The sequence below is a fragment of the Pseudovibrio ascidiaceicola genome (genome assembly GCF_900114245.1).
Classification (GTDB): Bacteria; Pseudomonadota; Alphaproteobacteria; order Rhizobiales; family Stappiaceae; genus Pseudovibrio; species Pseudovibrio ascidiaceicola.
This window is the reverse complement of the sequence record NZ_FOSK01000017.1, coordinates 1-57,671: the sequence shown is the minus strand read 5'-3', so window position 1 is coordinate 57,671 and position 57,671 is coordinate 1. Positions and strand designations below refer to the sequence as shown.

The following is a 57,671-nucleotide window of genomic DNA, read 5'->3' as shown; positions in this document are numbered from 1 at the left end:
TGGCTGAAGCAGCAGAACCAAGCGTCTCAACACTCTCCAGCAAATCCGGCAGAGACAATCCACTCAGAGCAATACGTGACCACAGCACAACAGAGTCATCGTCCCCCTGCCCGACAATAATCGGATGTCCCGACTGATCAGGCAGGTTCAGCTTCAGCATATTGCTATCACTCAAGCTCTCATGAATGGCCTCACGATCAACTCGCACCAGCAGCTTGATATAGTCCCTCTCATTGCCCACGAAATACATGCTGAGCGAGCCATCAACATCCACTTGGTAGACCTCATTCTCCTCATACTCGTTGATCAGATACTGCCTCATGAGGTCTTTCATCAGGTGGTGGAAATTCACATTATTAGAAGCCATGCTTTTTCCCAGCCTTCAGCCCCTCGAACTTCTCATGGAAGTACTTCCCGGGAATCTCATCCGCCTGCACAGTCTCTGAGGTCCAATCAGTCACGTAGGTAGTCGCAGGATTTTCCATGGTGCTCAGACTTGAAAACATAAATTTGGACCTGGAATTTTGTTCAACAATAAAATTCTCAAGCTTCTTTCCCGGAACACTGGGAACATCCAGCGACTTAAAGAAGCCCTGAATTTCCTCAAAAAGAACCGGCTTTAACTCCTCAATATCCAGAGATAAAGCAGGCTTTGGCCCGGCACGTGTCCACGACACCACAGTTGGTGCTTCACCCATGATACTCTGTTTCCCATCCTCAAGACGAAAAGCGCCCGGAAACGTCGGCCACGCATCAACAATAACGGCCTCTTGCGTAGGGTCTCTGGGATCACCAATCATACAAAACGCATGATCAACCATCGAAGAGGAAACGCGAGCCACTGGACGGTCTGTTTCTGATGCCGCCAGAAGCTTGTAGCTCACCTCCGCATGTCCGGAGCAGTTGCCGGCCTGCACACGAACAGAGCTTTCAGCCAACCCACCATGCTGCGGAGCTTTCGCTAGCCCATAGTTGGCTCGCAGATAACTCTCACCGCGCGAAGCAAACACCTCCGGCGTCAAATTACCCGCACCGTATGGAAGCAACTGCTTGGTCTGCCAGATGACTTTCTGCGCAACCTTCAGGTCTTCAAAGGCCTGCGCGGAAACGCGAACCTCCTTCCCCTGAAACTCACCTATGTACTTCTGCGCTTTTTTTACGGTCGTGAAGTTAACAGTATCTGGCGTCTCTGTAGTATTTGAACGAAGACAATGAACAAGTGAAGCAAAGGACGGCACTGAATTCTCCCATCACACAACCTAAGATAGAAAATCCACCTCAAAATCAACAGTATCAATGAGAGAAATTCTGACTGTTAGATTCAGCACAGGAGTGCGATTACATTAATTTGAGAATACCTTGATAGGAAAAATATAATTACTACAACTACATGAAACTAAAAAACTTTATCAATTCTACGAAACACCTTACCCACTCAGAAAAAATATAATTTATTTAAAATAGCTTCTCATCTAGATGCCAAAGAAACACACTTATTACATCCACTAGGTAAATCCAGCCTCAATCAAGATATTGGTACACCCATCTGATGTCGGCCTTTGCTAAACAGATGACCCTTAATTAATCAGGCTCATAGATCTGCCTTGTTAGAGCAAAAATCAGTAGCAACAATAAGAATGCACTTATCCCTACATTGATATAGACTCTCTTTGGCTCATTACTACAAATTTGTGATCGGCAAAATACTCGTATCTGCCTATTTTTAGACATTTTAGACTCTAGGAATCTATGGATGCCACTTGAAAATAGATAGACTTTTTCTCCACTTTTATACGAGTAGAAATACCTCCGATTCCCGGTAGCATCCAGTGGGACCAGAGTGTCAGATCTTACATTCTCATTAATTAGAGTCTTGTGCCAAGACGTAGTAAAGCCCAGCATAACAGACCAATGAGTAAGGCTGCCGCTACTCGCAATCGCACTCAAAAAAAGGACAATAAGAAGCGCTTTAACTAGCTTATCCGCCATCATTCATCCAAAAAAGAAGGCCCTCAGTTGAGCGGGCCCAATAAAACAATTCTCTACCGCTTCGGCTTGTTAAACGCAGCTGCCAGTGCTGCCGCCATGGCGTTGTTGCTGCCGCCGCTGTTATCAGCTGGCTTGTTGCCACCACGATCACCGCTGCGAGGCCCGCCACCACGATTGCCGCCATTCGGGCGATTACCACCACCTGGACGACCTCCACCTTGATTACGGTTGCCACCCCGGTCAGCCTGTCGTTCTCGTGCGTTCTCACGAGCATCCGCACTGTCCTTGCGCATGGTCAGGCCGATGCGCTTGCGGGCAATATCCACCTCAACAACACGCGCTGTCACAATATCACCTGCCTTCACAACCGTATGCGGATCATCCACGAAACGGTCCGCCAGCTGAGACACATGCACAAGACCATCCTGATGCACGCCGATATCAACAAAGGCACCAAAGTTGGTCACGTTGGTAACAGTCCCTTCCAGCATCATGCCTGGCTTGAGATCCTGCATGGTCTCAACACCATCCTGGAAGGAGGCAGTTTTAAACTCAGGGCGCGGATCACGACCCGGCTTTTCAAGCTCGGAGAAGATGTCTTTTACAGTCGGCAGACCAAACTTCTCGTCCGTAAATTCTTTCGGGTCCAAAGAGCCAAGCGTGTTGGAGCCCATGATCTCACGAATATCGCGACCACAAGCTTTAATGATCTTCTGAACCAGCGGATACGCTTCCGGGTGAACTGAAGACGCGTCCAGCGGATTGGTTCCACCCATAATCCGCAGAAACCCAGCGCACTGCTCATAAGCTTTTGGCCCAAGACGAGCCACCTTCAACAGCTCACGGCGGTTTTTAAAGGCACCAACCGTATCCCGGTAATCAACAACAGCCTTCGCCAAACTGTCAGAAAGGCCGGAGATATGCGCCAGCAACGGAGCAGACGCCGTGTTGAGATCAACCCCAACCGCGTTCACCGCATCTTCCACCACACCATCCAGCGAGCGCGCCAGCTTGGTCTGGTTCACGTCGTGCTGATACTGCCCAACACCGATGGATTTAGGCTCAATCTTCACCAATTCAGCAAGCGGGTCTTGCAGACGGCGACCAATGGAAGCCGCTCCGCGAAGAGACACGTCCACATCCGGCATCTCTTTCGCAGCCAGCGCAGAGGCGGAATAAACCGAAGCCCCAGCCTCGTTCACCATCACCTTGGTTGGGCGGTGCTCTGCCGGAATGTCCTTCAGCAAATCCGCCGCCAGACGATCCGTCTCACGGCTTGCAGTCCCGTTACCAATCGCAATCAGGCTCACACCATGCTTGGCAACCAATGCCCGCAAGGTTGCAAGAGATCCCTGAATGTCATTGCGTGGCTGGAACGGGTAAATCGTTGCCGTATCAATCAGTTTTCCTGTTGCATCAACAACAGCCACCTTCACACCTGTCCGAATACCCGGATCAAGCCCCAGCGTAGCACGCGGCCCAGCGGGCGCGGCAAGCAGCAAGTCCTTCAGATTACGCGCAAAAACCTTGATCGCTTCTTCTTCCGCCTTGTCACGCAGCTCGCTCATCAAGTCCAGCTCAACGTGCAGGCCAATCTTTACCTTCCACGTCCAGCGACACACATCAGAGAGCCACTTATCAGCAGGGCGACCGTTGTTCACAATACCCGCCGCATCAGCAATCATCTGCTCCACTGGCTTCACAGCCGAAACATCATCCTCATCCACCTTCAGGTCCAGCGCCAGGATCCCCTCATTGCGACCACGCAACAGCGCCAGTGCACGGTGGCTCGGAATGTTCTTCCAGTTCTCAGAATAACCAAAGTAGTCAGAGAACTTCGCTCCTTCCTGCTCTTTGCCAGCAACAACCTCTGCCTTCACAGCACCCTGACGCGCCACATAGTTACGCAGCTTGCCAACCAACTGAGCGTTCTCAGAAAAGCGCTCCATCAGGATCTGGCGCGCGCCATCCAGCACGGCCTTCGTGTCCGCAAAACCCTTCTCCGCATCAACAAAACTGCCAGCTTCGCTCTCGGGCGTTTTGCTCGGATCACCCAGCAACAGATCTGCCAGCGGCTCAATGCCAGCTTCGCGAGCAATCTGCGCTTTGGTACGGCGTTTCTTTTTGTAAGGGAGGTAGAGATCTTCCAAAGTGGCTTTGTTGTCTGCACCAGCAATTTGCTTTGCCAGCTCGTCGGTGAGCTTGCCCTGCTCTTCAATGGATTTCACAATCGCTTTGCGACGATCTTCCATCTCACGCATATAAATCAGGCGCTCTTCCAACGTACGCAGCTGCGTATCATCCAACCCGCCCGTCGCTTCTTTACGGTAACGCGCAATAAACGGAACCGTAGACCCTTCATCCAACAACTGCACCGCAGAATTCACCTGCCCCGGCGCACAGCCAATTTCACCCGAAATACGCTCAGAAATCCGCAAAGCAATATCAGCAGAAAGCTTACCCGCTTTGGCAGGAGAAGAAGAAGCAACAGAACTCAGATCAGACATTCAATTCTCTATAGCTTATTAATATTGAAAGCCCACCCTAGGTCCCCAATGCAGGCAAAACTAGGTGCGAGAACTGAATACGCACAGGGAAAGGAGACAAAGGCCAGCAGCAAACGAACACATATGAGTCGACATTATCCAATGATCTAGACATTCAGTTGCTCTGCAAGCTTTTACATATGGTCTTGATTATAGGCCACTCCAGCTTTTGAAAGCGAATACCTAACTTCTTGTTGCAAGCCATCATTCTTTTGTTTTCACTCATGTGAATATGATAAAAAAAATTCTTTTAAATGTAAGTTACTAGGCGCAAGAATGACCACCAACTAGCTAGAATATGTAGTAGAATCTGCAAAAGTTGAAATACAGGGGGCATTAAAATGAAACTATTAATTGCAGCTGCGGCGTGTTTGGTCGCGACATCGTCATTCGCAGATACTTATAAACGCGAAGTACCAGCCAACAAAGGTGGTTATGTGGATGGTGTCGGTTTCTATGACCGCGAAACCTGTTCTGCAGAAGCCATGCCAAGAGTAAGAATCAACAAAGAGCCTAAACACGGCAAACTTATCTTGAGACCATCCAGTGGGCCTATTAACCGGGACAACACTATCTGCAAAGGCAAGAACATAAATGTTATGTACATTTATTATCAGCCTGAGAAAGGATACCGAGGTCCGGACGAAGCACGTATAAGCTATAGCATTATGACAGCACGGCGCACGCGAGGTGGTCGCGGCTCTAACACCTACAAAATTACCGTTAAGTAATACAGTAAAAGCCAAGCGCGGGCACGCCCGCGCACAAGCTTGTTAAAACTTAGTGTCTGTCTCACCAGACCACACTATCCCTCCAGCGCCTCAATCATCTCCACGCGTGTTGCGTGTCGCCCGCCTTCGAATTGAGCGGATAAAAATGCATCCACGATATCCAGCGCTACTCCTTCGCCAATCACACGGACGCCCATAGAAAGCATGTTTGCATTGTTGTGCTCGCGGATCATACGAGCAGAGAATGTGTCACTGCAAACCCCACAGCGGATACCTCGAACCTTGTTCGCAGCCATCATGATTCCTTGGCCAGTACCGCACAAGACAATCCCGAACCTGCAATCACCAGAAGCAACAAGTTGCGCAGCCGCTTCGCCATGCTTTGGATAGGGTGTGCTTTCCGACGATGTCGGCCCGATGTTGACAACTTCCCAACCCTTCGCAGCAATATGAGCAGCAACAACTTGCCGAAGCTGGATGCCTGCATGATCACTTGAAAGGACGATGTATTTGTTGGTCGTCATGAAATGGCTTTCCCGTTTAACAAGGCACTTTGGCAGCAAATGAGTAATGAGTTACCGCACCACTGTAATCTTCTGCGCTGCACGGGTTACAGCTGTATAAAGCCAACGCGTTTTGTGCTCACGAAACGCCCAGCTTTCGTCGAACAGCACCACATCATCCCATTGAGAACCCTGGGATTTATGCACGGTCAGGGCGTAGCCATAGTCGAATTCGTCAGCGCGGCGGCGGATGGCGTAAGGAAGTTGTTCGCTGCCTTCCTCAAACATCGCGGGAAGCACCTTCACCCTAATCGCCTTCTCGGAGAGGTCATCCTCTGACGTAACATCAAACCGCAGCGTGTTGCCACGTGGCGGGCGTAGGCGGGAGACTTCCCAGAGGCCACCATTCAGCAGGCCTTTAGTCTTGTCATTTCGCAGGCACACCAGTTTGTCACCAACGGACGGCATCTGTGTCGTGATACCTTTAAGGTCCCGAATCCGGCCGTTGTAAAGCCTGCGCGTCTTGTTGGTCCCCACCAGCACCTGATCAGAGGCAAGGATTCGCTCCTTATCGATATCGCGGCGGGAGATCACAGAACTGTCGCCATACTGGCCAAAGTCCAGCTCTTGCCCATCACGAATATCCATGGACATGCGCACAATCGGATTGTCTTTCGCCTGCCGGTGAACCTCGGTGAGCATGATGTCCGGCTCGGACTCGGTGAAGTAACCACCACCTCGGACAGGCGGCAACTGAGCCGGATCACCCAGCACCAGCACCTTTTTGCCAAACGAGAGCAGATCGCGCCCAAGCTCCTCATCCACCATGGAACACTCATCAATGATGATCAGGTCCACTTTCGCAGCAGGGCTGTCACGGTTGATGGCGAACTGAGGGCTCTCATCCTCGTCCTCATCATCCTTCTTGGTGCCCTTTGGACGGTAGATCAACGAATGGATGGTCGAAGCATCTGCACAGCCCTTTTGACGCAGAACGTGGGCAGCTTTACCGGTAAAGGCACCAAAGGCCACCTCTCCATCAAGCCCCTCAGCCAGATGGCGGGCCAGTGTGGTCTTACCGGTACCGGCATACCCGAACAAGCGAAACACTTGGGGCCCATGAGAACGGGACCAGCGCGCCACTTCAGTAAGTGCATCATCTTGTTGCGGAGACCAATCCATTCCAGACCACCTGTAATAACTTTCTCAAACCAGAATGAGTAATAAACGAAGCTGGCCTGAAACGCCCTCGTTTTCTTAAAAAGGTCAACAGGACACTCCAAATTGAATTTGTAAAACTTACGCGGAATTCAGGCACGGACGCTAGGGTTGCATCAGCCAATCAGTTTCGGAGCAACCCCATGCCATTGTGGAAGACAAGTGCCAGCGAAAGTCCCGACATTTACGCTACGGCCCGCGCAGTTGAAGGACTTGCCAAAGAGCGCATTCCAGAAACAGGAATGAGCCCGGAAGAAGCCTACAATCTTGTCAGAGACGAGCTGTACCTGGATGGCAATGCAAGGCAAAACCTCGCTACGTTTTGCACGACATGGGTGGAAGATGAAGTCCACAAACTCATGGCTGATTGCATCGACAAAAACATGATCGATAAGGATGAGTACCCGCAAACGGCAGAAATTGAAGCCCGCTGTGTCCATATGATCGCCAGCCTTTGGAACTCACCAGAAGCAGAAGAGACGATCGGCTGTTCCACAACAGGCTCTTCTGAAGCAGCTATGCTGGGAGGCCTCGCCCTCAAATGGGCATGGAGAGATCGCCGCAAAAAAGAAGGCAAGTCCTGCGACAAACCCAATATGGTTTGTGGCCCGGTTCAGGTGTGCTGGCACAAGTTTGCAAAATACTTTGATGTGGAACTCCGCCAGATTCCACTCAGCGAAGGCTCGCTCCACATGCGGCCCGAGCAACTGAAAGACTACGTAGACGAAAACACAATCTGCGTCGTCCCAACACTGGGCGTTACTTTCACCGGCATTTACGAACCAGTCAAAGAAATATGCCAGGAGCTGGATCGGCTTCAAAACGAAACCGGCTTGGATATCCCTGTCCACGTAGACGCAGCATCCGGCGGCTTCGTCGCTCCCTTCCTACATCCCGAGCAACTTTGGGACTTCCGCCTAGACCGCGTAAAGTCCATCAACGCATCCGGCCACAAGTTCGGACTTGCTCCGCTGGGGGTTGGCTGGGTAATCTGGCGCGATAAGAAAGAACTGCCCTCTGATCTGGTGTTCAACGTCGATTATCTGGGCGGCAACATGCCCACCTTCGCGCTGAACTTCTCCCGTCCCGGAGGTCAGATCGTCATCCAGTATTACAACTTCATGAGGCTCGGTTGGGTAGGTTATAGAGACATCCAGTCAGCTTGCGCAGAGAACGCGCAATACCTCGCCGAAAAGCTGGCAGAATTGCCAGAACTCGACATCCTGTATGACGGCAACGGCGCCCTACCCTGCGTGTGTTATCGCCTCAAACACCCAGAAAAAGCTCATTACTCACTCTATGATCTTTCAGAACGCGTGCGCATGAGTGGATGGCAAATCGCCTCCTATCCTCTGCCAGCAAACATGCACGACACGGTCGTCCAACGCATCATGGTTCGACACGGCGTCTCTCACGACGCAGTCGATCAACTCTTTCTGGATATTCGTAAAGCTCTGAACTACCTGGATAAAAACAACATCAAATGGTCAGAAGCAGGACCAAGCTTCTCTCACGGGTAAAGCATATCCCGTGAGAGAGCGTGAATGATGGTCAGGCCAGCTGCTCAAGCAGCTGCGCCAAATATTCAGGTTCATCAAGGTGGTTTTCAACCATCAGCTCAAACTCTTTATAGGTAGCTACATATTGTACAGCTGCCATGAGTGCGCGTATTTCGCTTTCGCGCGTTGCAAGCGGATGAGAGGAGCCTTTCAATCCTGCAAAGTAGGCATCCACAAACGCCTCACCGAGAGATTTGTCGATCTCGCACAGGAATGGATAAACACCAGCAACATCATAGACCGGCAGGTCCCAACGGCATTCATCCCAGTCAAGCACGCCAACCAACTCACCAGAATTCTCACTGATGAGTGTGTTTGGTGGTCCGAAGTCACCATGGATCAGGTGCTTTGTTTCATTCAGGTTGCCAAGCTTACCCAGCGCTTCATCAAGCGCCTTCTCCACCTCAGCCCAATAAGCAGTGCTCAGATACTTGGAATCGATGTTCTTAGAAGCCTCCATCTCAGAAAGCGCTGCCAGCAAGTCAGATCCTGACTTCAGGGTCTCTTTGCTAACACCCGGACGTCCCTCCTCCGCAAATCGAAACGCATCTCGCTCCTCCCAAAGCTTGATGTGCAGATTTGCCAAGGCCTGACCACTCTGGCTGCAGGTCTCAGTCTTATCCAGTGGCGGCGTCTCGCCTTCGATCAACTCAAAGACAGAATAGTAAGCACCCTCAACCTCGGTCAAACGCTCCTGATTAACGCCATAAAGCGCCTTCGGAACCTCATACCCGATCATATCATGCAGCAAATCCAGACATTTAAATTCTGAAAGGATCTGCTCTTCAGTTCTATTTGGATTGTGACGACGAAGAACAACAGGCTCCTCCCCGTCTATTTCTCCCAACCAGGTTTCATTGGCATGGCCCTCTCCAAATGAGGACCACCTGGTGTTTTCTGGCAAGGCAAAAGCTTCATCAAGGAGCTTGATTTCCTGCTTATTCATTTGCATCCCCCATTAACTCGCCAAAATCTCCCAATGCATAACGCGTATTGCCATCACGGCCTGTCACACGCTCTGCATTCAACATTGAATTGACGATAGCTTCCTCTGTAGCTTCTGCAGTCGCTCTAAACACCCTGTCAATTCGCCGCTCATCGACTTGTTCCACCGAATGCGTGCGTTTTCTGCTCTTTGTGTCCACTGGATCCGCAGTTGTGAATGCTAAAGCTATATCGCCACTTCCATGACCAAGAAATGAACCAGTTCGTGCAAGTCCTACAGAAGTTCTCTTGGCAACCCGCTTCAGTTGACGCTCGCTAAGCGGAAGATCCGTTCCGATGATCATGATGATAGACCCTTTTTCAGGTCCGCTCTCATCACGTGCCAGCTTCTCTTCAATCTGCGGGCCAATATGTTGTCCAGCCAAGGTAAAGTCTGGCATCCGCCCCATATTGGAAAGCACCAGAGCACCCAAATGATACTCTTTGCTGCCAAGCTTCACCTGACGAGAAGCACTCCCGATGCCTCCCTTCAGACCATAGCAGGACATGCCGCGCCCGGCACCAACCGCACCTTGCTCAAACTCTTCCGAAACTGCGCTAATCGCATCAAGAGCATGCTGCGGGCGCACATACAACGCACTGATCTTATTCAGGAAAGCATCATTGCACTCAAACACCACAGGATTGATGGTACCCATCACGAAGTCGATGTCCGGCGTTTCTGCCAGTGTGTGCTGAATCAAACCTTCACTCACCGCTCCAACGCTCAGCGTGTTCGTCAAAAGGATCGGCGTTTCCAGCTCTCCCAGCTCTTCAACCTGTACCAACCCAACACTCTTACCAAACCCATTGAACACATGAGAAGCCGCACGCGTTCTTAAGTAAAAGGCATTCTCATTATGAGTGGTAATCGCGGTCACGCCAGTCTGACAATCACCATCAGTCAGTGTCACATGCCCGACTTTGACACCCGGAACATCACAAATTGTATTCCGCGGCCCCTTTGGCAAAGACCCAATATTGATTTTCTGAAACATTCCAACCTCTGGCACAAATCGTATTCCACTCAGATGATACCAGTCCTATTTCATAGTTAAAAAGCAAACAACGTCACTAAGAGATTTACTGGCCCATTCCAGAGAATGGTTTGCGGCAATATTGGCCGACCAATTTTACCCTCAAAGTAGCGCCTCTTTGTAAATCGAATAAATTCCCATATTTAGTTCATCAAGAATTTCAATAAAATCAACGAAAATAAGTGTAAGCAGCTAATTGCAAAATACCCTGAAATATCGGAAAATGGTCTACCAATTAGCTGCCACAAAACTCCCAGCATCAGAATCTTTCCTGCATCATAGCAACCGCTCCTCTTGCAGGGAACTGAAAGGACTGGCCAAAAGTGACGCATGCTGCCTGATACACTTTGAACAATGAGGACAAAATGACCGCAGAAATCATCAGCTTTGGGGAGCCATTGTTCGAGTTTAATCAGGTCAAGGAATACAGCGGAGAAGGCCCAGACTACCTGTCAGGCTTTGGCGGAGATGCCTCCAATTTCGCATGTTGTGCAGCTCGTCAGGGTGCAAACGTCGCCATCCTGACCCATCTGGGCGATGATGTATTCGGCAACAAATTCATCGATCTTTGGGAAAAAGAAGGCGTCAAGACGCACCTTGTCGAGCGCAATCCGATTGCGCCAACTGGCATCTACTTTATTTCTCACGATGAGCAAGGCCATCATTTCAGCTTCGCACGCAAAGGCTCTGCAGCCTCACAGATCACACCAGATCAACTGCCAGCAGATGCCATTCGTGCGGCCAAACTCTTCCATGTCACCGCCATTACACAGGCCATTTCCACCAGCTCATGCGACAGTGTTTTCAAAGGCATTGAGATCGCTAAAGAAGATGGCACCCTCACCTCCTTTGACACCAACCTGCGCCTGAAGCTCTGGGATCTGAACCGCGCCCGCGGCATCATCCACGAAACCGCCCGCCTCGTCGATTTCATCATGCCAAGTGTCGATGAAGCTGAAGTACTGACTGGCCTCTCCGATCCAGACAAGATCTGCGACTTCTACCTCAATCTGGGTTCAAAGAATGTCATTTTGAAGCTGGGCAAAGAGGGCGCGATGTACGCGACGACCTCTGAGAGAAAGCGCGTTGCTGGCAATCCAGTAGAAGCCATTGATGCCACCGGCGCTGGTGACTGCTTCTCCGGTTCTTTCTTCACCAACGTTGTGGCCGGCAAGTCACTGGAAGGCAGTCTCAAATACGCCAACGCAGCAGCAGCACTCACAACGCAAGGCTACGGTGCCGTCGCGCCAATCCCGACACGCGATCAAGTCGAAGCCTTCATGCAAGACCGCAGTATTTGATAGTGAAATTGTGAGAGGGCTCGCAACAAATGAAGCGAGCCTTTTCTATTTGAACTGATCCCCAAAGAACCCAATGTGATTTCGCATCTCACGACGTGCACCTTCAACATCGCGGGCTCTGATCGCATCCAGAATAGCCTTGTGCTCTTCAATCCCATGCCGACGAGCAAACTCGGGCAGCAACGGGTACAGTCCCTTGCTCATATTCATACCAACAAGTATCTGCGGCTTCATGACTTCGTAAACAGCCGCCGCATACTCATTCTTGGCAGCCTTCACGACCGCAGCATGAAACCGCATATCACCATCAATGGTACCAACAGAGTCCAGTCCGTCACTGTGAATCTGCGCCAGCGCTGAATCCAGCTCTGCCATCTCTTCATCTGTCCAGCGCTCAGCAGCCAACGCCGCCATCTCGCCTTCAAAGGCCATACGGGTTTCCTGGCATTGAATGACATCACCAATGCCGGAAATCGCAAACTCTCCCAGTGTGGGCGCAAAAGGCGTTGGAGTAACGTGCTCCCTGATGACAAAGCTGCCAGAACCACGCACAGTCTTGATGTAGCCCTCTTTACGCAGGCGCTCCATCGCACCGCGCACAACAGGACGTGAGACGCCATAACGCTCACACAGCGCATTTTCTGTCGGAAGCTTAAGACCTTCCGGAAATTCTCCGGAGTCGACAGCATCTTTCATCTTGTCGTAAACCGCATTCGAGAGGTTTGCTGGACGGGCCACCACTCACACTCCAATTATTCTTGTTTTTCTAGCTGTTTGCAGCTTTGGAAGTTTATTAATTTACAACAGCTGCCCTAAGCTAACAAGCTTGCCACACTAAAGCGGCATCTTTGACGCCCACTCACCTAAATCAGACAAAGTATATAAATAAATCAGATAGATAGGAGAGTTCCGAAGCGAATTATTTAAGCGAACAACCGTGTTCTCTTACCAAGCTGCGACATTATGTAGTCTACTTATTTACAGCGCACCTTCCTAATATATCTGAGAGGGATTGTGGGGTCTCTCCAAGGTTGGGGGTGTTATTATGCGTCGACTTCCTTTTAAGACTGTTCAGTGTGCGGCAACTGACTTCTGTGGCACCATCGCCGTAACGAGCATTCTCGTAGGCATCCTCTATCTGATTTTCACGTTCACATGAGATCTGCGAGTTTCTAACAGGTTGCAATGCAGGCATCTGTGGGGCAGTCAGCACTCCCCACTGGCGAACGCCTGCAACTTGATGCATTCTTGACTTTGATGTTCAAGTAATCTTCAGATGATTGTTCTATGATCTATGTTCTTCAACTAAGCCCTTATGCGCCCAATGAAATCAACGAGGAGCTGGAGAAGTGCACCCCGCTTGCTCGCTATTGGGAGCTTCAACAAGACGAAGAGCTTAGAGCTCAAATCTTGCCAAACATCCGCATCGTCGCAACCAAGGGGGATATGGGTCTCCCCAGTGAGCTGATGGCAGAGTTACCAAACCTTGAGCTCATCGTGGTGTATGGCGCAGGTTACGACAAAATTGACCTGCAACAGGCCCGCGATCGCAACATCATCATCACAACCACACCAGACGCTTTGACTGAAGCCGTAGCCGACCACGTCGTGGGCCTTGCTCTGGCATCCTCCCGCAGGATTGCCGAGGGAGACCGCTTTATCCGCAACGGCGACTGGCTCAACGGCAAATTGGGCATAGGCTACAGCCTGCGAGGCAAGACACTCGGCATTTTTGGATACGGCCGCATTGGCAGAAAAACCGCCGAAATATTGGGTGACACATTTGGTATGCAGGTTTTGTACTGTGACCGCAGCGCAGACCCAAAACAAGACAGGCAGTGCCGATCCTCTCCACTGGAGTTGGCAAGTGAATCCGACGTGCTTGTTATTGCTGCATCTGGCAGTCCTGACACAAAAAATATTATAGATATTAATATATTAGAAGCCCTTGGACCAAACGGCCTGCTGATAAACATTGCCCGTGGTTCATTAGTAAACACTCAACATTTGATCACTGCACTTGAGAGTAGAAAACTGGGCGCAGCAGCGTTGGACGTATTTCCGGATGAACCCAACGTTCCCAATGAACTGATCAGCTCACCATACACAACTCTGACCCCTCACCTCGCAAGTGCTACACGCGAAACCAGAGTAGAGATGGGGCGCCAAGTAATTGAAAATATTTCATCTTACAGGAAAAATGGAGAAGTATTTAACCGGCTAATTTTCTAATTTCGATGTAGACGCAAAAATATTTACATAGAAAAAACAAAAATATAGCTCACACACACTCGCTACAGGTGTTATTGTTACCTGTGAGTTCCACTTACTTTATAAATAAAGCAAATTCATGCCTTTAAAAAAATCCAGAGTTACTGTGTCCGATATTGCGAAAGCGGCGGGCGTGTCAGTTGCGACTGTGTCGAATACCATAAATGACACAGGTCGCATGACGGAAGAAACCAAAGCTCGCGTAAAGAAAGCTATGCAAGAGCTGGGCTTTGTAAGAGATTACAACGCCGCCAAACTCCGGTCTGGCCGTTCCCGCCTTGTCGGTGTTCTCGTACCAGATATTTCAATTCCATTTTACGCTGAGTTCTGCACGTCATTAGAAGCAGCTCTCTCAGAGCACGGCTACCTGCCGGTCATCGCAAATGTTGGCGAAGACACCAAGCGTCAACAAACCATGCTTGAGGAAGTCATCGGCCATGGCGTTGCAGGCATCGCAATCAGCCCAAGCGCAGGCACGAAAAGAAGTGACTTCGAGATCGCCAACACACGCAGAATTCCCGTTGTCACCTTCTGCCGGGAAATTGAAGGTCTGGCGATGGACTACATTGGGTCCAACAACTATCAGGCTGCTCAACTGGCCACAAAACATCTGCTTGAGCAAGGCCACCGTAAGTTCGCGATGATTGCAGGCCTGCAGGAAACTATGCCGGGTCGAGAACGCAAACGCGGCTTCCACGACGCCTTAAAAGCAGCAGGCATTCCAGAATCTGATATCCACGTGGAAGTATGCGGCTTTGACCGCGAATGTGGACGCATAAAAGCGCAGCAGCTCCTCTCAAACAAGACTGAGTTCACTGCCCTGCTCTGCCACAATGACCTTGTCTCAGTAGGCGCAGCTGCAGAACTCAAGAAAGCAGGCCGCAACATCGGTGAAGACTTGGCCGTCGTCGGCTTCGACAACCTACCAGAAGGCGAAGCGTGGACACCTGCACTCACCTCAGTAGAAAGCTACCCGCGCACTATCGGCAAAGATGTTGCCAACTTGCTCATCAAACGTCTTGACGGAGAACCAACCCCAACCACCACAGAACGGGTAGAGCCGCATTTGTTGGTACGCGACTCTTCCAGCTTCAGGGTTTAAGAGCCCTTATTCAGGACGCGGCTCGTCCCAAAGGGTTTCCCAGGTGTACGGGCTGCCGGACAAGAAGTACTCATCGCCTGGAATAAAGCGATGGTTCTTATCAAGATGCGCGATGCGGGACATGTCGTGCTCATCAAGATCGCACTCCGACGCCGCAAGGTTCTGCGCCAAACGCTCAGGGTTGCCTGACTTTGGCACAACGATAACGCCGTTCTGGATCGCCCATTTCAGCACCACCTGAGATGTCGTCGCGCCATGCTTCCCGGCAATTTCTTCAATCACTGGGTGGGCGAGAACAACATCCTGCTTCTGCGCGTCCGTTAGATCCGCAGGAACACCACGCCCAAGCGGAGAATAAGCGGTCAGCGCAATATTGTTGTGCAGGCAGTAAGAGCGAAGATCATTCTGCTGCAGGAAAGGATGCAACTCCACCTGATTAACAGCCGGAACAACCCGCGCTTCCATGATCAGGTCTTCCAGCTTATGCGTGCTGAAGTTTGAAACACCGATTGTGTTCGCCAAACTATCATCAAAGCACTCTTCCAACGCCCGCCATGTATCCATCAGCGGCACGTCCTCAAGCGAGTAATAATCTGCTGAGCTGGTAGGCTTCTTCACGCCCGTCTTCAGCGCCACAGGCCAGTGCATGAGGTAAAGATCGAGATACTCCATCTGAAGATCCGCAAGCGTCTTTTCCAGCGCGCCTCTCACATCTTCTGGCTTGTGAAAGCTGTTCCATAACTTGGAGGTGATGAAGAGTTCACTGCGCTTGATGCCCTCTTCCTTCATGGCATCAGCAATCGCCTGCCCAATCTCAGCTTCATTGTCGTACATCATCGCACAGTCGATGTGACGATACCCAGCCTTCAATGCCGCACGAAGTGCAGGATAAGTCTTACCCTCTCCAAAGTTCACCGTACCAAGGCCCAGCATTGGCATCTTGTAACCGGTAGAAAGTGTCTTGGATCGCATGATGCCCCCTCAAAAAAGAAAACCTGCCAGCAAACGCCAGCAGGTTTCCTTACAACGTATTCAGCACCAGATAAATACCGATGCACATCACGAGATTTGGTTTCGCTTCATTTGAGAGCAGAAACCTCAAGCCACGTATTTGTTCAGCACTTCAAGAGCCGCCAACTTGCGGGAAAGGTCCCCATCCAGCCATTGCTCCATAGCACCAAGAACGTTCTCCTGAGCATAGCAACGCAAACACGTTGCTGCTCCGGGAATGAGAACGCCATTTTCCATCTGCGCAGCCTCAAAGATCTCGTCCAGATTACTAACATCTGAGTTTGCACTCACAAGCTCCAAAGCAGTCACACGCAAGCGACGGCGCGGGCTCTTAAGATAGCTACGCACATCAATATTAGCATCAGGTTTTCCGGCCAAAACCTTCAGTGCGGAGGCAGAGACAGCGTCGGTCTTGTCCTTCAGCGCTGCCGTCACAACCTTCTCTGCTTCTGGATTTGAGGAGGTACCAAGCAGCTCAACACGCATCGCACGCACAGCAACATCATTCTCTGGCGGCAAAGCAAAGATACGCTCGATCGCGTCCTCAGAAAGCTCAAGCCCGTTTTCAACCAGATGAACCAGGCTCTGACTTGCAGCAAACCGAACCTGCATCTGACGGTCAGACAAAGCTGACACCAGCGCATCAATCAGTTCTGGACGCTTCGCATCACCACAAATGCGCAGAGCCAGCAGACGGATGTCCAAAGCAGGATCATCTGGGCGTCCCGGCACAACGCGCTTCTTCTCAATCAGCTCATTTGCCAACTCAAGGAAGTGCATGTCCTTCTTGCCAAGATCGACGGGCTCTTCAGCCAACTTCTCAATCTCGTCCTCAGTGTTCAGGATCGCACCAAGTGTTGAACCCGGGAAGGCAACAACATTGTCAGGCAGATCTTCAACATTCTCAATAGCGCCCTCTGGCACGTCTTCAGCAACAACTGGCTCAACACCAGCAGTGACCTTGGCAACCAACTCTTCAGCAGAAGGCTCTTCGGCTACAACATCTTCCTCAACCACAACTTCATTCGGCGCTTGAGGCTCAATCACATTGCCTTCGCGGTCGATCTGAATGCGCGGCTGCTTGCCGTCACCCTTGCCATTGCTACCGAGATCGGACGGATCCTTCTCTTTTGCGCTATCGAGAATATCCTGATCATGCGCTTCTGGCATCAGCTTGCCAGAAACTGCCCAAACCAGTTGTACAGCAGCATTGTCCGCAATATCGCCCTCACCTTCAGCCAGCTTGGCCAGAGAGTTCAAAGCAGCAAGACGGATTTCCTGTTCTGCACTTGTCACCTGCTCCTGTAAAACGGCTAGACCATCAACACTCGGCTTCTCACCGTGAAGCACGATAAACGCCTTCAACACCGCCTCTTCTTGACGGTGGACAGCAATCTCGCTCAACAAAGCTGTCGCAGCTTCAGTCTCAACTTTCGCAAGCACAGGCACCAGCGCAGCAACAAACGCATCACTCGCACTGCGCAAAGAGCGTTCAATCCGCTCAATCAGCGCATCCGGTTTGGCGATATCAGAAGAAGCCATCCGCCCAAGCGCCATAATACGCAGGGTCTCTTCCTCGTCTTCAAAAGCAACCGTTTCAAGCTTTGAATAGGAAAGTTTGCCAGATGCCTTCAGCGCCAAGCGACGCATCTGAGGTTCGCTGTCAGCCAACAACACAGCCAGGTCAGCTTCCTCACCACGGGCCATCAGCACTTCAGCTGCAGCAACACGCACATCAGGATCAGCATCTGCGAACAAAACGCGTAGGATCTCACCAACCCGCTCATCCTTCGCTGAGGAAAGCGCCCGAGCCGTATGTTCACGCACGCGAGCAGAAGCGTCCGTCGCCAGGGATGCCAGTTCAAGCAATCCAGCAACACCCATTTCAGAAAGCGCCATGGTCACTTCCGGCCAAACTTCCTGGCCAAATGGATCGCGTGCAGCTTCCAACAAAGCCGCAGCAGATGCTTCACATTTCAACGTACCAAGCGCCAGAATGGACTTTCGCTGCACATCCAGCCAGTCATCCCATTCAGCGCCGTAACCGTCCCATGCAACATCATCTTCGCAACGGTCTTTAGCCAGCTTCGTCAGCCAGTCTTCCGCAACTGTCCCGCCAACAATTGCAAGTCCGTCAATGGCAGAAAGCTTCACTTCCAGCACTGGATCGTTCTGCAAACTCCACAGCAGAACATCAGCATCCAGGCCCTTGCCTGCACTGATAAGAGCTTCAACCGCATCACTGCGAACGTCTTCATCTTCATCCCGCAGAGCTTCTGCAAGTGCTGTCTGAGCAGTCGAAGTGCCAAATTTCCCAAGAATTTGAGCGGACAAACACTTTTCGCGCTCTTCGCCGTTTGCAAGCAACTCACACAGGATTTTTACGAGCTTTTCAGTAGCTTCACTCTGCTCCACTGCAAAATCCTGATCTAAATGCCTGATGGAAACCGTCATGATTGGCTTTTCTCCTCAAGCGTATTCCCGAGTAGTGGACTCCGGTTTTCGGGCAAGAATACGCAAAACAAAAACTTAAAGCAGGTTGAAAACAAGCTGATTTAAGGCCCACTTCTGCAAAACGGCTCAGGCTCGTAAGCCCCTTTGCACAAGCGGAAAAGAACTGGCGGGGTAGCCCCGCCAGCTCCTGATTTCCTATGCAATATCGCGACGTGCGAAAGACATAGACCGGAAACTATCCTTGTATGGGCTTGTGCCGATCTTCTTGATACGACCAACACCCATCTTGTAGTTGTAGTTACCGCTGATCCAGTCCACCACGCGGCCAGACAGAGCATTTGCTGGCTGTGCAGTGTGCAGGAAGTCCATGTAAAGCATGCCCTTCTTCAGCGCCGGGGTAACAATTGCTACCGCAGTAATAGCGCCTTCAGTCAACTCAATATGGCCTTCATCCATCAGTTTGGTAAAGGTGAAATCATCGCCTTCGATGCCCACTGTGGTGTCTGTCTGAACCGGAATACGGTCAGAGAAGAGCATCACATAGTCACCGTTCTCGATACCGCGCTCTTTCGCATCATCTGGGTGGATTTCAACCCAGTTTTCAGGCCAGCGCTGCACGATGTAAGGACGACGGCGGTCATCATAACCAGACTGCCAACGCTCGTTGATACGACCGGAAGTCACCCAAAGCTCATCATCCTTCGGCTTCATCCATGCCCAGTAATCGGAGAACAGGCTCCATGGGCTCTTCTGGATGTTGCACTTACCAGTTTGAGAGTTGAAGTGAGTAAGCTTCTTGTTGTAGCGGTTGGAACCGGTTGGACCAGTCGCTGACAGTTCACGGGTTGTGTCATGCAAGCGCTGGGTACCCTGAAGGGTTCCGTCTTCGAGCATAACAACTGGGCCCTGAATACCGTCAGTACCGAACTCAGCAAACTTCTCGTGAAGAGTCTTGCCTTCCTTCTGAGCAGCAACCTTCAGCATAAAGAAGTCTTTACGGCTGCCACGGGAGAAGCGGGCTGCTTCTTCAAGTACCTCGTTGGAGTCTTTCCAATCGTAGCCTTTGAAGCCCATTTTCTTCGCGAGGTTCGCAACAATCCACCAGTCAGGTTTCGCTTCACCCGGTGCATCGTAGAATTTTGGATACAGACGCAGACGACGCTCACCGTTTGCACGGGTGAATGTATCTTCGCCCCAACCAGCAGCTGGGAAGACGATATCTGCGAAACGTGCACCAATTGGATCTACGAGGTAGATGTCCTGGTTCACCACAACCATACCACCGCTATCTACACGCTTTTTCAGAGTGTCGATGATGGTTTGCTTGTCGTAAGAACGCACCTGATTTGGGTTCTGAACGGTCAGCTCTTCAAACTTTGCAGCAAGAGACTGGGAACCACACATGGACTGAATCCAGGTGTTGCCAATCACGTGAGCAAAGCGGGTGTGACCACTCATCAGATACCGGTCGGTATCCATTGCGCGACGACGACGGCCTGGCAGCTTCTCAGGAGACTTGTTGCGTGGGTAAGACCCACCCTTCAAACCACCACGCTGGTGACCACCAGCACGGCCAATGACCTGACCCGGACGACCGCCACAACCCGTGATAATACCAAGAGATGAAATCGCATTGGTGTTACCGGTGTTGTTGGACCAGTAGAAGCCCTTTTCGATCATGATAGACGTCTTAGGACGGGAGCCATCATCACGAGGTTTAGCCATCCACTCAGCAGCCTTGTAGATTTTCTCTACATCAATCTGAGCAGTTTCAGCAGCTGCTGTTGGTTCAAACTCATCCTGAGCCATCAGCCACTTAACAAAGTCGTCGTAACCTTTGGTCTGGAATTTGCCCCAGGTCGTACGCCACTGCCATGGAGTGTTACGAGTACCCTGACCGAAGCCTGAGGAGCTCTCCCACTTGTTGTTGACCCAATCGCGGATCCATTCAGCGTCCTGCCAACCGTTTTCGATGATCACGCGAGCAATCGCGTTCACAACGAGAAGGTCAGTACCCGGCTGGATGTCGAGCCACAGACCACCATTCTTCTCCGCATAAGCCACACCAGCAGTACGACGCGGAATCATGAAGATTGTCTTCTGACCGTTCTGAATGGCTGGCATAATCCAGTCAGTGAACAAAATGGTCTTGGACTCGTATGGATCGGTACCGCAGATCATCAGAGTCTCGGCATCTTTCCAGTCCTGATAAGAAGGACCGAAGTTGTCGAAACCTGCATCACGGAAGCCCGGAGTGGACGTCACATCAGATGGAGTGTCGTGGAAAGTGAAGTTCGCAGTGCTAACAGAGCGCAGAGCATACTTGGAAATCGCATAGGTGTTTTCCATGTAGCCGTAGGAGAATGTTTTCACGCAGAAAGCGTTCTCGCCATGCTTCTTGATAACGTGCTTACCAACTTCCGCAGCAACTTCCAGAGCCAGATCCCAGGTGACCGGCATCAAAGTGCCGAACATACGGATCATTGGTGACTTCAGACGGTCGCGAGTTGGGGTCTGAGGGTTGTAAACCTTCTTCGCCAGCGCACCACCACGGATGGAAGAGTTACCATTGATGTTTACATGCTTGGTATCTTTATCCGGAATGATGATCACATGGTGAGGTTCGCCCTTATGCAGCACAACGTTGTACTGGTTTGGAGCAACCCATGGGCCCAGCGGATCAACCGGGAAGTCTACGCCAAAGGCGTTTTCAGCGGCTTTTTCACCACCTACTTTTCCAGCCTTAACAGGCCAGCGATAGATCTTATAACCACACGCTACGATGCAATAATCACAAGCAGTGGAAAGAACATCAGCATCTACCGGAGGCAGCGGAATGTTTGTTCCAGGAATGTAGTAGGGAGTTGACATGATTTACTCCTCACCCTTTGAGATTGTCGTAGCGGCCATAGATCAGCCCGAACATACCAACAGCGTAAACATCGTCGCCGTCCAGCTCGAGAAGAACCTGAGGCAAGCTCTGGTAAGCCTGGCCGGAGATAAAGATACCGTGACGGGTTAGGTCAAAGGTGGTCAGGTGCAGTGGGCATGGACCCAGAGCCTTATCACCTTTCTGATAGGTACCCTGCAGCGGACCACCCTGGTGAGTACAGGTATAGTTGAACGCTACAATGTCCTTGTCAGAGCCGATACCGCCACCAGCTTCCTTACCCAACTTAACAATCATGGACTCGCAATAAGCGCCTTCGTCCGGATAGTTGAAGTCGAGCGGCTCATCTTCCTTCAGCTCAGAAAGCTTACAAATGAACTTGCGCTCATAAGTGGAGACCATCGCAGGCACCTTCGCAGCAGAAGGACCAGATTTGAGAGCCACCATAACGGTGAAGGTAGAAATACCGGAAGTCAGCAGGAACTGACGGCGTGTCATCACACAACGCTTGCCAGTTTTTGCAATTTCCTCAGGGCCGTTCACGACCTCAATCATCTCAGGAGAGACGGACTTAGGTTGATGTGTCATCTCCATCTCCTCTTAATTCGTTACAGCCGGAAGCGGTTCATACTCAGGAAGATCAGGTGTTTCCATGAGAAGACGCTCGCCAGTGAAGCTTTCAACGAAGGCCACCAGATCAGCTTTCTCTTTGTCAGTCAGACCGAGAGGTTTGATCAGGTCGGTTTTCGTTGCGGCCCAGTCGTTAGTGCCACCACCCTGGTTGTAGAATTCAACTACATCTTCCAGAGTTTCCAACATGCCATTGTGCATGTAAGGAGCGGTGTACTTGGTGTAACGCAGAGAAGGCACACGGAACTTGCCGAGGTCAGCATTCTGCTTGGTCACGAAGTAAAGGCCCGGATCGTCCTTCCACTTGCGGTATTTCTCTTCTGTGGAGCCTTTTGCATAAAGCTCAAAGCGGAAGGTGATTTGCGCAAGTTCATCGTCTTCCCAACCGTCATAAGCTGGAACGCCGAGGTTGTAGTACTTCTGGTTGGAGATCAGAGCACCATCATGACAGGTAGAACACCCAGCCTTACCGGTGAACAGTTCCATACCGCGCTTCTGCTGATCACTCAGAGCATCGTCATCGCCAAGCATGTACAGATCAAACGGAGTATCACGCTGAACGATTGACCGCTCAAATGCAGCAATCGCCATATAAGCGTCACGCATCAGAGGGTATTCGGTACCGAACACATCGTTGAAACGCTCACGATACTCAGGAATAAACGCAAGGCGCGCTTCCATCATGTCGTCTTCACCGTTACCGGCAACACCACCACGAGCAGCTGTACGAGCTTCAGCTTCCAAAGATTTGGAAACGCCAGTCCAGAACAGATTACCGTAATAAGCACTGTTCACGATTGTTGGTGAGTTACGCCAGTGAACTGTACCCGGATAGCCCAGAGAGATCTTGTCTGGGAAGTCCCAGCCAAGCTCAGGCAAGTGACATGCCGAACATGGCATTGCACCGTTACCGGACAGACGTGGATCGAAGAACAGGAGCTTACCCAACTCTACCTTTTCAGGTGTCATTGGGTTATCTGGCGGAGAAGGAGGCTCACCCAAAGGAGCCAGTTCTGCCGGGCGTTTTTCAGCCGCTTGAACACCAGCTGCAACTGCAACAATGGAAACACCAGCAAGTGCAATCACACTAATGGTTTTTTTGAATGTTGTCATTTTAGCAGCCCCCTAGTTCTTCTTGTTTTTCCAGTCTTCGATCAACTCATAAGAGTAGTCGTCGGCTGTCCAAACATATTCAGGAGTATCGAAGCTGTCGCCAGACAAGCTCTTCAAGAACGCAACCAGATTGGCCTTTTCGCTGTTCTTCAGGTTGAGAGGCTTCAGACGTGAGTCTTTGTTGACATCATCACCGCCACCCTGGTTGTAGAATTCTACAACGTCTTCAAGAGTCGCCAGCATGCCGTTGTGCATGTAAGGCGCGGTATAAGTCAGCTCACGAAGAGTTGGGGTCAGGAAGGAACGCTTGTTCTCTTCTTTATGATCCCGGATGAATGCACCCTGATCTTCACGCAGGTTCATGTAGTTGTTAACGCCCATGAACTTCGCGTAGGTCACATAGGTAATGTGACGCAGAGGATCGGACCAGATATCAGGGTTGTTAGGAACACCGATATTGTATGGCTGATCATCTGTGAAGCGGTTGCCGGAGTGACAGGAAGAACATCCTGCTTTGCCCATGAAGAGTTCATAACCGCGTCTCTCAGCCACGGTCAGCTCACCACGATCAAACGCGGAACCTTGAGATGTAATGGATTTAAGGAATGCTTCTAAAGCACCACGAGCACCACCGTTAGATGGTTCGCCCTTACCCGCAGCTTTAAACATTTCAACGTAAACAGGATCTTGCTTCATGCGCTCCTGCATGATGCGCATATCCATGTTCATGATGTAGGTCTCTGTGATCATACCACGAGAGACATCGTTCAGGTTTGTACCTAAACGGCCATCATGCATCCAGGCTGCCCGGTGTCCGACATTCGCCAGTGTTGGCGTGTTACGGAAACCTTCTGTACCTGTATATGCAGTAGAAAGCTTTTCGCCGTCTGTGAACCCCTTAGCTGGATCATGACATGTTGAACAGCTAAGGTTGGTGTCACCAGACAAACGGCTATCATAAAATAAGCGTTTTCCCAGTTCTACAAGAGCAGGTTTCTGCTCTATCTTTGCAACAGGCCCTAAATCTGTTGCGAATGCCGCAGTGCTTGTCATCAAAGCAATCGACATACTGACGAGAAGGCGCATTGTTACCCCCAGTTTGGCTGGGATGATACTAACAAGATTCGTTGTCAGGCAGCATCGATCCCCGAATACGCATTATTTCTGCATGGGGTTGAACTCCTTTCATTGATTGCAATCAGAAGTCAGATCTAGGAGTTCTAAAGAATGATATTTTTTCACCTTCATCCGGTAACAAAATGTTGAATAAAAGTAATCCTTGGAATATTGATTTATATCAATGTCCTTGACTACAGGGGACTTTACGCCAAATCACGTAATAAGCGGGGAGCTTAACGCATGTCGGGGACAACCCCTCCAAAGATAGCGTCATCACCTGACCATCTTTCTTTTGAATGTGTTCAGGAAACCTGCGGTTTTAAGGGCGAGGAATGTCTCTGTCGCCCAATGCATCTTCATTTCGAAAAAGCAGAATTACGTGCCGCCAGAACCATCGAGCTGAACGAGGGTGATCAACTGGCGCCAGAAGACTTTCCGGAACCTGTTGTATTCGCAGTTCTCAATGGTGTGATCGCTGTTGAGAGCCACTTAAGTGATGGACGCCGCTCCCTACTCACACTTCGCTTCCCAGGTGAGTATCTGGACATGAACCGTGCAGACCGTCACGCATCTGGTGAAGTCGTCGCTCTTGCGCCAACTTCAGTGAAACTGGTTCCACGCAATGTCTTCGAAGAATTGTTGTTGCTGGACTCCAACCTGCGCCGCATCTACTGGCGCCGCGCGACTGATATCATGCACCAGCAGTTCGACCATTCCTCTGATCTGGGCAAGAAAACCCCAACAGAGCGCATGGCTTCCTTTATCTTTGAGCTACGCAACCGCATGAGCATTCCACGCTTTGTGGAAGAGTTCACTCTGCCAATCTCCCGACAATCCATTGCTGACTATCTCGGCCTGCGTGCTGAGACCGTAAGCCGTGTTCTAAAGAGCTTGGAGAAGGAAGGCGCTGTAAAGCTTATTGGCAAACATAAGATTGCCGTTCTGGACTTCAAGGGCCTGCGCAAAATCGCCAATGGCGCACGTCCGCGCCTGTCAAACCATCGCTGATCTGATCGCGCGACTTTAAGAGCTGGTCACAACGCCAGCTCTTCCCACCCTAATTACTCTTCTTCTACATTATTTATACGCGCAGTGATCTCATTCAGGCGTGTCAGGCTTTGCATCGTCATAGGCAGCATAATGGCCGCCTCCACGAACTCCCATGAGTAAGCCACGATGGAAAATATCATGCCTGTACTCATGTCAGGCAATCCAGCCGCCAGGATCAAATTGGACACAATAAACGCAATCTGAAACAGGAAAATCACACCATAAACGATGGCTTCCGTGTCAGAAAGACGAACTTCATGCATTCTTAGCGCACGCAGATGTCTCCAGACACCACGCCGACTCCCTCTCTCAAGCACATGCACCTGGTTCTCTGTCTCTGCATTCAGGGCGGAATTGAGCAAATAAAACCGACTGTTAAATGCCGAGTAAGTAAGCAGCATCAGAACGACGACAGTAAACGCCGACGCTGACAACCACAAATGGAACCCTGCAAGCACCACGAGAGCGACAATAATCTGGATAACAGCTGAAAGCACTTCAGGTACTTCCTCCTCCAGATAGTCCACCAGCTCTCTGCTCATACTCAACCGCGCCGCTCGTTTCGAAACCGGCTTAGTCTGGTGCCTCTGATCCAACTCCGCCCCCAAGTGGAGCCGGATTGTGCCATAGGCGCGGGTATCGTAAATCCGGCGCGCTACTGCGATCACCGTCAGCCCAACAAGAACACCACCCATTACAATGACATGGTCGAATGCCCCTTGAAGCAGGTCATCAATGGCAAACCCGATGAGCAACGGGATCAGTGCCATCAAGAAATTCTCTGCAAGAACACCCGCCCATGTAAGACAAATCCGATAGGGAAATGTCTTCACAAGGGTAGAAAGTCCAAGATGTCCTTCTAAACGCATGATGCCCTCAACATACAAATAATAAATTGTCATTTTAGATAATCTATTATCACACTGTGTCAAGGCCTGCTCATTCGGCAGTTAAGCAACCACCTCTTCAACACCAACCAATTCAAAGGACCCAATCGGCGTCTCAACTCCGTTAAGCAACACTGCCAGCCGATGTTCTCCCTCATAATATCGACGTGTTGTGATTGGCCGAATGCTGTGTTTGCCTGAAACACGAAGCGTCTGCCCAGCGCTCAACTCGCCTCTCCGCCACTTGAACACCTTTGGGGCTAGCGTCCCATTCGCTTTGCGATGGAAGATGACAAAGTCGAGCATAAACGGAACTGCCTTCTCAGCGGCATTGCTTATCTCTGCAGAAAAGGTCAACCCTGATCCATAGACCACCCGATCAGTATCCAAGGCACTGCGCACCACACGCGTATGCTCTGCATCATACCCAAGCACAGCAAGGCTCGGCAGATGAGCAGCCTTCACATTGCTTCGCAACGCATGCCTTACCAACCGCAATCTCTGCTCGGTTGATTGCTCGAGCCAGCGCCGACAAACCTCAGCAGTTAAATCAGGGTGATCCTTGGAAATATCATTCAGATGATTGGCAACAGACCGACGCACATACTCAGTCTCATCATCTTTAAGCTTCTCTAGCAATGGCAGGCACTTATCAGGGCTCTCGATAAAGCCCTTCAATCGCTGTCCCCATGGCAACCTTGGTCGTGTTCCTTCAGAAACAAGCCGCCGCACGTGCGCACATTCATCCTCAGCCCACTCAGCAAGAAGCGTCATCGCCTCCTCTTCATAGCGTTCAATAAATGGACGAATAGCAAACTCAGCTGAAAAGCGACGCGTCATCTCTTTCATAGCAGCCATAGAGAGCTCAAATTTCTCTAGGCCATAAAGCAACACGTAATCGGAGAATGGCATTGTGACGAAGCCGGAAAGCCCGCTTCCATCATTCTCCCAGACTGGCTCATCCTCCATAGCCAATGGAGCAGAGAGCGTCGCCATCATAACCCGCAGCGCTTCGCTATAATCCTCAGGAAGATAACGGCGCAGGCAACGCGCCAGATGGAGCGAGCGCTCTTTCAGCTCCAACTCACTCAATCCATCCAGGGCTTCAACTGTGAAACGAGAAGCAATAAATGAGGGATGAACCCCTGCCAAAGCAGAGGCCATCCGTTCAATTGATGCTTGATTGAAGACCTCTTTAAAAGGCTCAGCCATAAGTACCCACCACACTAAAGAATTCCATTGCACCAGCTTTACGTGGCTGATGCTCACGGCTCATATCAATCATAGAGAAGTACGACTGCCCTGCTTCATGTTTGCCAGCAGCAGCAAAAGCTTTCTCACTGGCACTGCTGTCTGCCCAGACAACAATATCAGCATAAGCGCCATCCTCATGCTTCACCAAAGAACGGCGCACAAACCCTTTGTGCTCATTCAAAAACTCAGTCTGAAACCGCTCAGAAGCAGCAACAAGATCACTTTCACTCTTGCCCTCAGCAAGATGAAAAGGCGCAAACTCAATCACTTGGTTGGTCATCATTACTTTCCTTAAAAATTCGGATGACCAGTTTGTATGGACATATATGTCATTTAACGTCATATTTCTTTGATGAACAATGAAAGAAGCCGAGCAACCAGAGCAACAGCCCTAAAACGCCTTGATAGGCTTGAACAAATTGAAGCGCTGCTCAAATCTGATGAGTGCCCGACAACGCATGATCTGGCAAATGAACTCGGGATCTCTCAGAGAACGCTGTTCCGGGATCTGGAACTGCTCCGCGAGCGGGGTTTACCCATTGAAGCGGATAAAGGTCGCGGAGGCGGTATCCGGCTTCAATCTCGCTGGGGTATCGGTCGGCTTAAGTTGGAGTATAAAGAGGCGATAGACCTCCTTATCAGCCTCGCCATCGCAGAAAACATGCGCTCCCCTCTCCTGCTCGCCAGCCTGAAGCCGATCCGCCGTAAGCTGATAGCCTCCTTCTCTCCAGAGCTGCGCTCTCGCGTCGATACATTGAAGTCCCGCATCTGGATTGGTGAAACAGCCTCTCTTTATGTCTTTGGATCTTTTGAGGAATTTGACAGCGAAGCAATAAGCCCTGTCAACGAAGCCTTCTTGATGAGCAAGTACATTGACATCGAGTACAGCGATCAGAACGGCAAGCTATCCCACCGAACCATCGAGCCGCACTACCTCTTCCTGAGCTACCCTGTTTGGTACATTATGGCCTGGGACCACCTTCGCGATGCCGTCCGCACCTTCCGTTTAGACCGCATAAAGTCCGCCCAAATGCACGACAAAAGCTTCATCCAAAAACCCAAACAACCCTTCATAGACGCCATCGACGGCATAGAACCAACAACGCCTTAAGGGCTTTCGCATCTCGTCATCAAAGCTTCAACAAACATTCATAGGCCTGCCATGCGGGGCCCCTAACCAGAAAGCACTTAACCGCAAAACTATTCTGACAGGGGATTTTCATGCGCGTTCTTCGCACTTCACTCTTGGGCGGCATTTCCGTTGCTATGTTGGCAGCTGGTCTTTCTGCTGCAAATGCATCTGAAGCAAAGTTCTTTAAACGCATCGCGACCATGCCAGTTTATGAAACACTGGCGGAAGGCGTAGACCGCAAATCCGAAACCGTGGCTGAAATCATTGCTGCATCTGAAGACGGCAAGACCCTTGCGTTCACCGATGGACCACAGGAAGCAATCGTCTTTCTTGATGCAACCAATCCCGCACAGCCAAAACCAACAGGCCGCACCGCACTAGGCGGCGAGCCGACTTCTGTTGCAATATCAGGTAATTACACGTTCGCAGGCGTCAACACCTCTAAGAGCTACATCGAGCCGTCTGGCTATGTCGCTGTCATCGACACAGCAACAAAACAGATTGTTGCGAAGTGCGATGTCAAAGGCCAACCAGACTCCGTTGCAGTGTCCAAAGACGGCAAGTTTCTCGCAATTGCCATTGAAAATGAGCGTGACGAAGACCTGAACGATGGCGCTCTGCCGCAGATGCCAGCAGGTTTCCTTACTATCTTCGATCTGGACCAGAACGGCATGCCGAAAAACTGCGATGCCGTGCGCATCGTGGAAATGACAGGCCTAGCAGCTGAAGGCGGAGACGATCCTGAACCAGAGTTTGTTTCCATCAACGGCAACAACCAAGCCGTTGTTACACTTCAGGAAAACAACCACCTTGTGATCGTTGACCTAGCTTCCGGCAAGATCACCAACCACTTTTCCGCTGGTACCGCGACAGCTCAAAACGTGCCGGTCAAGAAAGCCCGCATTTCTGATGCGTCTGGCTCAAAGGTAGATATTCCCCGTGAACCGGATGCTGTGGCGTGGATTGACGACAATCGCTTCGTGACAGCAAACGAAGGGGATTACAAAGGTGGGTCTCGTGGGTTTACCATCTGGAACAAAGACGGCACCATCGAGTTCGACAGCGGCAACCAGATGGAACACCTAGGCATGTCGCACGGGCATTACCCGGCCAAGCGTGCGCACAAGAAGGGCACTGAGCCAGAAGGCGTAACCGTTGGTAAGTTCGGCGGCGAGACCCTGATCTTCGTAAACTCCGAGCGCGGAAACTTCGTAGCGGTGTACCGAGACACTGGCTCTGAACCAGAATTCGTGCAGTTCCTGCCAACTCACATTGGCCCTGAAGGCCTGCTGGCAATCCCTGCCCGGAACCTCTTCGTTGTCGCTAACGAGAAGGACAACATAAAGGATAAAGTCCGCGCCCATGTCGGGCTCTATGAGTTTGGCGCGACCTCTGCTGAGTACCCGCAGCTGGCTTCCAACATCGATCCGGAAACCAACGCACCAATCGGCTGGGGCGCAATCTCTGGCATGGTGGCAGACAAAACCGACGCCAACAAACTCTATGCCGTCTCAGACAGCTTCTACGACAACGCCCGTATCTTCACACTGGACGTTTCCAAACAACCAGTTGAAATCACAGGCCATATGGGTCTGACCGGCGGCACCGCCAAGAGATACGACCTCGAAGGCATCGCCCTGCGCAAAGACGGCGGTTTCTGGTTGGCATCTGAAGGCAACGCGAAGAAGGAAATGGAGCACTTCCTGCTTCAGGCATCTGCAAATGGTGTCATCGAAAAAGAGATCAAACTACCAGAGAGTCTCATCGCTCAAGCAAAACGCTTCTCTCTGGAAGGTGTGACCGAGTTTGAGATGAACGGAAAAACCCTCGTTGCAGTTGCTGTGCAGCGTGAGTGGAACGACGATCCAAAGGGCATGACCAAGATCGGCATCTACAACCCTGCTGATGAGAGCTGGGGCTTTGTGCACTACCCGCTGGATACACCGCGCAGCTCAGCCGGTGGTTGGGTCGGCCTTTCCGAAATCACATCTCTCGGCCACGGCAAATTCGCGGTTCTAGAGCGCGACAACAAAGGCGGCAAAGAAGCAGCCATCAAGCAGGTTACTGTGATCTCTCTGGAAGGTGTCACCCCTGCCCCCCATGGCGCTGAGCTGCCAGTACTGACCAAGAAGGTAGCTCTCGATCTTCTCCCAGCCATGTCCGCAACCAACGGCTGGACACCGGACAAGGTTGAAGGTCTGGCAATCACCAAAGATGGCCGCATCCTCATCTCCACCGACAATGATGGCGTGGACGATGCAAACGGCGAAACCCTCTTCTTCTCCATAGGTGACGCAACTCAGCTGAACTAGCCGATTGGAATTTAGAAGACAACAAAGCCCGGTCGAGAAATCTGCCGGGCTTTGTGCTGTTTCAAGGCAACAACGCAAAGCCGACGACCCTACAAAGCAACTCAGAGTCAGTAGATATTACTACCTACAAACAATCTATGCGTGCTGTATCAAACAATACAGCCATAAACCAAACTAAATCGCAACAATACAACCACCAGTTACTATTGATTCTCAATAAACACGGTGGCCTCATGCCAATATCCAATGTAAACACAACACAATCAACTGTTCAAATTGAAAACAACGCAAGCCTCACGCAAGTTAATACTAAAAGCACGCAACCCTCAAGCTTGAATGATTCTGCCTTAAAGGCAGAACCGGAACACAAGACGGGCTTCTACTACGCCCCCTTAGCATCAGAGGATGTCTTACGTTTCGCCGCAGGCACCAATCAAGCCCGCAGTACCGCTGGCAAGGAGCCACGCCATATCATCGTGGCGAATGATGCAACCAAATCTAAGCTGGAAACGCTCAAACAGCAGCTGGTAGAAAAGAACCAGGCTGAGGCCAGTGACATACGCGGAAAAGCAAATGCAGTCATCTCAGAGCTAAACCTTGAGGGATTTGAACTCTTAGATTTTGTATCATCAGATGCCTACAAAGACATGCTGAAGCTGGCACAAAACTACTCCTTTGAAGCAGAGGTTCTGCAACAGGCAGACATTATCAGCAATGAGAAAACCGGCATTCTTGGTACGTTGAAGAATGGTGAAAACAAAATCTATGTACTCGGCCATGGCTCTAATGGCTCTAACGAAATCTCCAGCAAGTTTAGCTCCAGTGAGGAAGGCTATGAGACCGTCTCCTCAAAAGGGCTCGCGGAGCAACTCTCTAAAGGCGGGCTGGATAAATCCTTCACCGATATCCGCGTCGAAAGCTGCTACAGCGCAGATGCAACCGAACCAGAGTCATTTGACCCGGAAGAGCTGAAACTCTCATCCGAGCCAGGCATCATAGACGCACCAGAAAACCCAGAAATCGATGGGACCAGAGTCTTCCCCTTTGCGCAATCATTCGCAAATGAACTGAAGAGCGCAGGCTTTGAAAACCCGGAAGTCGCTGGCTATCACGGCGCTGGCAAAGCCTACTCCGACGATCCCCATAGATACCAGACACTCCACACAGACGACGCCCCAGTGGCAAGAAGCTCGGAAGTGCGCCAGATATTTATACCGGTTTGAAAGCAAACTTGCTCAGATACTGAATAATAAGAAAGCCCGGCAAATCACTTCGCCGGGCTCTTATGCTCACTTCTTTGTAGCAAGCTGGGCGCTCAACGAGCTAAGTTCTTCAACATGCCAGAACTCGTGGATCGTGCCGTTTTCAACGCGATAAACCTCAAAACCAGCAATATCAAAGGCATTACCATTAGCTTCAGCACCAAACAGCCCATCAGTGTTAGTGCCTTTATAACGCCAGTAGATCAGCACCTTATCGTCACCGATTGGCTCAACCATACCAAGTTCATGGCGAGAGTCCGGTGCGCCAGCTGCCAGAGCAGTATAAGTGTCGAGCGCAGTCTGCTTGGCGTTCTGGTTGCCATGATTGTTGTGATCTACCATGTCGTCCGCATAAAACTTTGCCAGCTCCGCACGATCAAACGGGCGGCTGTCCGCAACCTCATAAAACTTGCTCAGGAGGTCGGTGGCTTCAGTGGCACCTGCAATGGCAGTAGAGAGGGCTAGAGCTGCGGTTGCTACAGCGAGCTTCAGTTTGTTCATTGGTGTGTTTCCCTTGTTTTCATTAGGCAAACCCCATATGAAAGCAAAGAAGCATAACGTCTAGTACGCACTATTTTAGCAGCTAGTATACAAAAGGGTACTGCATACCATGAGCGATGACAGTAAAGACACACCGAGCGGAGCATTCATCGGTTATGAAACCTGCCCTGTACGCCGCACGCTTACCGTTTTGAACGGCAAGTGGAAGCCATTGATAATATACGAGCTTTTGCCTGCACCTTGTCGTTTCAACGAGCTAAAACGCAGATTGCCAGGCGTCTCACAACGCCTGCTAACGGCACAGCTTCGCTCTTTGGAAGAGGATGGAATTGTAGACCGAAAAGTGATGGAAGTGGTTCCACCGCATGTGGAATACTCCTTGTCAGAAAAGGGCAGATCCCTGCAGCCAGTCCTTCAAGCAATGGAAACCTGGGGGGAGAACGAGGTCAAAAACTTCCCGATCTCTTAGTCTTTACGCTCATAGTGGTAGGTGATCTTAGGTTTCTTCTTCGCAAACAGGATCTTGATAAGGACAAGGGGGATAACCACGGCAATTATCGCCAACATCAACCCGGACACAAATCCAAAGACGAGGAGGACAAATGCCAACACACCCAGAGCAAACAAAAGCGCAATTGCTCGTTCGGTCACATATTCCAGAAGCTTCAGCATCACCATCTCCAACGGGCATATCTTCCAAAAAACGAGCGTCGGCTTTCGGTTCAAGATACGCAAATAAACATCCAAAACAGCACCGTTGCTATGTGCGCTGTTTTGGAGCTACCCCAAGGGTACACCACTAAAAGATGGCGATGCAACTGAAGAGAATCAAGCGTTCTCGTGCTTTTTAGCTGCTGGGTTATTCCCCCGCTCAGCATTCAGCTCAGCAAAGGTCTTGCCAGTGGCAACCATCTCCTCAAGCAACTTCGCAGGCTGCCAGAAGTAAGCATCTTCCTGCGCATACGCCTTGATATTATTGAGGATTTTCTCAAGCCCAATCTCATCCGCATACTGCATCGGGCCACCACGCCAACGCGGGAAACCATAGCCGTAGATCAGCGTCATATCCACGTCCAGCGGGCGTAAAGCAATGCCTTCCTCAACCACCTTTGCAGCCTCATTCACCATGGCTGCCATGTACCGATCAAGGATCTGCTCTTTTGAAAGGTTTTGTGCGTTGATATGTTTTTCTTTGCGTTCATCGGTCAGAATTTCGAGAACAGCCGGGTTTGGCGTGCCTTTCCGCGCGCCTTCCTCATAAACGTAGTAGCCCTTGCTGGTTTTTTGTCCAAACCAGCCTTGCTCACACATGCGGTCTGCAAATGTGAAATACCGTTCACGTGGATCGCGTGTTGGCGCTTTCCGCTTGCGGGTCGCCCAACCGATATCGAGGCCCGCCAGATCAGCGACGGCATACGGCCCCATCGGGAAGCCGAATTCCAGCATCACGTCATCCACCTCAAACGGCGTTGATCCATCCACCACCACAGCATCTGCTGCTGCGCGATAAGTCGCAAGAATGCGGTTGCCGATGAAGCCATCACAAACACCAGCCCGAACAGCGACCTTGCGCATGATTTTTCCAAGCTGGAAACCTGTCGCGATCACATCCGGAGCCGTCTTGTCCGCGACCACCACTTCCAGCAGTTTCATAATATGCGCCGGAGAGAAGAAGTGCAGGCCAATCACATCCTGCGGGCGCTTGGTCACAGCAGCAATAGCATTCACATCCAGATAAGACGTGTTCGTCGCCAAAACAGCGCCGTCCTTACAAACAGCATCCAGCTTCTCAAAAACCTGCTTCTTCACGTCGATGTCTTCAAACACCGCTTCAACAACCAGATCCACGTCAGAGAGTGAAGCATAGTCCGTGCTCAAAGACAGGGCTTCCGCAAAGATCCGTTGTTCCTGCTCAACTGAAAGCTTGCCCTTCTTAACGGCTCCGCCAACATTCTTCGCAATTGTCGCCTTCGCGCGACCAAGAGCATCATCATCCCGCTCAATCAGCGTAACAGCAAGCCCATTCATCAGCGCACCAGTCGCAATGCCAGCGCCCATGGTACCGCCACCAATCACACCGATAGACTTCAACTCACGTGGAGCGATGCCTTTAATCTCAGGAAGCTTACCAAGGGCCCGATCCGCAAAGAAGGCATGCGATAAAGCGCGGTGCTGAGCTGAGTTTTTCAGCTCCATAAACATCTCACGCTCTTTCGCCATGCCATCTGCAAAGCTGGTTTGACTGGCAACTTCAATGGCTTCAACGCATACCACCGGCGACTTCTGACCACGTGCCCGTTTGGCAACCGCAGCCTTAGCCTCCGCAAACACTTTCGGCTCAACAGCCGCAGCAACCAACTCAGAGCAACGGCGCAACGGCGTCCCGTTATCAATCACAGACCGTGCAAAGGAGAGGCCAGCAGCAACCGCATCAGCTTCCTCGCTCACCTCATCCAGAATACCCGCAGCTTTGGCAGCATCCGCTCCAACCTGCGCACCACTCGGGATCATCTCTAGCGCTGTCTCAAAGCCAGCCAAACGTGGCAGACGCTGCGTGCCGCCTGCACCCGGAATGATACCCAGATGCACTTCTGGCAGACCAAACTTGGCGCCCTTTACCCCAACGCGGAAATGACAACCCAGTGCAACCTCAAGCCCGCCGCCCAGCGCAACACCATGAATGGCAGCAATCACAGGTTTCGAGCAGGCTTCAATGCCATCAATCACATCAGGCAGATGCGGCTCAGTGGCAGGACGCTTGAACTCGCGAATGTCCGCCCCCGCAATGAACACCTTGCCAGCGCCAACAATTACCGCAGCCTTCGCCGCATCGTCTTCTTCAAACTGCTTGATACGCGCAACCAAATCCTGCCGGATCGCCAGAGACAACGCATTCACCGGCGCATTGCTCACGGTCATGACCGCAACATCACCACGCAACTCATAGGAAACCTGACCAGATGATTTAAATGAAGAAGACACTCGAAACTCCCTAAGGCAAAGCGCACTCCCGCGCTGCACAATTACTCGCAATTCCACGTAGTTTAACAGGGCACGGCAGGAATTCTAGTTGTAAAATACAATTCCAATATGCGGAATTGAAGAAGAGAAACTCGCCTACAGCGGCTCATCCAAGCCGCTAAGCAGGGAGATCCAGAGCACAGTTTGGGCATCTGGAGAATGGCGCGAAAGGTGGCCTTTGCCATGCGTATCCTCAATAAGCACAAACTCCCCAGCCCCGACGGTTCGAACTTCCCCGTCACTGGTCTCGTACTCCACTGAGCCATCAAGTCTCACGGTCAAAACCCGATCAGGAACCGTATGCCATTCCACCTGACGCATACCTGCTGGAATGTGGGAGAAACGAACACGTGAGGCCGGATAGCTGGCAGTCACATCAAACGGTGCAGCATCGGGATGCACCGACACTTTCTGCGTCGGTATCTCAACCTCACCAAAATGCGATTCCCCATCCGGCGTTGCATAGATCCTTAGACACTTCACAACAGCAGCCCCCTTCAATCTGACCAAGACATCGCGAGCCCCACCTACCACACTGCAACCAGTGCTCGAAACAACCACCTTGGTCGGAGCTGTATCTCAGAGTTCATTCCCCAAAACAAAAAAGCCGGAGCAGATGCCCCGGCTTTCTCGTTTAGTCTTGGAAGTGTATCCCCGAAAAGTGGATACCGGTTTTCGGACAAGGATACGCCCGTAAACGACGCTTACTTGGAAGCGTCTGCCCAGCTCTTGATCAGCTCGTCATAATCGACGGTGATCGGAGTTGGTTTCTCGTTAGCCAGTTTGGCTTTCGGTGCGCCTGGCTGGTTCAGCCAGAAGTCGCGATCCTTAACTTCGTTGAGCTTAGGACCACACTCGCCCTGAACACCAGCACGCTCAAGACGCTTCAGAACTTTGTCCTGAGCAGCCGCAAGAGCAGTCATAGCTTCCTGAGGAGTTTTCGCGCCTGAGGATGCATCACCAATGTTCTGCCACCACAGCTGAGCCAGCTTTGGATAATCAGGAACGTTGGTACCGGTTGGGGTCCACTGTACACGAGCTGGGGAACGGTAGAATTCTACCAGACCACCCAGATTAGGTGCACGCTCTGTGAAGGACGCATCACGAACGTCACTGTCACGTACGAAGGTCAGACCAACGTGAGACTTCTTCAAAGAAGTTGTCTTCGCAACAGTAAACTGAGCGTAAAGCCATGCAGCTTTTGCACGATCTTCCGGGGTAGACTTCATCAGAGTCCAGGAACCAGCGTCCTGATAACCCAGCTTCATGCCTTCTTCCCAGTAAGCACCCTTCGGAGAAGGAGCCATACGCCACTTAGGAGTGCCGTCTGCGTTCACAACTGGAATACCCTCTTTCACCATGTCTGCGGTGAACGCGGTGTACCAGAAGATCTGCTGAGCAACAGAACCCTGTGCCGGAACCGGACCAGCTTCAGAGAACACCATGCCAGGTGCTTCAGCCGGAGCGTACTTCTTCAGCCACTCGATGTACTTGGTGATGGAGTAAACCGCTGCAGGACCATCGGTAGCACCGCCGCGCTCAACGGAAGAACCAGCTGGGGAACAACCGTTTACGCGAATGCCCCATTCGTCAACTGGCAGACCGTTCGGGATACCCTTGTCGCCAGCACCCGCCATGGAGAGCCATGCATCGGTAAAGCGCCAACCCAGGGATGGATCTTTCTTACCGTAGTCCATGTGGCCATAGACTTTTTCGCCGTTGATTTCTTTCACGTCGTTGGTGAAGAATTCAGCGATGTCCTCATAGGCAGACCAGTTAACCGGAACACCCAGCTCGTAGCCGTATTTCGCTTTAAACTGAGCTTTGATGTCTGGGTTTGTGAACCAGTCATAGCGGAACCAGTAAAGGTTCGCGAACTGCTGTGTTGGAAGCTGGTACAACTTGCCATCAGGACCAGTGGTGAATGAGCGACCAATAAAGTCCTCAACATCAAGGGTTGGCAGAGTAACCGCTTTACCTTCACCAGCCATCCAGTCAGTCAGGTTACGAACCTGCTTGTAGCGAGCGTGCGTACCGATCAGGTCAGAGTCGTTGACGTAAGCATCATAGATGTTCTCACCAGACTGCATCTGGGTCTGAAGCTTCTCAACAACGTCACCTTCACCAATCAGGTCATGAGTAACTTTAATGCCGGTGATTTCGGTAAATGCTTTTGCAAGTACCTTCGCTTCGTATTCGTGGGTCGCAATGGTTTCGGAAACCACTTTGATTTCCATACCTTTGAAAGGCTCAGCTGCTTTGATGAACCAGTCCATTTCCTTCATCTGCTCTTCCTGAGAAAGAGTAGAAGGCTGGAATTCGTCGCTCACCCACTTCTTCGCGGCTTCCATATCTGCAAAAGCAGAGCTGGATGCGCAAATCATGGCTGCAAAGCCAACGGACGCTAATAGCTGACGTCTCATATATATTCCTCCCGACTATAATTTATTGCACTGAAAGTTCCCCTAAACATCAGTGCGGAGAAAAAAGCTCAATCCTAAACCCAGCGGAACACGCAAAACGCGTATGCCACACAGACCAACAGAGCCCACCAAAGGTTTGCGCTAACAAACCCAAGCCAAAACAGGCAGATAAACGCACTGCCCAGCAGCGAAACAAACAAGCGGTCACCGCGTGTTGTCTCAAATCTCAAAATCCCGTGCCGCGGGCTTCCCCCCGGCACAAACCATTCCCAAACCGCCATGCTGGAGATCAGCAGGCCAATGGTGATGAAGAAAATCGCAGTCGGCGACGTCCAGGCCATCCAAGAAAAATCCATGATCGCTTCCCTGTTAAACGCGGCCCAGGGCAAAGCCCTTAGCGATGTAGTTACGTACGAAGTAGATCACCAGCGCACCCGGAATAATTGTCAGAATTCCTGCCGCTGCAAGTACACCCCAATCCATACCGGAAGCTGAAACCGTACGGGTCATCGTCGCCGCAATCGGTTTAGCCGCAGTTGTGGTCAGCGTACGGGCAATCAGCAATTCCACCCAAGAGAACATGAAGCAGAAGAACGCTGCCACACCGATACCGCTTGCAATCAAAGGCATGAAGATCTTGCCGAAGAATTTCGGGAAGGAGTAGCCGTCGATGTAAGCAGTCTCGTCGATCTCTTTCGGAACACCAGACATAAAGCCTTCCAGAATCCACACAGCCAGCGGCACGTTAAACAGACAGTGCGCCAGAGCCACTGCAAGGTGCGTGTCGATCAAACCGAAAGCGGAATAGAGCTGGAAGAACGGCAGCGCGAACACCGCCGGTGGTGCCATACGGTTTGTCAGCAGCCAGAAGAACAGATGCTTGTCACCCAGAAACTTATAGCGTGAGAACGCATAGGCCGCTGGCAACGCAACCGCCACGGAGATAACCGTATTGAGCGCCACATAGGTGATGGAGTTGATATAGCCGTTGTACCAGCTTGGGTCTGTAAAGATCACCATGTAGTTGGCAAGCGTCGGCTCATCCGGCCACAAGGTGAACTTGCTCAGGATCTCCTGGTTGGTCTTCAGGCTCATATTGAAGAGCCAGTAAATCGGCAGCATCAAAAACGTGATGTACAAAGTCGGAACGAGGAAAGCATAGCGGCTTCCGGTTCTCTGTGCCTTTGCGCGGGTCCGGCTGCGTGGAGCTTGTCCACCAGCAGCAACACCACCATCAATGACTGCAGTTCCAGTTGTTGTCGACATGGTGCTTACTCCTCGCCTGCGTAATGTTTCTTCTCAGTCCCAGCATTGTTCATCACGGTGTAGAACACCCATGAGAACAGCAGGATGATGAGGAAGTAGACGAGTGACATTGCTGCAGCTGGGCCAAGGTCAAACTGACCAATCGCCATCTTCACAAGGTCAATACTCAGGAATGTCGTGGAGTTACCCGGTCCGCCACCTGTTACAACAAACGGCTCGGTGTAAATCATGAAGCTGTCCATGAAGCGCAGCAGAACCGCAATCAGCAACACACTGTGCATCTTTGGCAGCTGGATGTAACGGAACACCGCCCAGCGGGACGCCCCATCAATACGAGCAGCCTGATAGTAAGCCTCAGGAATGGAAACCAGACCCGCATAGCACAGCAGCACAACAAGGCTGGTCCAGTGCCACACATCCATAACAATCACGGTGGCCCATGCAGCAACAGGGTCCTGCGTGTAGTTGTAGTTGATGCCAAGAGAGTTCAGGAAGTAGCCCAGCAGACCAATGTCGGCACGGCCAAACACCTGCCAGATGGTACCAACCACGTTCCACGGCACCAGCAGCGGCAGCGCCATCAACACCAGGCAAACCGGAACGCCCCAGCCTTTTTTAGGCATACAAAGCGCAATGCCGATACCCAGCGGGATCTCAATTGCAAGAATGGAGAAGGAGAAAATCAGGTTGCGGACCAAAGCGTCATGAAAACGCTCGGAGCTGAGCAGTTCCTGAAACCATTCAATCCCAACCCAGAAGAACTGATTGTTTCCAAAGCTGTCCTGAAACGCGTAGTTCACAACAGTCATCAATGGAATAACAGCGGTAAAGGCCACCAGCAAAAGAACCGGTAAAACCATGAACCAGGCTTTGTTGTTTACGGTCTTTTCCATGGATCAAGCCCCCTCGCTTACGAGCCAGCTGTCGGCATAAAGGTTCGTCTGTGTTGGATCGAAGAGAGCCGTCGGGCTTTCCGGAATGCTCATGCCTTCGCCAACAATGGCATTCAGCGCAACACCTTCCATCTCACCACGCAGAATGCGGTAGCGGCCAATGTCTTCAACAGCGTTGACTTTCAACGGCAGGCCTTCTCCGGCACCACCGAGTTTCACAAACTCAGGGCGGATACCAACCTCGGTTTTCTGGGCCACTTTCTTCGGATCAAGACCGCATGGCAGCGGCACACTGTGCCCACCAACACGCGCTATGTTTCCATCCACCTCGCACGGCAGGATGTTCATGCCCGGAGATCCGATGAAGTAGCCAACAAAGGTGTGCTGAGGTTTGCGGAACAGCTCATCAGGCGTTCCAATCTGCACAACTTCGCCGCCATACATCACCACAACTTTATCCGCGAAGGTCAAAGCCTCGGTCTGGTCGTGGGTCACATAAACCATGGTGAAGCCAAACTGCTTGTGCAGATGCTTCAACTGCGAGCGCAGAACCCACTTCATATGCGGGTCAATCACGGTCAACGGTTCATCAAACAGGATCGCATTGGTGTCAGAACGCACCAGACCACGACCCAGAGAGATCTTCTGCTTCTCATCCGCCGTCAGGCCCTGTGCCTTACGCTTTGCCTTGCTCTCCAGATCAATGATCCGCAGGATCTCACCGACCTTCTGATCAACTTCAGCTGCCGGAACACCGCGGTTGCGAAGCGGAAACGCCAAATTGTCGTAAACAGACATGGTGTCGTAAACGACCGGGAACTGGAACACCTGCGCAATATTACGCGCTTCGGTAGAAAGCTCCGTCACTGGCTTGCCATCAAACAGCAGCTCACCTTCAGAGGGTGTCAGCAAACCGGAAATGATGTTCAAAAGAGTTGTCTTGCCACAGCCGGAAGACCCAAGAAGCGCATAAGCACCACCATCTTCAAAGGTCAGGTTAACTTCCTTCAAAGCGTAGTCGCTTGGGCTTGTTGGGTTCGGCAAATAAGAGTGGCGAATGTGGTCGAGATCAATACGTGCCATGCTCGCCTCCTTAAGCCGCTTCACGCATGAGAGACGCAACAGAGCGACCCTCATCATCAAAAATCATGAAGTTCTTGGCATCCACAAACACGTCGATCTTGGCATCCACGTCTACGTTATGAATGCCATGCTCCAGCGCCACCCAGCGGTGGTTCAGGCATGTCAGGTGAATGAAGCTCTCAGAACCGGTAATCTCGGAAACATCAACCACAGCAGGAAGGCACACAGCGTCTTCACTCGGGCGCTGCAGATAAAGGTGATGCGGCCGGAAACCTGCTTTGTAATGTCCGTCAGGAAGGCGCTTTTCGTCCTCTGTTGCCGGAATAACCGTGCCGTTGGACGTGCGGAATTCGCCACCGCTCTTCGTCAGGCCCAGCAGGTTCAACGGCGGATCAGAGAAAGTCTGCGCAGTGACAATGTCCTGAGGATTTCTGTAAACATCAATGGTATCGCCAAACTGCGAAATCCGCCCTTCATGCAAGGTGGCAGTACGCCCGCCCAGCAACAGAGCTTCTGTTGGTTCTGTTGTCGCGTAAACAAACACAGCACCACTTTCAGAGAAGATCTTCGGCAACTCATCGCGCAGTTCTTCGCGCAACTTGTAATCCAGGTTAGCCAATGGCTCATCCATCAGCACCAGATGCGCCCCTTTGACGAGCGCACGCGCAATCGCAGTACGCTGCTGCTGGCCACCGGAAAGGTTCAGCGGCGTTCTGTCCAGATAAGGTGTGAGCTTCATCAAGTCCGCAGCTTTGCGCACTTGCTTGTCAACATCAGCACCTTTCACGCCCGCAACGCGCAGCGGGCTGGCAATGTTTTCATAAACCGTGAGAGCCGGGTAGTTGATGAACTGCTGATAGACCATGGCGACGTCGCGCTTGCGCACGGAAACACCGGTCATATCCTGTCCATTTACGAGCACTTGCCCTGCAGTTGGCGTGTCCAGCCCTGCCATCAAACGCATAAGCGTTGTCTTGCCTGACAGTGTTGGTCCCAACAATACGTTCAATGAACCACTTTCAAGACGCAAAGACACGTCGCGAATATGGTCCATACCGTCAACAGTCTTGCTGACGCCCCTTAATTCAAGCATGTTGCCCTCCCGGAACAGAAAGCGACCCGACTGCTTCCTGCGATACGCGCTGCTTGCACTGCGGTACCTTCAAATTCCTGACTGTAATTCCAAAAACAACTCGATGGTCGAGCTGAATCTCTTAGTAAAGGTCCCAGCCTTTTAAAGAACTGCGCCGTTTTAGCAACGCTACGCATCTGTCAATTTTTTCACGAGCCTCCCCGAACACTTTCAAGTTCTGCTTTCTTACGCAGCTCCGTCCCTACAAAGTGCCATTAGAGATCAAAATTAAACTACGTCCTAACCTACACGTCAATTTTCGTTTACAGTCGATTACGCGCATATTCGCGTAATTTCGAAATATAAGCGAAACCACTTAAGCGTCAATTCGAAAATTGACAAAACGAAACTCTCAGCTGTTATCCATTAGGATGAGAACGCACCCAGTGCGGCAGAAAATGTTGAAGATCTGTCATTCTTGCATCTAACAGTCTGCACCAATAACACGTTGAAAAGACTGCGGTGTTCAGCCAAACTCTGTTTTAGTAAGCTAGCTAATATTTTCGCGGCGAAATAATTCGAACCTAAATACTCTATTCAGATGTTCTCCACCGGATGTAATCAATTCATGAAATTCCCTTGCTCAAACATCGATTCTGGCAACCACGCCCGGAAAGTAGACCCTCCCAGCTCCCTCTTTCGCAAGCCCCTTGCCCTCTAGGCAGATGCAACTCTATTGTCATGCAGGGCGGTATAACTGGGGCACCAAGCCTTGGTCGCTCTGGGAGGGGAACAGCATCATGGACTTTTGCCTACAGCTTTACAGCGCACGTAACTTCCAGCCTTGGAAAGAGGCTTTTCAGGAAACAGCCCTCCTCGGCTACACACAGGTAGAAGGCTTCGAGGAGCTCTATCCCACACTGGAAGCTGCTCAGACAGTGCGAGACCTCCTCGATCAATACGACCTCGACATGCCCTCCGGCCACTTCGATCTCAAGGATCTGGAAGAGAACCTTGATCAGTGTATCAAGATCGCAGTCCTTCTCGGCATGCACACAATCTTCGCTCCTTACCTCACACCAGAACAACGCCCAACAACCAAGAGAGAATGGACGATCTTCGCGCGCCGTTTGGAGCACATGGCCAACACACTCAAGCACAAGGGCTTCCACTTCGGCTGGCACAACCATGATTTCGAGTTCAAACCTCTCCCCGATGGCACCATTCCCATGGAGTTGATCATCTCGGAGGCCCCAACTGTGGAATGGGAGGTCGATGCAGCATGGATCATCAAGGCAGGCCTGGATCCTCTCGACTGGATCGAAGCCCACGGCACCCGCATCACAGCCGTCCACATCAAGGACATAGCCCCCGAAGGCGAAGGCGCGGATGAAGATGGCTGGGCAGATGTCGGCTTCGGCACCGTCCCATGGGCACATATTCTCGCCGCCCTACAGGAAAAGAGCCGTACCAAAATCTACATTCTGGAGCACGACGGCCCGAACAATTTTCTCCGCTTCGCTGACCGTTCCTTAACCTCACTCAAAATGCTTGAGGGTGTGTAGGTATTTCGCCATAGACACGCCTTTCCCTTGCACTAAGGCAAATCGATTGTCTCCACTAAGGAGACGGCATAAGGGAGAGGTAGGATGAACAGACGAGAGTTTCTCGGAGCATCTGCCCTAACGATTTCCAGCGCCTATTACATGGGCATTGTTGCTGGACCAGTCTTCGCTGTAGCGGAAACAACAGACACCATCAAAAACGCAAAGGTCACCTACTTTGACGCTCGCCCAGGCGCGCGCTCCAGAGACGTTGGCTTCGATTCCGATGGCATGGTCTGGTATTGCGGACAAGCAGATGGCACGCTCACACGTCTTGATCCTGACAATGGAGAACTCCACCCGGTTTCACTGGGCGAAAACGCAGCCCCACACGGCGTGGTACTTGGCCCGGATAACGCTATGTGGGTCACCGAAGGTGGACAAAACGCCATCGCTCGCGTTGATCCGGCAACAGACGCCGTCACCCTCATTCCACTACCTGCCGAATTCGCAGACGCAAACCTCAACACCGGCATCTTCGATCACGACGGCATCTACTGGTTCACTGGACAAAACGGCGTCTATGGCCGTGTTGATCCCGTCAGCCAAGAAATCGAAGTCTGGCCAAGCCCTCAAGGCCCTGGCCCTTATGGCATCACCGTCACCCCACAAGGTGACATCTGGTACGCCTCCCTCGCTGGCAGCCACATCGCCAACATCGACAGAACCAACGGAAGCGCACGCATCGTGACACCTCCGACAAAAGAGCAAGGCGCCCGCCGCGTCTGGTCCAACTCAGAGGGTAAACTCTGGGTCAGCGAATGGCTCTCCGGTCAGGTCAGTGAGTACGACCCGAAGGCAGACACATGGCGCGCATGGCGTCTCCCCGGCAATGACCCACTGCCTTACTCAGTCTATGTTGATGAGCACGATAAGGTCTGGCTTACAGATTTCGATGCTGATGCAATCGTCCACTTTGACCCGGATACAGAAGAGTTCACCAGCTTCCCAAGCAACAAAGCAGACGCCGACGTTCGCCAAATGGCAGGACGTAAAGGCGAAGCATGGGGCGGAGAATCCGGAACGGACAGGATCGTGCGCATTCAGTTTGATGAAACCGAAACAACACCATCCTGAATACAACAGGATCAGCAAAAAAGAGGGCGCTCAATCGGGCGCCCTTTCCCATTTAAACCTGCAAATTTTAAGCAAAAAAAGGTGATTTGAGAAAAAAATCTACGCTGATAAAAACCAGCAACCACGAAGTATTCTGAGCCTGCCTGGCCTAATCGGCCTCTGTACTGACTGGCAGGCATGCAGCTGACCATCATTCCAACTTATCTCTTGAAAGAAGCAATATGAAGAAAACGATTTTAGGCCTTGCTCTTGCTGCATGCGCAACACCTGCGCTCGCTGGTGAAGTGACCTTGAACAATACTCAAATCACTGAGTTATTGACCGGCTCTACCATCAAAGGCATCCACTTTGCAGCTGAAACACGCCAGTACTTCTCCGAGTCCGGCCTCACCCTCTGGATCAAAGAAGGCGACGCAAAGCCATCAGAAGCGCGCTACAAGATCGAGAACAATCAATATTGCTCCAGCTGGACTGGTCTTTGGAGCAAAGAAGAATATGGCTGCTTCAACATCACCCATGATAAAGAACAGGGCCTCTACTACTTCATCAACGAAGACTTCCGCGCCCCATTTATCGTGAACAGCAAGTTCCAACTTACATTTGATTGATCTGCAGTATGCTCCAGTTCTAGAGCGGGTTCTGTTTTAGAACTGGAATGCCATCTGGTCTTTGCTCGCACAGGTTCCATGCGGAATCCCCTCGTGATCCAGCAGCCAGATTTTGGTGTCTAGCCCGCCGCCAAAACCAACCAGAGCCCCATTGGCCCCAATCACACGATGGCACGGAATAACAATCGGCAGCGGATTTGCATTGTTTGCAAGTCCCACAGCGCGACTCGCACCCGGATTACCCAGCGCCTTCGCCACATCGCCATAGCTGCGCGTTTCACCAAACGGGATTGCAGCCAATTGCTCCCAAACGCTCTTCTGAAAGTCAGTACCAATCAGCTTCCAAATGAGGGAGAATTCTTTGAGCTCACCAGCAAAATAAGCCTCAAGCTGCGCAATCAAATCCGCATACGGCTTGGCATCTTCCACCCAGCCATCTTCAACAAACCGCCTGCGTGCACTTTCAGGAAAATGAAGAAATTCCAACCCACCAGCTTCTCCACCAATCAGCAAAGACCCAACCGGGCTTTCATAACTGCAATATGTGATTGGCTCTGAAACATTGGTCATAGTCATTCTCTCCCCCCGAAAACGCATGAAAAAACTCTCCACCACGATCAGCAGCGGAGAGTTCTTTAAAGCTTAGTGAAGGCATCAGAGCTTAGCAAGCTCACGCTTCTCAATCAGCAGCGTAAGTAACCTGTTTTTGAACGCCGAGACCTTCAATGCCCAGCTCCATTTTGTCGCCCGGCTTCAGATAAGTCTCTGGCTTCTGGCCCATGCCAACACCCGGAGGCGTGCCAGTGGAGATCACATCACCCGGCTGCAAGCTCATGAACTGAGACAGATGCGAGATCACCTGCGCCACATCAAACACCATGGTTTTGGTAGAACCGTCCTGATAGCGATGGCCGTTTACTTCCAGGTACATGGAAAGGTTCTGCGGGTCTTCCACTTCATCACGGGTCACAAGCCACGGGCCGATTGGACCAAAAGTGTCGGCAGACTTACCCTTCACCCACTGGCCACTGCGATGCAGCTGGAAGTCACGCTCAGACAGATCATTGACCACGCAATATCCCGCCACATGATCCAGCGCGCCTTTTTCACTCACATACTTGGTGTGCTTACCAATCACCACGCCCAATTCCACTTCCCAGTCTGTCTTCACAGACCCGCGTGGAATCTCAATTTCATCATTCGGGCCACAAATAGCTGAGGTCGCTTTGAAAAAGGTTACAGGCTCTTTTGGTACTTCCATGCCGGCTTCAGCAGCATGGTCAGAATAGTTAAGGCCAATACAGATGAACTTGCCCACATTGCCGACACAAGCACCAATGCGTGGATTTCCTTCCACCAAAGGCAGGCTGGTCAGATCAAGAGCCGCAATCTTCGCAAGGGCCTCAGCACCCAGCGTGTCACCGGCAATATCTCCCACAACACCAGAAAGATCACGAATGTTGCCATCCGCATCCAGAACACCCGGTTTCTCGGCGTTCGCCTCACCAAATCTAAGGAGCTTCATGTCCTACCCTCTTTATTAAACTGACCAACCGCCATCAATGGCGTGCGTCTGCCCTGTCGTAAACGCGCTATCATCACTACCAAGGTACACAGCCAGTGCAGCAATCTCTTCTGGCTTGCCAATACGTCCCATAGGTTGACGCGCAATAAAATCTTTCATCGCCTGCTCGTAATTGCCAGTTGCCTTCAATCGATCATGCAGCGATGGACTATCGACTGTCCCCGGACAAATCGCATTGCAGCGAATACCTTTGGTCACGAAGTCCGCGGCAATCGCCTTGGTCAGGCCAATCACAGCCGCTTTGGAGGAGCAATAAACGAACCGGTTCGGAACACCTTTCAGAGACGATGCCACTGAAGACATGTTGATGATGGAACCACCACCATTCTCCAACATGGCAGGAATCGCCGCACGGCAAAGACGGTACATAGCTTTCACATTCAGATTGAAAGAGAAGTCCCAGGCATCTTCATCACAATCCAGAATCGTGCCGCTATGCACAAAGCCAGCGCAGTTGAACAGGATGTCCAGTGGCCCTACCGTCTTCAGGGTGTCTTGCACCTCGTCGGCATTGGTCACATCCAGCTTCAGGCCTGTCACACCCTCAATCGCACTCAGCTCAGCAAGTGCAGCCTCGTTGATGTCAGTTGCAAATACCTTGGCCCCCTCAGCAGCATAGGCTTCCACCGTAGAGCGGCCAATTCCCTGCCCCGCAGCGGTGATAAGGGCTGTCTTGCCAGTCAATCGTCCCATGTGTCCTCCCCCGGACTGAATCTCTTAAAAATATAGGCTCGGCCAAACCAACCAGAAACTCGGATTATTAGAAAGGAAGCACTGCTTATCGTCAAAACAAAAGGCAGGTGGTGCTTTGGCCTTCTCCCAAAGACCGCAGAAATCCGTCAGTTCACCAAATCAGATAGTGTCGTAACTTAAATATAAAAACTTCTTTCAAATGTAAATTAGAAATTGACAAGGTCGAATTTTACGTCAAAAAATATGCTCACATCAAACAGAGCTGATCATGGCAGACACACAAACATCGCAAGACAAAGCTGAAAAATACCGCGCTCCCGCTTTGGAGAAGGGACTGGATATTCTGGAACTGCTGTCCCAGTACGCATCCGGCCTGTCTCAGGCAGAGATCGCAAAAGCACTCGACCGATCCCCCAATGAGATCTACCGCATGCTCACCACACTGGTGCGCCGCGAGTATGTATCTCGCTCAATAGAAGGCGACCGCTTTCAGCTCAGCCTGAAAATGTATTCCATGTCGCATCGCCACCCACCTGTCACACGACTGTTGGAAGCTGCGGTGCCCATGATGCGCAAAACGGCCAAGGACGTTCACCAGTCCAGCCACATCGGCATGGAGCATCAGGGAGAGATCGTCGTGGTCGCCAGCGTGGAAGCGCCTGGCAACTGGAGCTTCGTACTCAAAACCGGCTCGGTCATCGGCCTCTGGAACACAGGCACCGGACGGGCAATCGCTGCCTTCCAGAAGCCGGAGATCCGCGAGCTCATGTACAACCAGCATGAGCGCGCACTCGGAGAACCGGAGATGAGCCTCGATGAATTCCGTGCCATTCTGGATGAAGTACAGGAACAAGGTTTCGTACGCATGCCATCTGCCAGCACAGTCGGCGTTACAAATCTGGCCTTCCCAATTCTGGGACCAGATGGAAACGCGGTCGCAGCACTCAGCTGTCCATTCATGGAGCGCATTGACGATTTCAAAGCACCGGGAATTGAAGACGTTCAACAAGCCTACGCTCAGGTAGCGAAGGACATCACCAGCATTTACGGCACAGTGCCAACATAAGGAAATTGCTATGGGCTTGGGAGGGAAGCTGGCTCATCGACAATTGGGGGGAACAGATCTGCAACTGCCGACATTGGGAATCGGCGGCGCAGCATTTGGTGGGCTGTTTGCAACAGCTCCTCGCAAAGAGTCTATGAGCACATTGGATCGCGCCAAAGAGGTTGGTCTCACTTACATCGATACCGCCCCTTACTATGGCTTTGGCCGCTCCGAACGTGTCATTGGAGATGCAGTCCGCAAGTACGACTACATCATCTCCACCAAGGTTGGCCGTTTGCTGAAACCGGGTATGGCAGATAATCCAGCCCAGTTCGGCTGGCCTGATCCACTCCCCTTCCATCCGGTCTACGACTACTCATATGACGGTATCATGCGCTCCTATGAGGCCAGCCTGCACCGCACCGGTCTTGACCGCCTCGACATCCTGTTGGTGCATGATATCGGCACAGCCACCCACGGTCCGGAAGAAAACCTGCGGCACATGAAAGACCTGCAAGGCGGCATCAGAGCCCTGCAGGAGCTTAAGTCCTCCGGCGCAATCTCGGCCATGGGCCTCGGCGTGAATGAAACAGCCATTTGCATGGAGCTGATGAAGCAAGCCCACTGGGATGCCTTCCTCCTCGCAGGCCGTTACACCCTGCTGGAACAAGCCCCTCTCAAGGATTTGCTCCCTGCTTGCATTGAGGCTCAAACCTCCATCATTCTTGGCGGCCCCTTCAACTCAGGCATCCTTGTTGGCGGTAACACCTGGAACTACGGAAGTGCACCGCCTGAAATTCTGGCCCATGTGACGGCCCTGAAGGAATGCTGTCAGGAGTTCTCGGTTGATCTGGCCGCAGCAGCACTGCACTTCCCACTCGCACACCCCGCAATCGCCAGCGTCATTCCCGGAATGCGCAATCGCAGTGAGTTGGAAGACATCCTCAAATGGATCGCTGCCGACATTCCCGTTGCCTTCTGGTCACGACTAAAAGAACGAGAGCTCCTTCCCGCAGAAGCTCCCGTCCCTTCTGGCAATCTCTTCTTCGAACAAGAGGTGAAGCATGCTTAGGATCGATGCCCACCACCATTTCTGGAAGCTTTCCCGCGGCGATTACAGCTGGCTGACACCAGACCTGAACATCCTGTACCGCGACTTCCTCATCAGCGACATCCAACCCCTGCTCACCCAAGCCAAGATGGACGGAACCATCCTCGTGCAGGCAGCAGACACAGTTGAAGAAACCCTCTTCATGCTGGAACTGGCCGCAGAACACGACTGGATCCTCGGCGTTGTCGGCTGGGTAGACATGGAAGCAGCGAACGCACCAGACACCATCAAAGAACTCTGCCAAAACCCAAAACTCGTCGGCATTCGTCCGATGATACAGGACATTGAAGACGATGAGTGGATGCTGCAGGACAATCTGCGCCCTGCCATTCAGGCCCTCATCGACAACAACCTGACACTCGACCTGCTGGTCCAGCCCCGGCACCTGCCGCACCTTAAAACCTTCCTCAGCCGCTATCCGGACCTGCGCGCCGTCATCGACCATGGCGCAAAACCGGATATCCGCAACAAGGCCATCGAGACGTGGTCCCAACACGTCGGCGACATCGCACGCACCTCCAATGTCTGTTGCAAACTTTCAGGTCTTCTCACTGAGGCCTCCGAAAACGCAGAGATCGAAGACATCGCCCCCTACGCCTTTCACATTCTGAAATGCTTTGGACCGGAGCGCGTCATGTTCGGCAGCGATTGGCCCGTCCTTCTCCTCGCGAATACCTATCAAAACTGGGTGGATATGGTGGAGCAGCTCACAGCTGATCTGCCACAGGCAGACTGGGAGGCCATCTTTGGTGGCACCGCTGCAAAGTTCTATCTCACCAAAACAATGGAAACTCTCTGAAATGTCGGCACCCATTCCAGCCAGCGTCAAACTTCAGCCAGCGGACAACGTCATCATCGCCACAAGAGCTTTGCAGCCGGGTGATAACGCAGGCAACCTTCAGGTCCTCGACAACATCTCCGCAGGCCACAAGATCGCCGAACATGACATCAAGCAGGGACAAGCCCTGATTAAGTTCGGCCAGACCATCGGTTTCGCAACAACGGATATTCAGGCAGGCGCCCATGTGCACTCGCACAACATGGAGTTCTCCGACCCCGGCCTGCACCACAGCTTCTGCAAGGACTACAAACCAACACAGTACGCTGAGCACCCGGAAGAACGCACTTTCCTCGGCTATCACCGCGAAGATGGCAGCGTCGGTACCCGCAACTATATCGCCGTTCTCACCAGCGTAAACTGCTCCGCCACCGCAGCTCACCGCATCGCAGATGCCTTTAGCGACGAAGACCTGTTGCAGTTTGAGAACGTAGACGGGGTTGCCTCCTTCGCTCACGGCACAGGCTGCGGCATGGCAGGCGACAACGAAGGCTTCGCCAACTTGCAACGCGTCCTCTGGGGCTACGCCAAAAACCCAAATGTGGGTGGGGTTCTGCTGGTCGGCTTAGGTTGCGAAGTCAACCAGATCGACTTCCTGCTGGACGCCTACGGCCTCAAGCAATCACCAACCTTCCAGTTCATGAACATTCAGGGCATGGGCGGCCTGCGCAAAACCATTGAAGCAGGCATTGAAAAAGTCAAAGCCATGCTTCCGGAGGTCAACAAAGCCTCCCGTCAACCGGCACCACTCTCCAAACTCATGGTCGGCCTGCAATGCGGCGGATCAGATGGCTGGTCCGGTGTCACCGCCAACCCTGCCCTCGGCTACGCCACAGACCTGCTTGTCAAATACGGCGGCACCTCGGTCCTTTCGGAAACCTCCGAGATCTACGGTGCTGAACACCTGCTCACCAGCCGTGCTGCCAATCAGAAGGTCGCCGAAAAGCTCGTGGAACGGGTCCGCTGGTGGGAGGATTACACCGCCCGTAACAACGGCACCATGGACAACAACCCTTCTCCGGGCAACAAACGTGGGGGCCTGACAACCATCCTCGAGAAATCCCTCGGTGCAGTCGCCAAAGGTGGCACCACAGCACTAGAAGGCGTTTACAAATACGGCGAGCCAATCGAAACCAATGGCTTCGTCTTCATGGACAGCCCCGGCTACGACCCAGCCTCTGTTACAGGCCAGATCGCCAGCGGCTGCAACCTGATTGTCTTCACCACGGGTCGCGGCTCCGCGTTCGGCAGCAAACCATCGCCCACAATCAAGGTCGCCAGCAACACACCACTCTTTGAGCATATGCCAGAGGACATGGACTTCAACGCAGGCTCCATCATCTCCGAAGGCAGATCCATCGAAGAAGTCGGCACAGAACTGTTTGAGCTGATGATTAAGGTCGCCTCAGGTGAACACAGCAAGTCAGAAGCCCAGGGGCTAGGCGACTATGAGTTCGTCCCATGGCAAATCGGTGCTGTGATGTAACGGCGCAGCTACCCTCTGAATCTAGTACGGTATTCGCGCGGGGTCATACCTTTCACCGCGCGAAACTGCCTGTTGAAGTTGGCCAGTGCCGAGTACCCCACATTATGAGCAATCATTGAGACCGGTGCATCGCCGCCGGAAAGCTGCGCACACGCATCACCAATCCGAATGCGTTTCAGATACTCCGAGATCGTCTGCCCCGTATGGCGCTGAAACAACCGATGCACCCCGGAAACACTCAGCGCAGCAGTCTCGGCTAACTCTTCTAGCGACAATACACGCGCATACTCGGAGTGGATAAGCGTCAACACCCTGTCGATACGTTCATTGCCACCATCTGCACTGGAGAGCACCACAGGATCATGTGCCAGCTGCATGGCATATTCATCCTCTGAGAGATCAGCTAAAACCCTGAGGATGATAAACAAGCGCTCCAGTGGATCTTCCTCAAAGAAATTCTTGATCCTGGGCACCACGCGCCGCCGCGCGGCATCACTAAAGCTAAGCCCTGCCAACGCCCGCCGAAACAGCTTCTTCACTCCGGCCAGCTCAGACATTTCGCTGGTAATCCGCTCAATCCACTCCGGCTCAAACCAGATAACCAATGCAACATGCGGCTTACCCTCATCAGGTCGGCTCTGCGAAGCCCATGTATGCGGGAGGTTAGGCCCAAGCAGAACAAGATCCCCATGGCCATACTCTCCCACATGATCGCCCACATACCGCTGCCCTTCAGAGTTCAATGTCAGGGTCAACTCATACTCAGGATGGTGATGCCAGGAGAATGGAATGCCCTCATGAAGGCGCCGGTTCATTACCTTGAATGAACCGTCTTCAGACTCCGGCACCTTCTCCAGATATGATCGCATTTCACCCTCTGAACCAACAAGACGCCAGAATAGTATCAGTATCCGCTAGTTTAGAACAACTCTCACTTGTCGGAGTGACTAAACTTACAAGTTCATTGAAGGATCTGGGAGGACCAAATGGACGCTGAACTGCTTGCAGACAATCACTGGGGCTCGACCGCAACCGACACCCAGCTGAAAGACATCAAGAAGACCCTGCCACTTCGGGTCCTGTCAGAAGAAGACTGGCAACACTGGATCACCCGCGGCTACGTCATTGTGCGTCAGGCCGTTCCGCAGGAAAATGTAGAGAGACTGGTTGATCTACTCTGGAAGTTCGATGAGAAAGATCCCAGTGATCCATCAACTTGGTACACCCCACAACGCCGCGCTCACAAAATGCAAGAGCTGAACAACGCGGGTATGCTGGAAATCTATAATCACCAGTACCTGTGGGATAACCGCATGCAACAACGCGTCTACGATGCTTTCGTAGACATCTGGGACCGAAAGGACCTCTGGGTCAGCATTGACCGCGCAAACCTCAACCCACCCAAGAAAAACCGCGACGGCAAACCCGGCTTTATCCATTGGGACGTAGACACATCCCTGCGCCCTCAACCAATCAGCGTGCAGGGCGTTCTTTCATTGGTCAAACAGGATGAAGAAACCGGCGGCTTCCAATGCATCCCGAAACTCTTTGAGGACTTCGAAGACTGGGTCAAAACACAGCCAGAAGACCGCGATCCCAAACATCCGGACTATTCAGGTTTTGAAATTGAGAACATTGAGATGGAACCGGGTGACCTGATGATCTTCAACGCCCTGCTTGCCCATGGCATTCGCCCGAACAACTCAGAAGACAAAGTACGCATCGCTCAATACATCTCCATGTTCCCATCTGAGCAAACCAACGAAGATCTCCGACAAGACCGCATCCACCAATGGCGCGAACTGGAACCACCTCAAAGAGCATCCTTCCCGGGTGACCCGCGAGACTGGGAAAAGAAGAACGCCAAAACAGCAGACCTGACTGATCTGGGTAGGAAACTCCTGGGGCTGGACCTCTGGTAAAACAAAAAAAGCGTTTCCTCACTATGGGGAAACGCTCTTGCACCGGAGTTCATTGAATTAGCCGTAACTGACCACCTCAAATTCAATGCCGTCATTGTCATCAAAGTAAAAACGCCGACCTGGCTCATAATCAGCATGGTTTCGGGTCTCATACCCGCCCGCCAGCACTTTCTTCTCAACGGCATCCAAATCATCAACCACCACGCCAACATGGTTCAAACTGCCATGCGTGACGTAGTTGTCTTCCTTTGTAGCATTGGTATTTCCAAGAGAATAGACAGCGATGTAACTGTCATCCGATCCAACGTGAACGGTGGTTCCACCGGCACGGGCAGCTCCCTGCCAACGCACATGCCAGCCAAACCAGTCTGAAAGACGGTTTGCGGTCGCAACTGGGTCAGAAACGGTGATGTTTACGTGCTCTAAAAAACTCTTTGTCATCGCAATAGCCTTTCTTTTGACTTCTGATGACACCCTGTTTAGGACTTCAAGTTAAGTTTAAGTCAAGCACTATTTTTGAGAAATTTATGAAGCACTCAGATGTCATGACAATCGGTGAACTCGCCGAAAGATCCGGCCTCACCACTTCCGCCATCCGCTTTTACGAAACCAAGGGAATAGTTACAGCCAGCCGCAATGCAGGCGGTCAACGTCGCTTCATGCGCGCCGACATCCGCCGTTTGGCGTTCGCTCTCGTCGCACAAGAGTTTGGCTTCACCATCAAAGAGATTTCAGAGCAACTCGGAACGTTGCCACCGGGCCGAGCCCCCAACAAAGCAGAGTGGAAACGCCTGAGCCAACAGTTCAAGGTGCACTTGGATGAGCGCATCACCCGTATGGAACGCTTAAGATCCCAGTTAGAAGGCTGCATGGGCTGCGGATGCCTCTCGCTCGACAAATGCGAGCTCTACAACGCCGGCGACGCCGCCGCCAGCTACGGCCGCGGTCCCCGCTTTATCTACGGCGACAAATCTTTCAGGCAGCAAGCAGAACCAGCTGAATGACAAGGATAGCCTCGCCCTTGTCATCATCAACCACACCGGTTGAAATGCGGGCAACGTTGGAGAACTAAGGCTTTCATGAGCCTTCCCGCAGAAAATTCTTAGTTCTGAACCAGAACCACTTGGCCACTTCCTGAGCTGCCAAGAACATCACGGTAATATTCTGCAACCTTGGCAGCAGGCACACAATGCGTGCGGTCCATTCCGAACTTCTCAGCAGATTCTTTCACGAGCGAGAGGCTTACAGAGTTGATGCGCTTATCATCAACCAGCTCCAGCGCCACAGTCCGCACGAACGCATCGACACCTGCCGTCGCAATCGCGATTGCAGCGGTGTTCGGCATCGGGTGTTGGGCGACAGCACCAGAAGTCAGTGTAATTGAGCCACCCTTGTTGAGGTACTTGTGACCAACACGGGTCAAGTTCACCTGCCCCATGACTTTACTCTGCAAAGCCTGTTCATAGGCATGGTCGCCTTCCTCATCAAAGCCGCCAAACACACCATCACCAGCAACACTGATAATCGCATCTACGGCACCAATCTTTTCAAAAAGCGTCTGCACTGAAGCTTTGTCTTCAATATCAGCCTGCATATTACCACTGGTTCTGCCAACAGTAATGACGTCATGCTCCTGACCCAGCAGTTTCGCAACTTCACTTCCAACGAGGCCAGTGCCACCTACAACAACGATTTTCATCTCAAACTCCTAATCAGTCTGTGTTTCATGAAAACTGGTGTACGCCCCAACTCATTTAGGAAAAAGCATAGCTTTCTGATCAACTCCGTCATATTTTTAGACCATGACAAATTTAGACCATCTCAATGTCATCAGCACGATCTGTGAGGTTGGAAGCTTCCAACTCGCAAGCGAAAAGCTGAACAAGGCACGCTCTGCGGTATCTTATTCAGTGAAGCAAGTCGAAGAATTCTACCAACTCCAGATCTTCGATCGCTCCAAGTACCGCCCAGAGCTCACGCCTGAAGGAAAAATTCTACTGGTTCAGATCAGAAGACTTCTGGAGCAAGCCAAAGCCTTTGAAGATTCGGTGAAAGACCTGAAGGGAGAAAACGAGCCAGAGATCCGCTTGGCTGTTAGTAGCATCTTTCCAATCACTTGGATCACTGACCTCCTGCAGTCCCTTCGCACCAAGTTCCCGCAGACGACAATCCATCTGGACGTAGAAGTAGCCTCCGGAGAGCGAATGCTCCTATCCGAAGCCGTTGACATGGCCATCTTCGCCGCCCCAACTCGCAATGCGTCGCTGGACTATAAGTCCATCACCAATATGGATGTACCCCTTGTCATCTCTGGTAGTTTGCTTGGAGACAATGCCCCGCATTCGCTCACGCGGGCGAGTTTGGCTCAGCACCCTCAGATCGTGGTGAAGTCCTCTGATGCTCAATCACCCGACACCGGCCTGCTTGCTGATGCAACTAAGTGGTTTGTCACGGACCTACAGGCCAAAAAGGACCTGATCACATCAGGACTGGGCTGGGGCCGCCTTCCCCGCCATATGATTGCTCAGGAGCTTTCTAAGGGCGTTTTAAAGACACTACCAACCCTAGGTGAGATCAGCCTATCAATCTGCCTTGCCAGACGCGGCAATCACCACCTGGGCCCAGTTGCCTCACATATCTGGAATTACTTCGATGAAGAGCAGAGCTTTCTGGCCGATATCAGCTGATTGTCGGGATCTGTTTCAAGCTTTGAGCAACAAAAAACCCGCCATCATGATGATAGCGGGTTTGATATTTTGGTTGCGGGGGTAAGATTTGAACTTACGACCTTCAGGTTATGAGCCTGACGAGCTACCGGGCTGCTCCACCCCGCGGTAATCTGTTATGTTCATGTTTTATTTTGAAGATTTGTCGGTGTGGATTATTCATGCCCGGCGGCGCCCTACTCTCCCGCGTCTTAAGACGAAGTACCATTGGCGCAGGGGCGTTTCACTTCCGAGTTCGGGATGGGATCGGGTGGGGGCGCCCCGCCATAGCCACCGGGCAGGAATAAGTCACACTGACTTTTGAACTGGTCTGAGATGGCACTTTTTTGAAGTGCCAATGTTGTTTCCAAGTTATCGCTTTG

General features: G+C 51.7%; 53 protein-coding genes, 1 tRNA gene and 1 rRNA gene (1 of these 55 running past the window's edge). 20 read left to right on the top strand and 35 right to left on the bottom strand.

What is annotated here, in order from left to right; genetic code table 11:
- From BM231_RS24075 to BM231_RS24060, 3 genes are all read right to left on the bottom strand, one after another.
- Nucleotides 1-367, bottom strand: the 5' portion of a protein-coding gene (locus BM231_RS24075) for a CesT family type III secretion system chaperone (protein WP_093523597.1). 17 nt of this gene lie to the left of the window's left edge; only the first 367 of its 384 coding nucleotides appear in the window; its start codon is at nt 365-367; its stop codon lies off the left edge, out of view.
- Nucleotides 357-1,238, bottom strand: a complete 882-nt coding sequence (locus BM231_RS24070; protein WP_093523595.1) for a hypothetical protein — start codon at nt 1,236-1,238, stop codon at nt 357-359. Before BM231_RS24070 ends, BM231_RS24075 begins: the two co-directional genes overlap by 11 nt.
- 804 nt (nt 1,239-2,042) lie before the next feature.
- Nucleotides 2,043-4,496: a Tex family protein gene (locus tag BM231_RS24060; RefSeq protein WP_093523591.1), complete on the bottom strand. Its 2,454-nt coding sequence runs from the start codon at nt 4,494-4,496 to the stop codon at nt 2,043-2,045.
- A gap of 380 nt (nt 4,497-4,876) precedes the next feature.
- Here BM231_RS24060 and BM231_RS24055 point away from each other — a divergent pair, with 380 nt between their 5' ends.
- A complete protein-coding gene (locus BM231_RS24055; RefSeq protein ID WP_093523589.1) occupies nt 4,877-5,266 on the top strand; it encodes a hypothetical protein in 390 nt (129 codons plus the stop codon).
- Between the two features lie 74 nt (nt 5,267-5,340).
- Here BM231_RS24055 and rpiB read toward each other — a convergent pair whose 3' ends face one another.
- Together rpiB and BM231_RS24045 are read right to left on the bottom strand one after the other, a co-directional pair.
- Nucleotides 5,341-5,790, bottom strand: coding sequence for a ribose 5-phosphate isomerase B (gene rpiB / locus BM231_RS24050; RefSeq protein ID WP_093523587.1), 450 nt, complete (start codon nt 5,788-5,790; stop codon nt 5,341-5,343).
- Nucleotides 5,791-5,841: 51 nt separating this feature from the next.
- Complete coding sequence (locus BM231_RS24045) at nt 5,842-6,951, bottom strand: ATP-dependent DNA helicase (protein ID WP_093523585.1); 1,110 nt, start codon at nt 6,949-6,951, stop codon at nt 5,842-5,844.
- 179 nt (nt 6,952-7,130) lie between these two features.
- Between BM231_RS24045 and gad the strand changes: the two genes are divergently transcribed.
- A complete protein-coding gene (gene gad, locus BM231_RS24040) occupies nt 7,131-8,507 on the top strand; it encodes a glutamate decarboxylase (RefSeq protein ID WP_093523583.1) in 1,377 nt (458 codons plus the stop codon).
- A 31-nt stretch (nt 8,508-8,538) separates the two neighbouring features.
- On the opposite strand, the gene BM231_RS24035 is transcribed toward gad, so the two are convergent.
- Entirely contained in the window at nt 8,539-9,492 is a 954-nt protein-coding gene (locus BM231_RS24035) for a phosphotransferase enzyme family protein (RefSeq protein WP_093523581.1), read from the bottom strand.
- Nucleotides 9,485-10,528 (bottom strand): DmpA family aminopeptidase, encoded by a 1,044-nt coding sequence (locus BM231_RS24030; protein ID WP_093523579.1) that lies wholly within the window; start codon nt 10,526-10,528, stop codon nt 9,485-9,487. The genes BM231_RS24035 and BM231_RS24030 overlap by 8 nt, the downstream gene beginning before the upstream one ends.
- A 404-nt stretch (nt 10,529-10,932) precedes the next feature.
- Here BM231_RS24030 and BM231_RS24025 point away from each other — a divergent pair, with 404 nt between their 5' ends.
- Entirely contained in the window at nt 10,933-11,868 is a 936-nt protein-coding gene (locus tag BM231_RS24025; RefSeq protein ID WP_093523577.1) for a sugar kinase, read from the top strand.
- A gap of 45 nt (nt 11,869-11,913) precedes the next feature.
- On the opposite strand, the gene BM231_RS24020 is transcribed toward BM231_RS24025, so the two are convergent.
- Nucleotides 11,914-12,606 carry a FadR/GntR family transcriptional regulator gene (locus BM231_RS24020; protein WP_093523575.1) on the bottom strand — a complete coding sequence of 231 codons (693 nt, stop codon included), beginning with the start codon at nt 12,604-12,606 and terminating at the stop codon, nt 11,914-11,916.
- Nucleotides 12,607-13,155: 549 nt separating this feature from the next.
- Here BM231_RS24020 and BM231_RS24015 point away from each other — a divergent pair.
- On the top strand, nt 13,156-14,100 hold the full coding sequence (locus BM231_RS24015; protein ID WP_093523573.1) for a 2-hydroxyacid dehydrogenase: 945 nt from the start codon (nt 13,156-13,158) through the stop codon (nt 14,098-14,100).
- A gap of 145 nt (nt 14,101-14,245) precedes the next feature.
- A complete protein-coding gene (locus tag BM231_RS24010; RefSeq protein WP_208860615.1) occupies nt 14,246-15,241 on the top strand; it encodes a LacI family DNA-binding transcriptional regulator in 996 nt (331 codons plus the stop codon).
- A 6-nt stretch (nt 15,242-15,247) separates the two neighbouring features.
- Here BM231_RS24010 and BM231_RS24005 read toward each other — a convergent pair whose 3' ends face one another.
- From BM231_RS24005 to BM231_RS23980, 6 genes are all read right to left on the bottom strand, one after another.
- The gene (locus BM231_RS24005; protein ID WP_093523569.1) at nt 15,248-16,213 is read right to left on the bottom strand and encodes an aldo/keto reductase; all 966 of its coding nucleotides are present in this window, start codon (nt 16,211-16,213) and stop codon (nt 15,248-15,250) included.
- Nucleotides 16,214-16,339: 126 nt separating this feature from the next.
- Entirely contained in the window at nt 16,340-18,706 is a 2,367-nt protein-coding gene (locus tag BM231_RS24000; protein ID WP_093523567.1) for a HEAT repeat domain-containing protein, read from the bottom strand.
- Nucleotides 18,707-18,901: 195 nt separating this feature from the next.
- Nucleotides 18,902-21,577, bottom strand: a complete 2,676-nt coding sequence (locus tag BM231_RS23995) for an arsenate reductase (azurin) large subunit (RefSeq protein ID WP_093523565.1) — start codon at nt 21,575-21,577, stop codon at nt 18,902-18,904.
- A gap of 10 nt (nt 21,578-21,587) precedes the next feature.
- Entirely contained in the window at nt 21,588-22,184 is a 597-nt protein-coding gene (locus BM231_RS23990) for an arsenate reductase (azurin) small subunit (RefSeq protein ID WP_181951987.1), read from the bottom strand.
- 12 nt (nt 22,185-22,196) lie between these two features.
- Nucleotides 22,197-23,339: a cytochrome-c peroxidase gene (locus BM231_RS23985; protein WP_093523563.1), complete on the bottom strand. Its 1,143-nt coding sequence runs from the start codon at nt 23,337-23,339 to the stop codon at nt 22,197-22,199.
- 12 nt (nt 23,340-23,351) lie between these two features.
- Nucleotides 23,352-24,425, bottom strand: coding sequence for a cytochrome-c peroxidase (locus tag BM231_RS23980; RefSeq protein WP_093523561.1), 1,074 nt, complete (start codon nt 24,423-24,425; stop codon nt 23,352-23,354).
- Nucleotides 24,426-24,698: 273 nt separating this feature from the next.
- On the opposite strand from BM231_RS23980, the gene BM231_RS23975 reads away from it, so the two are divergent.
- A complete protein-coding gene (locus BM231_RS23975) occupies nt 24,699-25,466 on the top strand; it encodes a Crp/Fnr family transcriptional regulator (RefSeq protein ID WP_208860614.1) in 768 nt (255 codons plus the stop codon).
- Nucleotides 25,467-25,519: 53 nt separating this feature from the next.
- Here BM231_RS23975 and BM231_RS23970 read toward each other — a convergent pair whose 3' ends face one another.
- The 3 genes from BM231_RS23970 to BM231_RS23960 are packed head-to-tail and all read right to left on the bottom strand — an operon-like array spanning nt 25,520 to nt 27,929.
- Nucleotides 25,520-26,410: an ABC transporter six-transmembrane domain-containing protein gene (locus BM231_RS23970; RefSeq protein ID WP_093523557.1), complete on the bottom strand. Its 891-nt coding sequence runs from the start codon at nt 26,408-26,410 to the stop codon at nt 25,520-25,522.
- A gap of 48 nt (nt 26,411-26,458) precedes the next feature.
- The gene (locus BM231_RS23965; protein ID WP_093523555.1) at nt 26,459-27,607 is read right to left on the bottom strand and encodes a DNA alkylation repair protein; all 1,149 of its coding nucleotides are present in this window, start codon (nt 27,605-27,607) and stop codon (nt 26,459-26,461) included.
- Nucleotides 27,600-27,929, bottom strand: coding sequence for a hypothetical protein (locus tag BM231_RS23960; RefSeq protein ID WP_093523553.1), 330 nt, complete (start codon nt 27,927-27,929; stop codon nt 27,600-27,602). Before BM231_RS23960 ends, BM231_RS23965 begins: the two co-directional genes overlap by 8 nt.
- Before the next feature lie 72 nt (nt 27,930-28,001).
- On the opposite strand from BM231_RS23960, the gene BM231_RS23955 reads away from it, so the two are divergent.
- From BM231_RS23955 to BM231_RS23945, 3 genes are all read left to right on the top strand, one after another.
- A complete protein-coding gene (locus tag BM231_RS23955) occupies nt 28,002-28,760 on the top strand; it encodes a helix-turn-helix transcriptional regulator (protein ID WP_093523551.1) in 759 nt (252 codons plus the stop codon).
- A gap of 110 nt (nt 28,761-28,870) precedes the next feature.
- On the top strand, nt 28,871-31,093 hold the full coding sequence (locus tag BM231_RS23950) for an esterase-like activity of phytase family protein (RefSeq protein ID WP_093523549.1): 2,223 nt from the start codon (nt 28,871-28,873) through the stop codon (nt 31,091-31,093).
- 332 nt (nt 31,094-31,425) lie between these two features.
- A complete protein-coding gene (locus BM231_RS23945) occupies nt 31,426-32,316 on the top strand; it encodes an OspB (RefSeq protein ID WP_093523678.1) in 891 nt (296 codons plus the stop codon).
- 66 nt (nt 32,317-32,382) lie between these two features.
- Here BM231_RS23945 and BM231_RS23940 read toward each other — a convergent pair whose 3' ends face one another.
- Nucleotides 32,383-32,856, bottom strand: coding sequence for an ester cyclase (locus BM231_RS23940; RefSeq protein ID WP_093523547.1), 474 nt, complete (start codon nt 32,854-32,856; stop codon nt 32,383-32,385).
- A gap of 109 nt (nt 32,857-32,965) precedes the next feature.
- Between BM231_RS23940 and BM231_RS23935 the strand changes: the two genes are divergently transcribed.
- A complete protein-coding gene (locus tag BM231_RS23935; protein WP_063313108.1) occupies nt 32,966-33,325 on the top strand; it encodes a winged helix-turn-helix transcriptional regulator in 360 nt (119 codons plus the stop codon).
- Here BM231_RS23935 and BM231_RS23930 read toward each other — a convergent pair.
- From BM231_RS23930 to BM231_RS23890, 9 genes are all read right to left on the bottom strand, one after another.
- Nucleotides 33,322-33,528 carry a hypothetical protein gene (locus BM231_RS23930; protein ID WP_139226397.1) on the bottom strand — a complete coding sequence of 69 codons (207 nt, stop codon included), beginning with the start codon at nt 33,526-33,528 and terminating at the stop codon, nt 33,322-33,324. The genes BM231_RS23935 and BM231_RS23930 overlap by 4 nt on opposite strands.
- Before the next feature lie 156 nt (nt 33,529-33,684).
- Nucleotides 33,685-35,838 carry a 3-hydroxyacyl-CoA dehydrogenase NAD-binding domain-containing protein gene (locus BM231_RS23925; protein ID WP_093523545.1) on the bottom strand — a complete coding sequence of 718 codons (2,154 nt, stop codon included), beginning with the start codon at nt 35,836-35,838 and terminating at the stop codon, nt 33,685-33,687.
- 135 nt (nt 35,839-35,973) lie between these two features.
- Nucleotides 35,974-36,360, bottom strand: coding sequence for a cupin domain-containing protein (locus tag BM231_RS23920; RefSeq protein WP_093523677.1), 387 nt, complete (start codon nt 36,358-36,360; stop codon nt 35,974-35,976).
- Nucleotides 36,361-36,581: 221 nt separating this feature from the next.
- Nucleotides 36,582-38,300, bottom strand: coding sequence for an ABC transporter substrate-binding protein (locus BM231_RS23915; RefSeq protein ID WP_093523543.1), 1,719 nt, complete (start codon nt 38,298-38,300; stop codon nt 36,582-36,584).
- Nucleotides 38,301-38,374: 74 nt separating this feature from the next.
- Complete coding sequence (locus tag BM231_RS23910) at nt 38,375-38,656, bottom strand: DUF2160 domain-containing protein (RefSeq protein WP_063291455.1); 282 nt, start codon at nt 38,654-38,656, stop codon at nt 38,375-38,377.
- Nucleotides 38,657-38,669: 13 nt separating this feature from the next.
- Complete coding sequence (locus tag BM231_RS23905; protein ID WP_063291454.1) at nt 38,670-39,566, bottom strand: carbohydrate ABC transporter permease; 897 nt, start codon at nt 39,564-39,566, stop codon at nt 38,670-38,672.
- Nucleotides 39,567-39,571: 5 nt separating this feature from the next.
- The gene (locus tag BM231_RS23900; protein WP_093523541.1) at nt 39,572-40,459 is read right to left on the bottom strand and encodes a carbohydrate ABC transporter permease; all 888 of its coding nucleotides are present in this window, start codon (nt 40,457-40,459) and stop codon (nt 39,572-39,574) included.
- 3 nt (nt 40,460-40,462) lie between these two features.
- Nucleotides 40,463-41,542, bottom strand: coding sequence for an ABC transporter ATP-binding protein (locus BM231_RS23895; RefSeq protein ID WP_093523539.1), 1,080 nt, complete (start codon nt 41,540-41,542; stop codon nt 40,463-40,465).
- Nucleotides 41,543-41,552: 10 nt separating this feature from the next.
- On the bottom strand, nt 41,553-42,635 hold the full coding sequence (locus BM231_RS23890; protein ID WP_093523537.1) for an ABC transporter ATP-binding protein: 1,083 nt from the start codon (nt 42,633-42,635) through the stop codon (nt 41,553-41,555).
- Nucleotides 42,636-43,414: 779 nt separating this feature from the next.
- Here BM231_RS23890 and BM231_RS23885 point away from each other — a divergent pair.
- From BM231_RS23885 to BM231_RS23875, 3 genes are all read left to right on the top strand, one after another.
- Nucleotides 43,415-44,179 (top strand): sugar phosphate isomerase/epimerase family protein, encoded by a 765-nt coding sequence (locus tag BM231_RS23885; protein ID WP_093523535.1) that lies wholly within the window; start codon nt 43,415-43,417, stop codon nt 44,177-44,179.
- 84 nt (nt 44,180-44,263) lie between these two features.
- Entirely contained in the window at nt 44,264-45,295 is a 1,032-nt protein-coding gene (locus tag BM231_RS23880; protein WP_093523533.1) for a Vgb family protein, read from the top strand.
- Nucleotides 45,296-45,516: 221 nt separating this feature from the next.
- Nucleotides 45,517-45,903: a hypothetical protein gene (locus tag BM231_RS23875; protein ID WP_093523531.1), complete on the top strand. Its 387-nt coding sequence runs from the start codon at nt 45,517-45,519 to the stop codon at nt 45,901-45,903.
- A 36-nt stretch (nt 45,904-45,939) separates the two neighbouring features.
- Here BM231_RS23875 and BM231_RS23870 read toward each other — a convergent pair whose 3' ends face one another.
- From BM231_RS23870 to BM231_RS23860, 3 genes are all read right to left on the bottom strand, one after another.
- Nucleotides 45,940-46,479: a methylated-DNA--[protein]-cysteine S-methyltransferase gene (locus BM231_RS23870; protein WP_208860613.1), complete on the bottom strand. Its 540-nt coding sequence runs from the start codon at nt 46,477-46,479 to the stop codon at nt 45,940-45,942.
- Nucleotides 46,480-46,582: 103 nt separating this feature from the next.
- Nucleotides 46,583-47,428: a fumarylacetoacetate hydrolase family protein gene (locus tag BM231_RS23865; RefSeq protein ID WP_093523527.1), complete on the bottom strand. Its 846-nt coding sequence runs from the start codon at nt 47,426-47,428 to the stop codon at nt 46,583-46,585.
- 15 nt (nt 47,429-47,443) lie between these two features.
- Complete coding sequence (locus BM231_RS23860) at nt 47,444-48,181, bottom strand: SDR family oxidoreductase (RefSeq protein WP_063298750.1); 738 nt, start codon at nt 48,179-48,181, stop codon at nt 47,444-47,446.
- A 268-nt stretch (nt 48,182-48,449) separates the two neighbouring features.
- Between BM231_RS23860 and BM231_RS23855 the strand changes: the two genes are divergently transcribed.
- Genes BM231_RS23855 through BM231_RS23840 form a run of 4 tightly spaced genes read left to right on the top strand, consistent with a single transcriptional unit; the run spans nt 48,450 to nt 52,661 of the window.
- On the top strand, nt 48,450-49,247 hold the full coding sequence (locus tag BM231_RS23855; protein WP_063291447.1) for an IclR family transcriptional regulator: 798 nt from the start codon (nt 48,450-48,452) through the stop codon (nt 49,245-49,247).
- Between the two features lie 10 nt (nt 49,248-49,257).
- On the top strand, nt 49,258-50,298 hold the full coding sequence (locus tag BM231_RS23850) for an aldo/keto reductase (RefSeq protein WP_093523525.1): 1,041 nt from the start codon (nt 49,258-49,260) through the stop codon (nt 50,296-50,298).
- A complete protein-coding gene (locus BM231_RS23845; protein WP_093523523.1) occupies nt 50,291-51,136 on the top strand; it encodes an amidohydrolase family protein in 846 nt (281 codons plus the stop codon). The genes BM231_RS23850 and BM231_RS23845 overlap by 8 nt, the downstream gene beginning before the upstream one ends.
- Before the next feature lies 1 nt (nt 51,137).
- Nucleotides 51,138-52,661 carry a UxaA family hydrolase gene (locus tag BM231_RS23840; RefSeq protein WP_093523521.1) on the top strand — a complete coding sequence of 508 codons (1,524 nt, stop codon included), beginning with the start codon at nt 51,138-51,140 and terminating at the stop codon, nt 52,659-52,661.
- 8 nt (nt 52,662-52,669) lie between these two features.
- Here the strand turns inward: BM231_RS23840 and BM231_RS23835 are convergent, their stop codons facing one another.
- Nucleotides 52,670-53,530 carry a helix-turn-helix domain-containing protein gene (locus BM231_RS23835; RefSeq protein WP_063299683.1) on the bottom strand — a complete coding sequence of 287 codons (861 nt, stop codon included), beginning with the start codon at nt 53,528-53,530 and terminating at the stop codon, nt 52,670-52,672.
- Nucleotides 53,531-53,647: 117 nt separating this feature from the next.
- Here BM231_RS23835 and BM231_RS23830 point away from each other — a divergent pair, with 117 nt between their 5' ends.
- Entirely contained in the window at nt 53,648-54,583 is a 936-nt protein-coding gene (locus BM231_RS23830; protein WP_093523519.1) for a phytanoyl-CoA dioxygenase family protein, read from the top strand.
- 57 nt (nt 54,584-54,640) lie between these two features.
- Here BM231_RS23830 and BM231_RS23825 read toward each other — a convergent pair whose 3' ends face one another.
- On the bottom strand, nt 54,641-55,024 hold the full coding sequence (locus tag BM231_RS23825; protein WP_093523517.1) for a VOC family protein: 384 nt from the start codon (nt 55,022-55,024) through the stop codon (nt 54,641-54,643).
- An 86-nt stretch (nt 55,025-55,110) separates the two neighbouring features.
- Here BM231_RS23825 and soxR point away from each other — a divergent pair, with 86 nt between their 5' ends.
- On the top strand, nt 55,111-55,587 hold the full coding sequence (soxR, locus tag BM231_RS23820) for a redox-sensitive transcriptional activator SoxR (protein ID WP_093523515.1): 477 nt from the start codon (nt 55,111-55,113) through the stop codon (nt 55,585-55,587).
- A 98-nt stretch (nt 55,588-55,685) separates the two neighbouring features.
- On the opposite strand, the gene BM231_RS23815 is transcribed toward soxR, so the two are convergent.
- The gene (locus tag BM231_RS23815) at nt 55,686-56,282 is read right to left on the bottom strand and encodes a short chain dehydrogenase (RefSeq protein WP_093523513.1); all 597 of its coding nucleotides are present in this window, start codon (nt 56,280-56,282) and stop codon (nt 55,686-55,688) included.
- A 103-nt stretch (nt 56,283-56,385) separates the two neighbouring features.
- Here BM231_RS23815 and BM231_RS23810 point away from each other — a divergent pair, with 103 nt between their 5' ends.
- The gene (locus BM231_RS23810) at nt 56,386-57,270 is read left to right on the top strand and encodes a LysR family transcriptional regulator (protein WP_093523511.1); all 885 of its coding nucleotides are present in this window, start codon (nt 56,386-56,388) and stop codon (nt 57,268-57,270) included.
- 70 nt (nt 57,271-57,340) lie between these two features.
- Here the strand turns inward: BM231_RS23810 and BM231_RS23805 are convergent.
- Nucleotides 57,341-57,417, bottom strand: a tRNA-Met gene (locus BM231_RS23805).
- Nucleotides 57,418-57,472: 55 nt separating this feature from the next.
- Nucleotides 57,473-57,587: ribosomal RNA gene (rrf, locus tag BM231_RS23800) — 5S ribosomal RNA — on the bottom strand.
- Nucleotides 57,588-57,671 lie beyond the last annotated feature (84 nt).

What these genes read in the sequence shown, in the direction of transcription:
- BM231_RS23960 (WP_093523553.1), bottom strand. Translation starts at nt 27,929, where the DNA reads ATGACCAACCAAGTGATTGAGTTTGCGCCTTTTCATCTTGCTGAGGGC.
- BM231_RS23940 (WP_093523547.1), bottom strand. Translation starts at nt 32,856, where the DNA reads ATGAACAAACTGAAGCTCGCTGTAGCAACCGCAGCTCTAGCCCTCTCT.
- soxR (WP_093523515.1), top strand. Translation starts at nt 55,111, where the DNA reads ATGAAGCACTCAGATGTCATGACAATCGGTGAACTCGCCGAAAGATCC.
- BM231_RS23905 (WP_063291454.1), bottom strand. Translation starts at nt 39,566, where the DNA reads ATGTCGACAACAACTGGAACTGCAGTCATTGATGGTGGTGTTGCTGCT.
- BM231_RS24035 (WP_093523581.1), bottom strand. Translation starts at nt 9,492, where the DNA reads ATGAATAAGCAGGAAATCAAGCTCCTTGATGAAGCTTTTGCCTTGCCA.
- BM231_RS24025 (WP_093523577.1), top strand. Translation starts at nt 10,933, where the DNA reads ATGACCGCAGAAATCATCAGCTTTGGGGAGCCATTGTTCGAGTTTAAT.
- BM231_RS23840 (WP_093523521.1), top strand. Translation starts at nt 51,138, where the DNA reads ATGTCGGCACCCATTCCAGCCAGCGTCAAACTTCAGCCAGCGGACAAC.
- BM231_RS23885 (WP_093523535.1), top strand. Translation starts at nt 43,415, where the DNA reads ATGGACTTTTGCCTACAGCTTTACAGCGCACGTAACTTCCAGCCTTGG.
- BM231_RS23965 (WP_093523555.1), bottom strand. Translation starts at nt 27,607, where the DNA reads ATGGCTGAGCCTTTTAAAGAGGTCTTCAATCAAGCATCAATTGAACGG.
- BM231_RS24030 (WP_093523579.1), bottom strand. Translation starts at nt 10,528, where the DNA reads ATGTTTCAGAAAATCAATATTGGGTCTTTGCCAAAGGGGCCGCGGAAT.
- BM231_RS23930 (WP_139226397.1), bottom strand. Translation starts at nt 33,528, where the DNA reads ATGCTGAAGCTTCTGGAATATGTGACCGAACGAGCAATTGCGCTTTTG.
- BM231_RS24045 (WP_093523585.1), bottom strand. Translation starts at nt 6,951, where the DNA reads ATGGATTGGTCTCCGCAACAAGATGATGCACTTACTGAAGTGGCGCGC.
- BM231_RS24015 (WP_093523573.1), top strand. Translation starts at nt 13,156, where the DNA reads ATGATCTATGTTCTTCAACTAAGCCCTTATGCGCCCAATGAAATCAAC.
- BM231_RS24060 (WP_093523591.1), bottom strand. Translation starts at nt 4,496, where the DNA reads ATGTCTGATCTGAGTTCTGTTGCTTCTTCTTCTCCTGCCAAAGCGGGT.
- BM231_RS23935 (WP_063313108.1), top strand. Translation starts at nt 32,966, where the DNA reads ATGAGCGATGACAGTAAAGACACACCGAGCGGAGCATTCATCGGTTAT.
- BM231_RS23855 (WP_063291447.1), top strand. Translation starts at nt 48,450, where the DNA reads ATGGCAGACACACAAACATCGCAAGACAAAGCTGAAAAATACCGCGCT.
- BM231_RS23825 (WP_093523517.1), bottom strand. Translation starts at nt 55,024, where the DNA reads ATGACAAAGAGTTTTTTAGAGCACGTAAACATCACCGTTTCTGACCCA.
- BM231_RS23810 (WP_093523511.1), top strand. Translation starts at nt 56,386, where the DNA reads ATGACAAATTTAGACCATCTCAATGTCATCAGCACGATCTGTGAGGTT.
- BM231_RS23915 (WP_093523543.1), bottom strand. Translation starts at nt 38,300, where the DNA reads ATGAGACGTCAGCTATTAGCGTCCGTTGGCTTTGCAGCCATGATTTGC.
- BM231_RS23970 (WP_093523557.1), bottom strand. Translation starts at nt 26,410, where the DNA reads ATGACAATTTATTATTTGTATGTTGAGGGCATCATGCGTTTAGAAGGA.
- BM231_RS23950 (WP_093523549.1), top strand. Translation starts at nt 28,871, where the DNA reads ATGCGCGTTCTTCGCACTTCACTCTTGGGCGGCATTTCCGTTGCTATG.
- BM231_RS23880 (WP_093523533.1), top strand. Translation starts at nt 44,264, where the DNA reads ATGAACAGACGAGAGTTTCTCGGAGCATCTGCCCTAACGATTTCCAGC.
- BM231_RS23895 (WP_093523539.1), bottom strand. Translation starts at nt 41,542, where the DNA reads ATGGCACGTATTGATCTCGACCACATTCGCCACTCTTATTTGCCGAAC.
- BM231_RS23830 (WP_093523519.1), top strand. Translation starts at nt 53,648, where the DNA reads ATGGACGCTGAACTGCTTGCAGACAATCACTGGGGCTCGACCGCAACC.
- BM231_RS23990 (WP_181951987.1), bottom strand. Translation starts at nt 22,184, where the DNA reads ATGACACATCAACCTAAGTCCGTCTCTCCTGAGATGATTGAGGTCGTG.
- rpiB (WP_093523587.1), bottom strand. Translation starts at nt 5,790, where the DNA reads ATGACGACCAACAAATACATCGTCCTTTCAAGTGATCATGCAGGCATC.
- BM231_RS23900 (WP_093523541.1), bottom strand. Translation starts at nt 40,459, where the DNA reads ATGGAAAAGACCGTAAACAACAAAGCCTGGTTCATGGTTTTACCGGTT.
- BM231_RS23910 (WP_063291455.1), bottom strand. Translation starts at nt 38,656, where the DNA reads ATGGATTTTTCTTGGATGGCCTGGACGTCGCCGACTGCGATTTTCTTC.
- BM231_RS23975 (WP_208860614.1), top strand. Translation starts at nt 24,699, where the DNA reads ATGTCGGGGACAACCCCTCCAAAGATAGCGTCATCACCTGACCATCTT.
- BM231_RS24005 (WP_093523569.1), bottom strand. Translation starts at nt 16,213, where the DNA reads ATGCGATCCAAGACACTTTCTACCGGTTACAAGATGCCAATGCTGGGC.
- BM231_RS23890 (WP_093523537.1), bottom strand. Translation starts at nt 42,635, where the DNA reads ATGCTTGAATTAAGGGGCGTCAGCAAGACTGTTGACGGTATGGACCAT.
- BM231_RS23995 (WP_093523565.1), bottom strand. Translation starts at nt 21,577, where the DNA reads ATGTCAACTCCCTACTACATTCCTGGAACAAACATTCCGCTGCCTCCG.
- BM231_RS23955 (WP_093523551.1), top strand. Translation starts at nt 28,002, where the DNA reads ATGAACAATGAAAGAAGCCGAGCAACCAGAGCAACAGCCCTAAAACGC.
- BM231_RS23985 (WP_093523563.1), bottom strand. Translation starts at nt 23,339, where the DNA reads ATGACAACATTCAAAAAAACCATTAGTGTGATTGCACTTGCTGGTGTT.
- BM231_RS23815 (WP_093523513.1), bottom strand. Translation starts at nt 56,282, where the DNA reads ATGAAAATCGTTGTTGTAGGTGGCACTGGCCTCGTTGGAAGTGAAGTT.
- gad (WP_093523583.1), top strand. Translation starts at nt 7,131, where the DNA reads ATGCCATTGTGGAAGACAAGTGCCAGCGAAAGTCCCGACATTTACGCT.
- BM231_RS23845 (WP_093523523.1), top strand. Translation starts at nt 50,291, where the DNA reads ATGCTTAGGATCGATGCCCACCACCATTTCTGGAAGCTTTCCCGCGGC.
- BM231_RS23860 (WP_063298750.1), bottom strand. Translation starts at nt 48,181, where the DNA reads ATGGGACGATTGACTGGCAAGACAGCCCTTATCACCGCTGCGGGGCAG.
- BM231_RS23980 (WP_093523561.1), bottom strand. Translation starts at nt 24,425, where the DNA reads ATGCGCCTTCTCGTCAGTATGTCGATTGCTTTGATGACAAGCACTGCG.
- BM231_RS23870 (WP_208860613.1), bottom strand. Translation starts at nt 46,479, where the DNA reads ATGACTATGACCAATGTTTCAGAGCCAATCACATATTGCAGTTATGAA.
- BM231_RS23875 (WP_093523531.1), top strand. Translation starts at nt 45,517, where the DNA reads ATGAAGAAAACGATTTTAGGCCTTGCTCTTGCTGCATGCGCAACACCT.
- BM231_RS24055 (WP_093523589.1), top strand. Translation starts at nt 4,877, where the DNA reads ATGAAACTATTAATTGCAGCTGCGGCGTGTTTGGTCGCGACATCGTCA.
- BM231_RS23835 (WP_063299683.1), bottom strand. Translation starts at nt 53,530, where the DNA reads ATGCGATCATATCTGGAGAAGGTGCCGGAGTCTGAAGACGGTTCATTC.
- BM231_RS24000 (WP_093523567.1), bottom strand. Translation starts at nt 18,706, where the DNA reads ATGACGGTTTCCATCAGGCATTTAGATCAGGATTTTGCAGTGGAGCAG.
- BM231_RS23865 (WP_093523527.1), bottom strand. Translation starts at nt 47,428, where the DNA reads ATGAAGCTCCTTAGATTTGGTGAGGCGAACGCCGAGAAACCGGGTGTT.
- BM231_RS23850 (WP_093523525.1), top strand. Translation starts at nt 49,258, where the DNA reads ATGGGCTTGGGAGGGAAGCTGGCTCATCGACAATTGGGGGGAACAGAT.